56 protein-coding genes and 2 pseudogenes (1 of these 58 only partly in view) are annotated in these 56,313 nt (G+C 69.1%); 31 read left to right on the forward strand and 27 right to left on the reverse strand.

Annotation, left to right across the window (positions count from 1 at the left end):
* The first annotated feature begins 146 nt into the window (after positions 1-146).
* Entirely contained in the window at positions 147-479 is a 333-nt protein-coding gene (locus QH470_RS36745; RefSeq protein ID WP_280277002.1) for a hypothetical protein, read from the forward strand.
* A gap of 1 nt (position 480) precedes the next feature.
* Here the strand turns inward: QH470_RS36745 and QH470_RS36750 are convergent, their stop codons facing one another.
* Positions 481-969 (reverse strand): DUF5994 family protein, encoded by a 489-nt coding sequence (locus tag QH470_RS36750; RefSeq protein WP_280277003.1) that lies wholly within the window; start codon positions 967-969, stop codon positions 481-483.
* A 260-nt stretch (positions 970-1,229) separates the two neighbouring features.
* Between QH470_RS36750 and QH470_RS36755 the strand changes: the two genes are divergently transcribed.
* A complete protein-coding gene (locus QH470_RS36755; protein ID WP_280277004.1) occupies positions 1,230-1,376 on the forward strand; it encodes a DUF6307 family protein in 147 nt (48 codons plus the stop codon).
* A gap of 14 nt (positions 1,377-1,390) precedes the next feature.
* On the opposite strand, the pseudogene QH470_RS36760 reads toward QH470_RS36755, so the two are convergent.
* Both QH470_RS36760 and QH470_RS36765 read right to left on the reverse strand, forming a co-directional pair.
* Positions 1,391-2,584, reverse strand: a pseudogene (locus QH470_RS36760) (fatty acid desaturase family protein); the annotation flags it as partial.
* 89 nt (positions 2,585-2,673) lie between these two features.
* Positions 2,674-2,847, reverse strand: coding sequence for a CsbD family protein (locus QH470_RS36765; protein ID WP_280277005.1), 174 nt, complete (start codon positions 2,845-2,847; stop codon positions 2,674-2,676).
* Positions 2,848-3,021: 174 nt separating this feature from the next.
* Between QH470_RS36765 and QH470_RS36770 the strand changes: the two genes are divergently transcribed.
* From QH470_RS36770 to QH470_RS36780, 3 genes are all read left to right on the forward strand, one after another.
* The gene (locus tag QH470_RS36770) at positions 3,022-3,753 is read left to right on the forward strand and encodes a TetR/AcrR family transcriptional regulator (protein WP_280277006.1); all 732 of its coding nucleotides are present in this window, start codon (positions 3,022-3,024) and stop codon (positions 3,751-3,753) included.
* Between the two features lie 107 nt (positions 3,754-3,860).
* Complete coding sequence (locus QH470_RS36775; protein WP_280277007.1) at positions 3,861-4,298, forward strand: DUF5994 family protein; 438 nt, start codon at positions 3,861-3,863, stop codon at positions 4,296-4,298.
* Positions 4,295-4,765 (forward strand): DUF5994 family protein, encoded by a 471-nt coding sequence (locus tag QH470_RS36780; protein ID WP_280277008.1) that lies wholly within the window; start codon positions 4,295-4,297, stop codon positions 4,763-4,765. Before QH470_RS36775 ends, QH470_RS36780 begins: the two co-directional genes overlap by 4 nt.
* Positions 4,766-4,770: 5 nt before the next feature.
* On the opposite strand, the gene QH470_RS36785 is transcribed toward QH470_RS36780, so the two are convergent.
* Positions 4,771-5,130: a hypothetical protein gene (locus QH470_RS36785; RefSeq protein WP_280277009.1), complete on the reverse strand. Its 360-nt coding sequence runs from the start codon at positions 5,128-5,130 to the stop codon at positions 4,771-4,773.
* A 9-nt stretch (positions 5,131-5,139) separates the two neighbouring features.
* Positions 5,140-5,451, reverse strand: a pseudogene (locus QH470_RS38410) (helix-turn-helix domain-containing protein); the annotation flags it as partial.
* A 116-nt stretch (positions 5,452-5,567) separates the two neighbouring features.
* Here QH470_RS38410 and QH470_RS36790 point away from each other — a divergent pair.
* From QH470_RS36790 to QH470_RS36800, 3 genes are all read left to right on the forward strand, one after another.
* Positions 5,568-7,136, forward strand: a complete 1,569-nt coding sequence (locus tag QH470_RS36790; RefSeq protein WP_425302849.1) for an LVIVD repeat-containing protein — start codon at positions 5,568-5,570, stop codon at positions 7,134-7,136.
* Positions 7,133-7,765: a DUF305 domain-containing protein gene (locus QH470_RS36795; RefSeq protein WP_280277010.1), complete on the forward strand. Its 633-nt coding sequence runs from the start codon at positions 7,133-7,135 to the stop codon at positions 7,763-7,765. Before QH470_RS36790 ends, QH470_RS36795 begins: the two co-directional genes overlap by 4 nt.
* Positions 7,766-8,043: 278 nt before the next feature.
* Positions 8,044-9,594: a GMC oxidoreductase gene (locus tag QH470_RS36800; RefSeq protein ID WP_483243962.1), complete on the forward strand. Its 1,551-nt coding sequence runs from the start codon at positions 8,044-8,046 to the stop codon at positions 9,592-9,594.
* Between the two features lie 27 nt (positions 9,595-9,621).
* Here the strand turns inward: QH470_RS36800 and QH470_RS36805 are convergent, their stop codons facing one another.
* Positions 9,622-11,073, reverse strand: coding sequence for an amidase (locus QH470_RS36805; protein ID WP_280277012.1), 1,452 nt, complete (start codon positions 11,071-11,073; stop codon positions 9,622-9,624).
* A 160-nt stretch (positions 11,074-11,233) separates the two neighbouring features.
* On the opposite strand from QH470_RS36805, the gene QH470_RS36810 reads away from it, so the two are divergent.
* The 5 genes from QH470_RS36810 (at position 11,234) to QH470_RS36830 (ending at position 15,619) form a co-directional block, all read left to right on the forward strand.
* Entirely contained in the window at positions 11,234-12,202 is a 969-nt protein-coding gene (locus QH470_RS36810; protein ID WP_280277013.1) for a TIGR00341 family protein, read from the forward strand.
* 84 nt (positions 12,203-12,286) lie between these two features.
* Positions 12,287-12,736, forward strand: coding sequence for a putative copper homeostasis (lipo)protein LpqS (gene lpqS, locus QH470_RS36815; RefSeq protein ID WP_280277014.1), 450 nt, complete (start codon positions 12,287-12,289; stop codon positions 12,734-12,736).
* A gap of 101 nt (positions 12,737-12,837) precedes the next feature.
* Positions 12,838-13,965 (forward strand): PLP-dependent cysteine synthase family protein, encoded by a 1,128-nt coding sequence (locus tag QH470_RS36820; RefSeq protein ID WP_280277015.1) that lies wholly within the window; start codon positions 12,838-12,840, stop codon positions 13,963-13,965.
* Positions 13,962-15,233, forward strand: a complete 1,272-nt coding sequence (locus tag QH470_RS36825; RefSeq protein ID WP_425302850.1) for an MFS transporter — start codon at positions 13,962-13,964, stop codon at positions 15,231-15,233. Before QH470_RS36820 ends, QH470_RS36825 begins: the two co-directional genes overlap by 4 nt.
* 188 nt (positions 15,234-15,421) lie before the next feature.
* Entirely contained in the window at positions 15,422-15,619 is a 198-nt protein-coding gene (locus QH470_RS36830; protein ID WP_280277016.1) for a hypothetical protein, read from the forward strand.
* Between the two features lie 8 nt (positions 15,620-15,627).
* Here the strand turns inward: QH470_RS36830 and QH470_RS36835 are convergent, their stop codons facing one another.
* Positions 15,628-16,278, reverse strand: coding sequence for a nitroreductase family protein (locus QH470_RS36835; RefSeq protein ID WP_280277097.1), 651 nt, complete (start codon positions 16,276-16,278; stop codon positions 15,628-15,630).
* 209 nt (positions 16,279-16,487) lie between these two features.
* Between QH470_RS36835 and QH470_RS36840 the strand changes: the two genes are divergently transcribed.
* On the forward strand, positions 16,488-17,441 hold the full coding sequence (locus tag QH470_RS36840; protein WP_280277017.1) for an NAD(P)-dependent alcohol dehydrogenase: 954 nt from the start codon (positions 16,488-16,490) through the stop codon (positions 17,439-17,441).
* 3 nt (positions 17,442-17,444) lie between these two features.
* Here QH470_RS36840 and fahA read toward each other — a convergent pair whose 3' ends face one another.
* Positions 17,445-18,662 carry a fumarylacetoacetase gene (gene fahA / locus QH470_RS36845; protein ID WP_280277018.1) on the reverse strand — a complete coding sequence of 406 codons (1,218 nt, stop codon included), beginning with the start codon at positions 18,660-18,662 and terminating at the stop codon, positions 17,445-17,447.
* Positions 18,659-19,852 carry a homogentisate 1,2-dioxygenase gene (locus QH470_RS36850; protein ID WP_280277019.1) on the reverse strand — a complete coding sequence of 398 codons (1,194 nt, stop codon included), beginning with the start codon at positions 19,850-19,852 and terminating at the stop codon, positions 18,659-18,661. The genes fahA and QH470_RS36850 overlap by 4 nt, the downstream gene beginning before the upstream one ends.
* A 99-nt stretch (positions 19,853-19,951) precedes the next feature.
* Here QH470_RS36850 and QH470_RS36855 point away from each other — a divergent pair, with 99 nt between their 5' ends.
* Entirely contained in the window at positions 19,952-20,653 is a 702-nt protein-coding gene (locus QH470_RS36855; protein ID WP_280277020.1) for an IclR family transcriptional regulator, read from the forward strand.
* A 14-nt stretch (positions 20,654-20,667) separates the two neighbouring features.
* Here QH470_RS36855 and QH470_RS36860 read toward each other — a convergent pair whose 3' ends face one another.
* From QH470_RS36860 to QH470_RS36870, 3 genes are all read right to left on the reverse strand, one after another.
* Positions 20,668-22,053, reverse strand: coding sequence for a DUF4153 domain-containing protein (locus tag QH470_RS36860; protein WP_280277021.1), 1,386 nt, complete (start codon positions 22,051-22,053; stop codon positions 20,668-20,670).
* Positions 22,054-22,625: 572 nt separating this feature from the next.
* Positions 22,626-23,648 carry a HAMP domain-containing sensor histidine kinase gene (locus QH470_RS36865; RefSeq protein WP_280277098.1) on the reverse strand — a complete coding sequence of 341 codons (1,023 nt, stop codon included), beginning with the start codon at positions 23,646-23,648 and terminating at the stop codon, positions 22,626-22,628.
* A 53-nt stretch (positions 23,649-23,701) separates the two neighbouring features.
* The gene (locus QH470_RS36870) at positions 23,702-24,403 is read right to left on the reverse strand and encodes a response regulator transcription factor (protein WP_280277022.1); all 702 of its coding nucleotides are present in this window, start codon (positions 24,401-24,403) and stop codon (positions 23,702-23,704) included.
* Positions 24,404-24,502: 99 nt separating this feature from the next.
* Between QH470_RS36870 and QH470_RS36875 the strand changes: the two genes are divergently transcribed.
* On the forward strand, positions 24,503-25,417 hold the full coding sequence (locus QH470_RS36875; RefSeq protein ID WP_280277023.1) for a zinc-binding dehydrogenase: 915 nt from the start codon (positions 24,503-24,505) through the stop codon (positions 25,415-25,417).
* 24 nt (positions 25,418-25,441) lie between these two features.
* Complete coding sequence (locus QH470_RS36880) at positions 25,442-26,260, forward strand: alpha/beta fold hydrolase (protein WP_280277024.1); 819 nt, start codon at positions 25,442-25,444, stop codon at positions 26,258-26,260.
* Positions 26,261-26,358: 98 nt separating this feature from the next.
* Here QH470_RS36880 and QH470_RS36885 read toward each other — a convergent pair whose 3' ends face one another.
* The 5 genes from QH470_RS36885 to QH470_RS36905 all read right to left on the reverse strand — a co-directional run bounded on the left by QH470_RS36885 (position 26,359) and on the right by QH470_RS36905 (position 31,706).
* Positions 26,359-27,033 carry a DUF8020 domain-containing protein gene (locus QH470_RS36885; RefSeq protein WP_280277025.1) on the reverse strand — a complete coding sequence of 225 codons (675 nt, stop codon included), beginning with the start codon at positions 27,031-27,033 and terminating at the stop codon, positions 26,359-26,361.
* Positions 27,034-27,238: 205 nt separating this feature from the next.
* On the reverse strand, positions 27,239-27,496 hold the full coding sequence (locus tag QH470_RS36890; RefSeq protein ID WP_280277026.1) for a hypothetical protein: 258 nt from the start codon (positions 27,494-27,496) through the stop codon (positions 27,239-27,241).
* A gap of 105 nt (positions 27,497-27,601) precedes the next feature.
* Positions 27,602-28,300 carry a hypothetical protein gene (locus tag QH470_RS36895; RefSeq protein ID WP_280277027.1) on the reverse strand — a complete coding sequence of 233 codons (699 nt, stop codon included), beginning with the start codon at positions 28,298-28,300 and terminating at the stop codon, positions 27,602-27,604.
* A gap of 40 nt (positions 28,301-28,340) precedes the next feature.
* Positions 28,341-30,752 (reverse strand): hypothetical protein, encoded by a 2,412-nt coding sequence (locus tag QH470_RS36900; RefSeq protein ID WP_280277028.1) that lies wholly within the window; start codon positions 30,750-30,752, stop codon positions 28,341-28,343.
* A gap of 312 nt (positions 30,753-31,064) precedes the next feature.
* Positions 31,065-31,706 carry a TetR/AcrR family transcriptional regulator gene (locus tag QH470_RS36905; RefSeq protein WP_280277029.1) on the reverse strand — a complete coding sequence of 214 codons (642 nt, stop codon included), beginning with the start codon at positions 31,704-31,706 and terminating at the stop codon, positions 31,065-31,067.
* A gap of 92 nt (positions 31,707-31,798) precedes the next feature.
* On the opposite strand from QH470_RS36905, the gene QH470_RS36910 reads away from it, so the two are divergent.
* On the forward strand, positions 31,799-32,641 hold the full coding sequence (locus QH470_RS36910) for a PucR family transcriptional regulator (RefSeq protein ID WP_280277030.1): 843 nt from the start codon (positions 31,799-31,801) through the stop codon (positions 32,639-32,641).
* Between the two features lie 18 nt (positions 32,642-32,659).
* On the opposite strand, the gene QH470_RS36915 is transcribed toward QH470_RS36910, so the two are convergent.
* Positions 32,660-33,487: a SigB/SigF/SigG family RNA polymerase sigma factor gene (locus tag QH470_RS36915; RefSeq protein ID WP_280277031.1), complete on the reverse strand. Its 828-nt coding sequence runs from the start codon at positions 33,485-33,487 to the stop codon at positions 32,660-32,662.
* A 56-nt stretch (positions 33,488-33,543) separates the two neighbouring features.
* The gene (locus QH470_RS36920; RefSeq protein ID WP_280277032.1) at positions 33,544-34,746 is read right to left on the reverse strand and encodes an alcohol dehydrogenase catalytic domain-containing protein; all 1,203 of its coding nucleotides are present in this window, start codon (positions 34,744-34,746) and stop codon (positions 33,544-33,546) included.
* 198 nt (positions 34,747-34,944) lie between these two features.
* Between QH470_RS36920 and QH470_RS36925 the strand changes: the two genes are divergently transcribed.
* On the forward strand, positions 34,945-35,406 hold the full coding sequence (locus QH470_RS36925; protein WP_280277033.1) for an SRPBCC family protein: 462 nt from the start codon (positions 34,945-34,947) through the stop codon (positions 35,404-35,406).
* Between the two features lie 48 nt (positions 35,407-35,454).
* Here QH470_RS36925 and QH470_RS36930 read toward each other — a convergent pair whose 3' ends face one another.
* From QH470_RS36930 to QH470_RS36945, 4 genes are all read right to left on the reverse strand, one after another.
* Positions 35,455-36,738, reverse strand: coding sequence for an ATP-grasp domain-containing protein (locus QH470_RS36930; protein WP_280277034.1), 1,284 nt, complete (start codon positions 36,736-36,738; stop codon positions 35,455-35,457).
* A 123-nt stretch (positions 36,739-36,861) separates the two neighbouring features.
* Entirely contained in the window at positions 36,862-37,800 is a 939-nt protein-coding gene (locus QH470_RS36935) for an alpha/beta hydrolase (RefSeq protein ID WP_280277099.1), read from the reverse strand.
* Positions 37,793-39,817, reverse strand: coding sequence for a CocE/NonD family hydrolase (locus QH470_RS36940; RefSeq protein WP_280277035.1), 2,025 nt, complete (start codon positions 39,815-39,817; stop codon positions 37,793-37,795). The genes QH470_RS36935 and QH470_RS36940 overlap by 8 nt, the downstream gene beginning before the upstream one ends.
* Positions 39,818-40,043: 226 nt before the next feature.
* The gene (locus tag QH470_RS36945; protein WP_280277036.1) at positions 40,044-40,502 is read right to left on the reverse strand and encodes a MarR family winged helix-turn-helix transcriptional regulator; all 459 of its coding nucleotides are present in this window, start codon (positions 40,500-40,502) and stop codon (positions 40,044-40,046) included.
* 219 nt (positions 40,503-40,721) lie between these two features.
* On the opposite strand from QH470_RS36945, the gene QH470_RS36950 reads away from it, so the two are divergent.
* Genes QH470_RS36950 through QH470_RS36990 form a run of 9 tightly spaced genes read left to right on the forward strand, consistent with a single transcriptional unit; the run spans position 40,722 to position 49,182 of the window.
* Positions 40,722-41,552, forward strand: a complete 831-nt coding sequence (locus QH470_RS36950; RefSeq protein ID WP_280277037.1) for an MlaE family ABC transporter permease — start codon at positions 40,722-40,724, stop codon at positions 41,550-41,552.
* Entirely contained in the window at positions 41,552-42,415 is an 864-nt protein-coding gene (locus QH470_RS36955; protein ID WP_280277038.1) for an MlaE family ABC transporter permease, read from the forward strand. The genes QH470_RS36950 and QH470_RS36955 overlap by 1 nt, the downstream gene beginning before the upstream one ends.
* Before the next feature lie 4 nt (positions 42,416-42,419).
* Positions 42,420-43,466 (forward strand): MlaD family protein, encoded by a 1,047-nt coding sequence (locus tag QH470_RS36960; protein ID WP_280277039.1) that lies wholly within the window; start codon positions 42,420-42,422, stop codon positions 43,464-43,466.
* Complete coding sequence (locus QH470_RS36965; RefSeq protein ID WP_280277040.1) at positions 43,463-44,467, forward strand: MlaD family protein; 1,005 nt, start codon at positions 43,463-43,465, stop codon at positions 44,465-44,467. Before QH470_RS36960 ends, QH470_RS36965 begins: the two co-directional genes overlap by 4 nt.
* A complete protein-coding gene (locus tag QH470_RS36970) occupies positions 44,455-45,492 on the forward strand; it encodes an MlaD family protein (RefSeq protein WP_280277041.1) in 1,038 nt (345 codons plus the stop codon). Before QH470_RS36965 ends, QH470_RS36970 begins: the two co-directional genes overlap by 13 nt.
* Positions 45,492-46,595 carry an MlaD family protein gene (locus QH470_RS36975; RefSeq protein ID WP_280277042.1) on the forward strand — a complete coding sequence of 368 codons (1,104 nt, stop codon included), beginning with the start codon at positions 45,492-45,494 and terminating at the stop codon, positions 46,593-46,595. Before QH470_RS36970 ends, QH470_RS36975 begins: the two co-directional genes overlap by 1 nt.
* The gene (locus QH470_RS36980) at positions 46,592-47,623 is read left to right on the forward strand and encodes an MlaD family protein (protein WP_280277043.1); all 1,032 of its coding nucleotides are present in this window, start codon (positions 46,592-46,594) and stop codon (positions 47,621-47,623) included. Before QH470_RS36975 ends, QH470_RS36980 begins: the two co-directional genes overlap by 4 nt.
* Positions 47,620-48,576 carry an MlaD family protein gene (locus QH470_RS36985; RefSeq protein WP_280277044.1) on the forward strand — a complete coding sequence of 319 codons (957 nt, stop codon included), beginning with the start codon at positions 47,620-47,622 and terminating at the stop codon, positions 48,574-48,576. Before QH470_RS36980 ends, QH470_RS36985 begins: the two co-directional genes overlap by 4 nt.
* A 9-nt stretch (positions 48,577-48,585) precedes the next feature.
* Positions 48,586-49,182, forward strand: a complete 597-nt coding sequence (locus tag QH470_RS36990; RefSeq protein WP_280277045.1) for a hypothetical protein — start codon at positions 48,586-48,588, stop codon at positions 49,180-49,182.
* 10 nt (positions 49,183-49,192) lie between these two features.
* Here the strand turns inward: QH470_RS36990 and QH470_RS36995 are convergent, their stop codons facing one another.
* A complete protein-coding gene (locus QH470_RS36995; RefSeq protein WP_280277046.1) occupies positions 49,193-50,113 on the reverse strand; it encodes an alpha/beta hydrolase in 921 nt (306 codons plus the stop codon).
* Positions 50,110-51,486 (reverse strand): flavin-containing monooxygenase, encoded by a 1,377-nt coding sequence (locus QH470_RS37000; protein ID WP_280277047.1) that lies wholly within the window; start codon positions 51,484-51,486, stop codon positions 50,110-50,112. Before QH470_RS37000 ends, QH470_RS36995 begins: the two co-directional genes overlap by 4 nt.
* A 133-nt stretch (positions 51,487-51,619) precedes the next feature.
* On the opposite strand from QH470_RS37000, the gene QH470_RS37005 reads away from it, so the two are divergent.
* Positions 51,620-52,222: a TetR/AcrR family transcriptional regulator gene (locus QH470_RS37005; RefSeq protein WP_280277048.1), complete on the forward strand. Its 603-nt coding sequence runs from the start codon at positions 51,620-51,622 to the stop codon at positions 52,220-52,222.
* Positions 52,223-52,233: 11 nt separating this feature from the next.
* Here QH470_RS37005 and QH470_RS37010 read toward each other — a convergent pair whose 3' ends face one another.
* Complete coding sequence (locus QH470_RS37010) at positions 52,234-53,289, reverse strand: phosphotransferase family protein (RefSeq protein WP_425302851.1); 1,056 nt, start codon at positions 53,287-53,289, stop codon at positions 52,234-52,236.
* Positions 53,290-53,291: 2 nt separating this feature from the next.
* Positions 53,292-54,395 (reverse strand): TIGR03857 family LLM class F420-dependent oxidoreductase, encoded by a 1,104-nt coding sequence (locus tag QH470_RS37015; RefSeq protein ID WP_280277050.1) that lies wholly within the window; start codon positions 54,393-54,395, stop codon positions 53,292-53,294.
* A gap of 74 nt (positions 54,396-54,469) precedes the next feature.
* Here QH470_RS37015 and QH470_RS37020 point away from each other — a divergent pair, with 74 nt between their 5' ends.
* The gene (locus QH470_RS37020; RefSeq protein WP_280277051.1) at positions 54,470-55,855 is read left to right on the forward strand and encodes an FAD-dependent oxidoreductase; all 1,386 of its coding nucleotides are present in this window, start codon (positions 54,470-54,472) and stop codon (positions 55,853-55,855) included.
* Between the two features lie 33 nt (positions 55,856-55,888).
* Positions 55,889-56,313 carry the 5' portion of a universal stress protein gene (locus QH470_RS37025; RefSeq protein ID WP_280277052.1) on the forward strand. 490 nt of this gene lie beyond the right edge of the window, so only the first 425 of its 915 coding nucleotides appear in the window; its start codon is at positions 55,889-55,891; its stop codon lies off the right edge, out of view.

Raw genomic sequence — 56,313 nt, forward strand, 5'->3', positions numbered from 1 at the left:
TTCCGACAACGGCGCATTACGGTGGGACACGAAGACCTCCGATTTGGTGAATGCGTTCCTAGACAGCTCGCACTTCACTCGGAGGTCTTCGCCATGTCAGCTCGCCACGCCGTCACCAACGTCCATGGTCAGTACACCTAGCCGTCATGCCGGCGCTCGTCTCCCGGCACATCGTGCTGATCCTGCTCGCGATCTGGCTGTGGAAACAACGCCGCCTGGTCGCGATCTGCTCGGCGTTCTGCGCATCGGCCGGCCTCGCCGGCACCGTCCTGCTCGCCATCGGCCTCCAGGTCGGCATCAGCGAACGACTCGTCTTCTACCCGCTGCCGATCTGGATGGCGATCACCGGCGCCGTCATCGCGCTCGGCCCGCTACGCAACGCGGCGCCCTTGCGATACCTGCGCCGGTTCGAGACGAAAACCGCTGCGGTGCCGATGTTTTCCGGAACCGCAGCCGATACCCAAGCCTCGCGGGCCTGAACTACCTCGATGCGTGACCCGGACCTCCGGCTCGCCGGTCCGGCCGCGCCGACCGATGCCGGGCCCGGAGCCACGCGGCGGCGTCGGCTCCCCCGCCGCGTTCGGAATCCCAATGCTGCTGTGCGGCAGTCGAATCGCCATCGGCGACCGGGGTGATTATCCGGAGGGTCAGGGCGGTGTCGATGCCGTCTCCGATCACGGCGAGCGTGCGCGCGGGCCGGTGCCGGGAGCCGTCGAGGCGGATCCGCCGACCGGCGCTGTCCAGTTCCCTTGGCGCGGCAGACCATTCGTCGGGGTGATAGATCACCCGACGGATCGGTCCGATGCCGGGGCGCAGCGCCGAGAGCAGGCCCGTCAGCTCCACGACGAGATCACGGCTGTGCGGCCACCAGACCCCGTCGACGTTTGCCGTGCCGGCGGCATCGAGCTCGAGCCGCAGCCTTCGAGGCGGCGACTGTCGGGAGCTGGTCACGTGCGGTTGTGGTGTCATGATCGACACTCCTGTCGCGGCCGTTGCGGTCCGCCATGGTGATTCGGTTCGAGGTCCGGTATGTGTCGCGCCGACGGTCGATCGGTGCTGCCGGACCGGATATTGCCTACAATGTAACTCTACGCCGTAGACATCCGCCATGACGGCGGGATACGCTGAGGTCGGCGTCGACATCGCCTCCCCATGCCTGCCGCGAGGACAGCGCCTGCCATGGCGAAGAGTCGAGATTCAAAGGTCCATTACCGAAAGGAAACAAGAAAATGGCGGCGAAAACGCCTTACGAGCGCCGAGTGGCTCGCGTCCGGGACGCGGTGCGGAAGCATTCGAAACTCGACGATGCCGCGGCGACCGCGCTCGCGGTCCACGTGCTGCATTCCCTCGATACCATCCCCGAGAAGATTCGCTGACGAGGATTCCTGGCCGCGCGCAGTGCCGAGAGCAGGCCACGGCGGCGGGTCGAGCCCTCGGTGACGTCGCCGAAGCTGTTGTGGCCGACGAACTTTCGTTCCGAGGCGGTTTCGGGTGCGTTATCGCTGGTCGCGGTCAGGAAAGTGTCGGGCAGGGCGAGTTTGTGGATGGTGCGCAGGGTCAGCAGGTACTGCCGTAGCAGCGGGCCGGTGGTGTAGGGCAGGTCGTATGTGTCGCACAGCGCCCGGACCCGGTGCGCGATCTGGGCGTAGCGGTTGCTGGGCAGGTCGGGAAAAAGATGGTGTTCGATCTGATAGCACAGATTCCCGCTGAGGAAGGCCAGGGTCGGGCCGGCGTCGAAGTTGGCGCTGCCCAGCATCTGCCGTAGGTACCACTCGGCCTTCGACTCCTCCTCGACGACCGCGGGCGTGAATTTCTCTGCGCCGTCGGGAAAGTGGCCGCAGAAGATCACGAGATAGGCCCAGATATTGCGGGCGGTGTTGGCGGCGGCGTTCGCGGCGAGCGTGCGGCGCCACCGCCGCCCGCTCAGTAGCGGAAACAACAGATAGTCCTTGCCGACCTGTCTGCCGATCTTGGTGGCGAAGGACTTGGTCTGCGCGGCCTTGCCCGCGGGCGTGGTGGCGCGATCGCGTTCGGAGTACAGATCGTGCAGGGCGATGCCCCACTCGAATGTCGCTGCCAGGAACAGATTCTGCAGTGGTTGCAGCAGTAGCCGCGGCCGCCACGGCTGGTCCCGGGTCACCCGCATGACACCGAAGCCGATGTCGTCGTCCATGCCGAGCACGTTCGTGTACACGTGGTGCCGGAAGTTGTGCGAATAGCGCCATTGCGCCGACAGCCCGGCCATATCCCATTCCCAAGTGCCGGAATGGATTTCGGGATCGTTCATCCAATCCCATTGGCCGTGGCCGATATTATGGCCGAGTTCCATGTTCTCGACGCTCTTGGCCACCGCCAGCCCGGCGGTACCCAAAAGCCAGCCGGTCTTGCCCCGGCTGAGGGCGATGGTCAGCCGGGAGGCCGCGTCCAGCGCCCGCTGGAAGGTGATCGTGCGACGAATATAGGTGGCGTCGCGGGCGCCGCGCTGGTCTTCGATGTCGCGTCGGATCGCGTCGAGTTCACGTCCGAGCGCCTCGACATCGTCAGGAGTCAGGTGTGCGTAGATGCCGACTTCGGTGATTGCCATAATTCATACCCTCGAATTGCCGGGTGTCGTGTTTGGCCGAACCGATGCCGGGCACCCGCGCAAGCATGCTGCGCGGCTGCGGAACCGGATCAGCGTTTGAATGCCGCCTCGAGTCCTTTTTTGGCCCGGTCGATTGCACTGCGGGCTTGCTGCCCAGCGCTTTCCGTCCGGGGGCGGCCGTCTCCGCCTGCCTTGTCGAACAGCTTGTCCAGGTTCGCCTTAGCCGCCTGAACCTGGTGGGTGATCTTGTCGCCGATGGTCATCGGGATGGTCCCATCCCCGGATGCGCTGTGGAACCGCGGTCGGCCGATTGCCGACCGGTCGACGCATAGACCGGTAATGTCTCCATCTTAGGCTCTAATACGCTGTATGTCTACAGTGTAGTATTACAGCGTATCTGATAGTTGCCGAACACAGCGGCAGTCGAGGAGTCTGCGATGAACTACACGAGAGCGGGGCCACCCGCCGCCCCCGACCCGCCCGGTGATCACGCCGACGACAGCCGGGCTCGACCACTGACACGTACGGCGATACTCGCCGCCGCACTCGAGATCATCGACCGCGACAGCATCGAGCGACTCTCGATGCGGCGCTTGGGCCGACGGCTCGACCGGCACCCGACTGCGCTCTACCGCCACGCCGCCAACAAGGCCGCGCTACTCGACGGCGTCACCGAATTCGTGCTCGAGCAGTTGACCGTCGACTCCACCGACCCGGACTGGCACCATCAGCTGCGCGTCATCGCCCGCGATTTCCGCCGGCTCGCCGTGACGCATCCGCATGTCGTGCCATTGCTGGTCACCTACCCACTGGCCACGCCACTGGGCTTGCGGCCGTGGGGCACACTGCGCCCCCTGGAACATATTCTCGACCTGCTGACCCGGGCGAACTTCAGCGGAAACGACGCCCTGCAGATCTACCGGGCGCTGTTCGGATTTCTGTACGGCCATGTGCTCAACGAACTGCAGGAAATCATCCACCTGCCGGAGGAATCCACCGATCTACTGCGACTCGGCCTGCACCACCTTCCGATCGGCGACTTTCCGTTGCTGCGCGGACTCGCCTCCGAGCTGGCCGCCTACGACGGCGTCCTCGAACTCGAACGCGGCCTGGACATCCTGCTCGCCGGCCTCGACACCACCCTCGCCGCAAATCCCGCAACTCGTTGAACACACCCGAGCGGCGCACACGGCGCGCCATATGATGTAGGTCTACAACGTTGACAGGCAGGCGCCAGCGGCGTCTACTGAAGGTAACCGACCCAGGGAGCAACACCATGGCACCACTCCATATCCGCCGTCGGACCACCCGGCACCGCGGCCCGCCCGAATACACGCCGCGATTGCGGCTCAAGCCGGAAAGCGACGCATACATCGACGGCGCCTGGTGGCCCCGGTCCGACGAACTCACCACCGAACTACCGGGCCTGCTGACATTCCTGGAAATTCGGATGGGCCCCATCTGCCGCGTCGTCTACGACCGGGCCAGCTGGGCACCCGCACCCCGCACCTTGACCGTCGGGGAGCACGAGGTGCAACTCGACGCCTACCCCTTCGAGGCGGGCAACACGATGTATGTCTTCGGCGACGACAACAGCATGCTCGTGCTCCAGGTCGTCCTCTCGACCACCGACTACTACAGCGCACGTTCCACCCTCATCGCCGCCGCGCGACAACCGGCACCACAGCCCCTCGAACAGGAGACAAGCTCATGATTCACGGCAACACGCGCCGCCCGATCACCAATCACCTCGCCATGAACAGAAGCACCGGCCCACCTGGAAGACACACCCAGCCGTTCGGCGCCCCGACCCGCACACCACGACTGCTGTTGCGCCGCAACAGCACCCGCGCCGGTGACGTCGACGGCGCCTGGTGGCCCTGGACGGCCAACCTCACCGCCGAACTGCACGACCTGATCGCCGCCCTCACCCCGAGTCTCGGCCCGATCACCGGAGTGGGCTTCGACTGGAACCGGATCAGCCGCGCCCAACGCCACATCGATCACGACGACGGCGTACACATGCACGACCCGAGCGCCGGCCAACCCGCCGGCATCATGCGCCTGACCGTCGCGTACGGCCCCCAGGCGGTCCTGCTCGTCATCCCCTTCGACACTCCCCGCGAACGCGCCGAGGACCTGATGCGTCAGGCAGCGCGAAATACGGACCTGTCGGTTTAACGGCTCTACCTCTTGCGCAAGCCGGACAGCAGTAGTTGCCACGCGTCGTCGGCGACGCCACGGCGCATGGGTTCGGGAACCTTGGTGAGCAGGGCCGCGATCAGCGCGATGGCAAGCAGTAGGTCGCGGGCGGTGGTGCCGGGCCGGAAGGTGCCGCTGGTGTCGGTGGCGAGCTTCTCCGTGAGCAGCGCGTGTACGCGCATTTCGGCGGCGATGTGCTCGGGACCGCGATCGTCCGGGCGCAGCGTCGAGACGAAAGCGGTGCACTCCACGAGCTGGTCCAAGAACGAGGCGAGCAGGTCGTTCAGAGTGCAATCGGGTCGTTCGGCGAGCCGCTCGAGGACCTGGATATCCTCCTCGAACACCGCACGGATGAGACTTTCCCGGGTGGGAAAGTGTCGGTACAACACGCCGGGGCTGACACCCGCGGTGGTCGAGATGAGCGAGAGGGCTACGGCCGGGCCGTGCTGACTGAAGGCGGCACGCGCGGCACCGAGGATGGCAGCGCGATTCTCAGCCGCAGCGGCGGGACCCCTGTTGACGCGACCGGCTTTCACACCCGCAACGCTACCTACCGGAGAGGTTGCTCCGGAGGTCGAGAGCTGATCTTTCGGAATTTTCGCCCGGCCGGTTCGCAGCGACGTTGCGCGACAACGCCGTTGACGTTTCGGGGTGATGTGGCGCACACTACGGGAGATACCGGAGTCAATCCTCCGGTAGGTGATCGAAAGCGAATCGGTTCACCGGCTGTGCCGAGTTTCTCCACAAGGAAGGCGGCCCTCATCGGCGAGGGCGACACCTCATGACATCGAAGTCATTGCGCCGTGCGCTGGGCACGGCACTCGCGGTCTCCGCATCGATGGCGCTGGCGGTCGCGGTGCCCTCCGCCGCCGGCCCACCCGGCATGGGGGCCAAGGTCGAACACATCGGCGACATCGCCGACATCTCGGCAGAAAAGGCCCACTGCGGTCCCGGATCCTCGCCCGAAACCGGGCTGCAGGGCGATATCCCGGCTGCGGATCGTGCGTCGCGGCGAAGCACCCAGGGCTACGACTGCAACCTGACCCGCGTCGGCGGCTACATCGGGCGTGGCGGCGGGATCGTCTCGGCGAGTTTCGACCACTGCGTCTATGTGGGCTCGCTGTTCCCCGGCAACATCGGCGGTCCCGCCCCCGGTGTGCAGGTGCTGGATGTGTCCGATCCCCGGAATCCGGCCCTGTCCGCGACGCTGACCGAACCGGCGATGCTGGCCGGCACGTGGGAGACGTTGAAGGTCAACACCTCTCGCAAACTGCTCGTCGGTGCGGGGGTGCCGTTGCTGACCGGCGCGGGCCTGCTGTCGATCTACGACGTGTCCGATTGCGCGCACCCCCGTCTGCTCAATCCCGGCCCGGGAACCGATCCGCTGCAACTGCTTCCGATCACCGCGCACGAGGGCGCCTTCTCGCCGGACGGCAACACCTACTGGGCCTCCGGGGTCGCTCCGGGTCTGGTGCACGCCGTCGATCTGACCGACCCGTCGAACCCGCGCGTGGTGTGGCAGGGAATGCCGGGCCTGGCGATGCACGGCATGGGAATCAGCGACGACGGGAACCGGGTGTACCTGTCGGACAACATGGGTGGGCTGGTCACCCTCGACAGCAGCGCGGTCCAGCGGCGCGATCCGAATCCGCAGGTGCCGGTGCTGGCGAGGATGACCTGGAGCGATGGCTGGGCCACCCAGCACAGCATCCCGGTCACCTACGATGACCACCATTACCTGTTCACCGTCGACGAGGCAGGCTCGGGCGGCGTGAAGCTCATCGACGTCGAAGACGACGCCCACCCGCGCATCCGCAACACCGTCAAACTCGAGATCAACCTGCCCGAAAACCAGGACAGCGCAATGGCATCGAGCATGGGCGGCGGCGTGTTCGGGTACGACGCGCATTACTGCACCGCCGACCGCCCGCACAACCCGACCGCCATGGCGTGCGGATGGGTCAGCTCCGGTGTTCGCGTCTTCGACGTGCGCGACCCGTTCGATGTGCACGAGATCGCCTACTACAACCCGCCGGCGCAGACCGGGCGCAATCTCGACCTGTGGAACTCTCCGCACGCGTGGGCCTCGATCGTGGGTGTGCCGATGCTGGCGGCGCCGGCGGTGATCACGGCACTGACCGAGGGCAAGTTCGACCCGGCGCAGGCGTTGAGTTCGCGCACCGGCATGCTCGCGGGCGGTGATCTGTCCGGCGACTGGTGCTTCTCGGGACCGCTGTGGCGCGGCAACCAACTGTGGACCAGCTGCTCGGACAACGCATTTCTGGCGTTGGAACTCGACCCGTCGGTCTATACCCCGCCGCCAGATCAGCGCTCCACCCAGGGCTCATGAGGATTCGTTCGCTGGCCGGCGTGGCCGCGGTGGTGTGCGTGGCGGCGCTGCTGTTCGCTCTGGGAGCGGCCGCGCGCCCGCTGTTGTCCGCCGATGGTCCGGCCTCGCCGATATTCACCGACGCGGAGATCGGCTTCTTGCAGGACATGACCGCTCACCATCAGCAGGCCGTGCTGATGGTGGCGCGGTTGTCCGGCGATGCCGCTCCGGCCGTGCGGTCGCTGGCCGCGCAGATCGGCGACACCCAGCGCACGGAGATCGGCACCATGCTGGGGTGGCTCACCCTGGCCGATGCGTTGCCCACCAATCCCGTTCCGATGGCGTGGATGTCGGGCGCCGCCGGTCATGATCATCACCCAGCGGTGGAGCAGGCTCCGGGCACACTCATGCCCGGCATGGCCACCACCGCCGAACTCGACGAACTCGCCGCCGCGCGGGGTGAGCACGCCGACCGACTGTTTCTCACCCTGATGCGCCGCCATCACGGCGGCGGCGCGACGATGGCGAAAGCCGCCGCCGGACAATTCTCCGACGGCCCGGTCGGGCGCGTGGCCCGCGCGATGTTCACCGACCAAACCCGCGAGGCGGCCACCATGTCGCTGCTGTTGGACAGCTTCCCGCCACCCTGAAAGACGGTGGGCCGGAGCGAGTTTCGACACTGCTCGCTTCGGACAAGCGATGTGAGCGGGCGGGCCGGATACTCCGGGACGGGGCTTCGGCTTGCAAGGTTCATTCCCCCGCGCTACGGTCCGCCTACCGGAGCATTTACTCCGGTAGGTGAGCGCGAACGGCGCTGAGCAGTCGGCTCGGCCGCCCCGGGAAAGGAACCTTTGTGGACAGCAGCCAGGCCGGTCCCGCCACAGACCAGCCCGCGGGAACAGCCGATCCGACGCCGCGACGCACAGGGATCTCCCGGCGCGGATTCGTCGGGGCCGCCACTGCGGCAACGGCATTGACCCTCATCGCGAAACCGGCGAAGGTGCGCGCCGAGGGACTCACCGCCGAACGCCGCCGAGCGGTCGTGATCGGCAGCGGCTTCGGCGGCGGGATCGCCGCACACCGGCTGGCGCGGGCCGGCGTGGACACGCTCGTGCTCGAACGCGGATTGCGCTGGCCGACGGGCCCCAACGCCGAAACCTTCGCCCACACCCTATCCCCCGACAAACGCTCGACCTGGCTGGCCAACACCACCGCGGCCGGAGCCCCGGCGCTGTTCGAGAAATTCACCGGCATCATCGAACGAGTCCCGGGCGTGGGCATGGACATCATGTGCGCGGCGGGAGTCGGCGGCGGATCACTGAACTACCACGGCATGACCTTGCAACCGACCGAGGAGAACTTCACCCGCGATCTGCCGGGCATCGAGTACGGCCCGATGCGCGAGATCTACTACCCCCGAGTGCTGAGCGTGCTACAGGCCACCACACTGCCCGACGACCTGTGGAACCATCCCGCCTACGAGAGCAGCCGCCGCGTCGCGGACCTGATCGACGCCTCGGGCCACCAGCATTTCCGCATCCCCCTCCCGATCGACTGGGACTTCGCGCGCATGGAGCTGAACGGACAGGCGAAGCCCGCCTACACCAACAGCGACCTGGCCTACGGCGTCAACAACGGCGGCAAGAACACCGTCGATGTCACCTGGCTCAAAGCCGCCGAGGACACCGGCCGCGTCACCGTCGCGCCCCTGCACCTGGTCCGCGACATCGCCCGCCGCCCCGACGGCCTGTCGAGCGTCTACACCGACCGAATCGACACCGGCGGCACCGTACTCGAACGCAAAGAGATCATCGCCGACGCGGTCTTCCTGGGCGCCGGGTCCGCCGGCACCACCCGGCTGCTGATGAAAGCCAAGGCCAAGAACCTCATCGGCAATCTGCCCGACGGCATCGGCAAGAACTGGGGCAGCAACGGCGACCGCATCTATCAGGTGCGCGCCGCCGACGGCCATTGGGGACAGCAGGGCGGTCCCGCCTGCGTCGGGGTGAAATTCTGGGACGACCCCGAAGGCCCCATCACGATCATTCACGGCACAGCCCCGCTACCGGACCTCGGCATCGCCACCGTCGTGGGCTACGGCTCGCTGGCGCCGCGCGGCGAATTCGTCTACGACCCTGGCAAAGACGACGCCGTCCTGCACTGGAGCGAGGACTACGATGCCGCGCTCACCACCCGCATCCGCGCCAAGGTCGACCAGACCTTCGGCAGCAGACCAGGATCGATGGTCATCGACACCACCGCGACCGACAAGTCCACCTGGCACGCGCTCGGCGGCGCGACCATCGGGTCGGCCTGCGACAGCCACGGACGCGTGCTCGAACAACGCGGACTGTACGTGGTCGACGGCGCGCTCATCCCGGGCACCAGCGGCGCCTGCAACCCCTCCGCCACCATCGCCGCACTCGCCGAACGCTGCATGGACGACATCCTCCGCAACGATCTCGGTACCAGCTTCTGAGATCGGCGGGTCTCCGGCCCGGACGGGCTACTGCGGTGGCCGGAAGCCGCCGATCTTCTGCTCGAGCAGTTCGGCCAGCCGCAACGGGGTGCGGTCCTCGAACATCGGACCGATGAGTTGCACCCCCACCGGCAGACCTTCAGGGGACCGGCCCGTGGGGATGGCGGTGGCGGGCAGGCCGGGCATCGTGGCGACGCCGGCCCAGACGAGTTGGTCGAAGTACGGGTAGTCGACGCCGTCGATGGCGATGTGCCGGTCCTCCAGATCTCCGTTGTGGTCGTGCGGGAAGGCGGGAGTGGGCGTGATCGGGCACACCACGGCATCGAATTCGGCGAACAGCTGCCGCCAGCCGCGGCGGTGGAGTTCGCGACGGTTGTTCGCCTCGACCCAGTCGCGGTGGCTGAGCACCATGCCGCGCAGCCGCGCCGCGGCGAGACTCCGGTCCACCGCGCTCAGGGCGGCGGCGTCGGTCCGCAGCTGTTCGTACACGTCGAGGGGAAGACTCGCGGCGGCATTCGACAGCATCAGCAGCATGTAGAGCGTCGCCGCCTCGGTCGGATCGGGCAGCAGCGGACTGTGCCGTTCGATGCGGGCGCCCTCGTCGACGAGCGCCTCGGCGACCCGGTTCACGCCCGCCCGCACCGCCGATCCGGTCGGAATGAGCGGATGGTCCTCGATGATCAGGACACGAAAATCCGACAGCCGCTCGTGGCGCGCGGGCGGCAGCGCGACGTCGTAGGCGACGCCGTGGGTCAGCGGGTCCGGTCCGGCCATCACGTCGAGCAGGAGGGTGAGGTCGCGGGCGGTGCGCGCCATCGGGCCGACGACGGCGAGGTCGAGATCGATCGGCAAGGCCGGCGCGGGCGGCGCGACCATGCCGCGGGTCGGCACCAGTCCGAGTGTCGGCTTGTGCGCGTAGATGCCGCAGAAATGCGCGGGGGTGCGCAGCGAACCGGCGAGATCGGAGCCGAGGGACAGCGCGCCGAATCCGGACGCCAGGGCCGCCGCCGAACCGCCGGACGATCCACCCGAGGTGCGGCCGTGATCCCACGGATTGTTGGTGGTGCCGTAGATCTCGTTGAAGCTCTGGATATCTCGCAGAATCAACGGCACGTTGGTCTTCCCGAGCACCACCGCGCCGGCGGCCTTCACCCGCGACACCTGTACCGCGTCCTGGGCCGGCACGTAATTCTCGTACTGCGGCATGCCCCACGTCGTGGGCAGCCCGGCGACGTCGTAGGACTCCTTGACCGTCACCGGAATACCGAGCAACGGCCGGTCCTCGCCGCGGGCGCGCGCCTGGTCGGCAGCGCGGGCCGCGTCCCGCGCACGGTCGAAGTCCGGCACACAGATCGCGTTGATCACCTTGTCGTCGCGCTCGATGCGGGCGATCGCCTCATCGGTGAGTTCCACCGAGGACACCGCACCGGCACGCAAGGCGGCCGAGAGTTCTTCGGCCGACTGAAAATTCCGTTCCATGAATTCGAAGTTATGGTCCGCCCACAGGGGGCATAAAATGCTGTTTCGCACAACGGGATGTATATCTCACTACTCGTCATATCCCTTTCGAGCCGAAAGGATGGAAATCACCTTGTGCGGGTGATCTCGGGGGCTGGGAACGGCACGCACAATCCGTAGCGTGCAGCATCTGCTTCCCGCCGGTCAGCGGCGGTCGCTGGCCGAGTTGGCGGATCGGCTGGATCTGGCGGTGGGTGATGTGCCGGCGAAAAGGTCGGCGTTCTGGATCATGCTGGTGTTGTCGGCGGTGATCGCGATTTCGGGTGTAGTGGGCGATTCGACCGCGACGGTGATCGGGGCGATGATCGTGGCGCCGTTGTCGGTGCCGATTCTCGGTATCGGCCTGGGGATCGCGACCGGTGACGGCCGTTTGATCGGGCGCAGTGTGCTGCTGGTGGTGGCCGGGATCGGGCTGGTGATCGCGCTGGGATTCCTGTTCGCGCAGCTGCTGCCGAACCCGGTGAGCGTGCTGTCGAATTCGCAGGTGGTCGGGCGGACCTCGCCGAAACTCATGGACCTCACCGCGGCGCTGGCGACCGGCGTGGTCGCCGCGGTCGCGATCACCCGCCGCGACGTGGGCGACGTGCTGCCCGGCGTGGCCATCGCGATCTCGCTGGTGCCGCCGCTGGGTGTGGTCGGCGTGTGCCTGGGCTCCGGCGCGCCCGCGCTGGCGCTGGGCGCGTTCGTGTTGTTCGCCTCCAACGTGGTGGCGATGATCATCACGACGACCGCGCTGCTGGTGGTCGCCGGGTACGGTCGGGAAGCGCGGGCGATCGGTGCGCGGCGCGGACGCGCGTACCTCGTGCTGGCCGTGGCGCTGGTGCTGGTGGCGGCGCCGATGACGGTGAATTCGCTGACCTCGTTGTGGGCGGGGCAGATCGCCGACGCCACCCGGGACTGGCTGCGCGACAGCCCGGGCGCCGAGGTGACCGACGTGTCCCTGCACAGCGATACGGCGACGGTGTCGGTGCTCGCCCCGGCGGAACTGCCGCCGCTCACGGAGCTGCAACGGGTGGTCGACGATCTGGTTCCGTGGGACCCCGAGGTGGTCGTGGTGCACACGGTGGGCGGCCGGGTCCCCGGTCGGTAGGCGCACCGGGCTTGCGCCGGGATACGGGGCGGGGGTATAACAGGGCTCTGGTTCCGATCACCGATGTCCGGGAGTCGCGGTCGAATGATGTGGCGCAGCAAGGCTTTCTCGCGAGCGGCCGGTGGGTCGCGGCGCGGGGCCTACGTGGCGGCGCTGCTCACCGCGCTGCTGCTGGCGCTGCCGATGACGCATTGCGCGGAGGCGCGAGGCCTTGCCGCGGGTCACCATACGCACGCGGCGATGTCCGCCGAAACCGCGGGGCCGGTGCGAGACCACGCCCACACGGTGGCCGGAGGCCCGCTGGACGGCCACTGCCTGCTGCACTTCGATCACTGCCGCGCCGAGCCGGTAGTGCGCGGCACCGCCGGAAGCGTTCCGGCGCAACATATGGTCCTGCTCGCGCTGGCCCCCGCGGTGCTCCTGGTGGCGGACTCCGACGACATCGTCTCCGCGGGGCCGCGAGATCCGCCCGGCCGCATGCCCGCTCTCGGAGGCCGCGCCACTCTGACTCGGCTCTGTATCGCTCGACGCTGACATGTCAGCGCCAGGCCGACGCCGCTGTGCGTCGGCCGGTGTCCGCTGCCTGCTCACGTCTGCGCCGCCGCGAAGGCGGCTCGATACAGAAAGCGACGGTCATGGACAAGATCGTGCTCGATACCCTCGCCGATCCCGCGGCGGCACTGGTGGGTTCCCCGGCGCCGGCCCGGTATCCGCATTCGCTGGTCGGCAATACGCCGGTGCTGTGGGTGAGTGCGCCGTTGGCGCCGGCGGGCCGGGGATTCTGGGCCAAGCTCGAAGGGTTCAATCCCGGCGGTATGAAGGACCGGCCCGCGCTGCACATGGTGCGCCGGGCCGAGCAGCGCGGCGATCTGGCGCCGGGCGCGCGGATCATCGAATCCACCAGCGGCACACTCGGATTGGGCCTGGCGCTGGCCGGAATCGCCGCCCATCACCCGGTGACGGTGGTGACCGACCCGGGCCTGGAACCGATCGTGGCGCGGATGCTGGCCGCCTACGGCGCTCGGGTCGACGTGGTGCCCGTGCCGGGATCATCCGGCGGCTGGCAGCAGGCGCGCCGCGACCGGGTCGCCGAACTGCTTGCCCGCGAACCGGATTCGTGGTCCCCGGACCAGTACGGCAACCCCGACAACGTCGAGGGATACGAGTCGCTCGCGCTGGAGCTGATCGAGCAACTCGGCGTGGTGGACGTGCTGGTCTGCGCGGTCGGCACCGGCGGGCACTCCGCCGGGGTCGCCCGGGTGCTGCGCCGGTTCAATCCGGAGATGAAGCTGATCGGGGTGGACACCGTCGCCTCGACGATCTTCGGCCAGCCCGCCGGACCTCGCCTGATGCGCGGACTCGGCTCGAGCATCCACCCGGCCAACGTCGACTACGACGCCTTCGACGAAGTGCACTGGGTAGCACCGGCGGAGGCGGTCTGGGCGGCCCGCACCCTGGCCGCGACCCATCACGCCAGCGGGGGCTGGAGCGTCGGCGCGGTCGGGCTGGTGGCGGGCTGGGCGGCCCGCGCGCACGACCCCGACCTGCGCGTCGCGGCCGTCTTCCCCGACGGGCCGAACCGCTACTTCGACACCGTGTACAGCGACGCCTACTGCGCCGCCCACGGCCTCCTCGACGCGCCGCCACCGCTCGAACCGGACACCATCGCGCATCCGGCCGAGCGCGTCGTGCGCTCTTGGACCCGGACCACCACCGTCATCGATCCGAAACACCTTCCGCTGGACCAGGAGTGGGCGTCGTGACCGTCTTCGCGAAATTCGGGAGCTTCGACGCGGCCGCCCGCCTGTTGATGATCAACCAGTTCGGCATCAACCTCGGCTTCTACATGTTGATGCCGTACCTGGCCGGTTATCTGGCCGGGCCGCTGGGCTTGGCGGGCTGGGCGGTGGGGCTGGTGCTGGGCGTGCGGAACTTCTCCCAGCAGGGCATGTTCCTGATCGGCGGCACCCTGGCCGACCGGCTGGGCTACAAGCCGCTGATCGTCGCGGGCTGTCTGCTGCGCACCGGCGGATTCGCGCTGCTGGTGTTCGCCACATCGCTGCCGGGACTGCTGATCGCCTCGGCGGCAACGGGTTTCGCCGGGGCGCTGTTCAACCCGGCGGTGCGTGCCTACCTCGCCGCGGAGGCCGGTGAGCGGCGCGTCGAGGCGTTCGCGGTGTTCAATGTGTTCTATCAGGCGGGCATTCTGGCCGGGCCGCTCGCCGGATTGTTGTTGCTGGCGTTGGACTTCCGGGTCACGGCGGGCGCGGCGGCGGTGATCTTCGCGATCCTGACCGCGGCGCAGTTGCTCGCGCTGCCGACCCGCCGCGGCGAGGCGCCCGCCGAACGGCGTTCGGTGCTCGCGGACTGGCGCGTCGTGGTCGGCAACCGCCGGTTCGTGTGGTTCGCGGCGGTGATGAGCGGTTCGTATGTGCTGTCGTTCCAGGTCTATCTGGCGCTGCCGCTGCAGGCGGAGTTCATCGCGGGCGCGCACGCACAGGCGCTGGTATCGGCGCTGTTCGTCGTTTCGGGTCTCGTCGCGGTCGCGGGCCAGTTGCGCATCACCGGCTGGTTCCGGGCCAGATGGGGTACCGCGCGCAGCCTCGTGACGGGGCTGGGAATCCTCGCGGCCGCGTTCGTCCCGCTGGTGATCGTGCCCGGTCCGGACCGTTTCGGTGCGCCGATCGCGGTCGCCGCGCTGCTGCTCTCGGCGGCGCTGCTGGCGGTGGGCACGGCGGCGGTCTTCCCGTTCGAGATGGACACCGTCGTGTCGATGTCCGGCGGGAAGCTGGTCGCCACGCACTACGGCTTCTACAACACCGTCGTCGGCGTCGGCATCCTCGTCGGCAATCTCGCCACCGGCGCGGTCCTCGGAGCCGCGCGCGACGCCGGGGCCGGGTGGGCGGTGTGGGCGGGTCTGGGCGCGATCGGCGTCCTCGCGGCGGTCGCCCTGCGCGGGTCGAATCGGCAGTCGCGAACCGTCGCGCCGAGCACGGGAGAGGGCGCGACGGTGGGCGCCGATCGGGCGTGAGCGCCGCGCTGCCCGGGCGTGCCGTTCACCGGGCGGAGGTGTGGCGTTCACGCGGGCGGGTTAGCGTGTCGCGGATCGATTCCGGGGACTGTCGACAGCCCCGAGTACGTGGATCCGAAACGCCGTGCAGAGAAGACGTTTCAGACGTGGGTGAGGGTGTTGGTAAGAATCCGGCGAGTCGTCGAGTCATGACCGAACTGGTCGGGAAGGTGCACGTGCAGTTGCGGTTTCGGCACAATGGGGCGGTGCTCGACTACCGTGCCAGCCGGGTCGCGGCCGCCAATCTGGCGACCGAACTCGTCCAGCACGGCGTCGAGGTCCGCGTCGACGAGGAAGTCGACGACGCGCTCGCCGACCTGCCTTTCGCCGAATTGTGGTCTTCGTGACCGCCGGATTACCAGGCGTCCACGTGAATGATCCCGTCCAGGTCGGTGCGGGAAGCGGGCTTGAATTCGGTGCCCTTCGTGTAGGCGACGGGGAGCAGGGCGCCCTGGGCCACCGTCTCGTAAGGGACGCCGAGAAGTTCGGCGGCTTCGCGTTCGTACTTCAAATGCAGTGTGGTCCAGGCGGTTCCGAGGCCGCGCGAGCGCGCCGCCAGGCAGAAGCTCCACACCGCGGGGAACAGCGAGGCCCAGTGCGACGCGCTGCGTGCGCTGGGAACGTTGTCGACGCGACCGGAGATGCACGGCACCAGCAGCACCGGAACCTCGCCCATGTGCTGGGACAGGTACTGCGCCGAACTCGCGACGCGCTGTCGCACGCCGTCGGCCTCGGGGTCCTCGACCGCCTGGTTACCGGGGTAGTCGGGCGAGGACGCGTACTCCTCGAACCCGCGCCGGTACAGCTCGCCCAACGCCCGCCGCTTCTCGGCATCGGTCACGACCAGCCAATGCCACCCCTGCCGATTCGACCCGCTCGGCGCCTGCACCGCCAGCTCGATGCATTCGCGGACGACCTCGAGCGGTACCTTCCGATCCAGGTCCAGCCGTTTGCGCACGGCCCGCGTGGTCGACAGCAATTCGTCCGGGGAGAGGTCCAGCTCGATCGGCATACTCGGCTCCTGTCGCGTTCATGATCCGTCCGCTCGACCGTACGTCACCCGCCCCGTGCACCTGCCCTCCGAATACCGATCGCCCCGGAAGGACGGTGGCCCGCCATAGAAAAACGCAGGCGCGCACGGCTTCTCGCGGTGGAGGCATCACTTATGCTTGGCGGCAGGACTCACGGCCCGACGGGGCCGGGCGGAGGGATGGCATGAAAGCCGCTGTATACGACCGTTACGGCGGACCGGAGATGCTGGCCGTCACCGACGTGCCGGCGCCCACGCCGAAGGAGCGGCAGGTCCTCGTCCGGGTCCACGCCACCTCGATCAACCTGTCGGACTGGGAATGTCTGCGGGGATCACCGCTGTACTCGCGCATCGACGGACCGCGAGTGCCGGGACGGCGGATTCTCGGATCCGACATCGCCGGACGCATCGAGGCGGTCGGGACGGGCGTCACCCGCTTCCGGCCCGGCGACGAGGTCTACGGCGACAATCTCGCGCTGAAAGGAGGATTCGCGGAGTACGCGGTGATCCCCGAGTCCGCGCTGGCCCACAAACCGCCGGACCTGACCTTCGCCGAGGCCGCGACGCTGCCGCAGGCCGGTGCGATCGCGCTACAGGGCACGCTCGATGCCCGTCCCGGTGCGGCCGTACTGATCAACGGCGCGGGCGGCGGCTCGGGAACGTTCGCCATCCAGCTCGCCAAGAACGCCGGCGCCCACGTCACCGCGGTCGACAACACCGCCAAACAGGATTTCATGCGCGCGCTGGGGGCCGACGAGACGATCGACTATCACGCTCGGGACTTCACCGTGACCGGACCGTACGACCTCGTGCTCGATCTCGTCGCCTATCGTTCGGTGTTCGCCTATCACAGGGCGCTCCGGCGGGGTGGCCGGTACCGATGCGTCGGCGGCACCACACGGGCATTGTTGCGGATGACGACGGGCGGGTTCCTGCTCGGCGCCGTGACGGGACGGCGCCTGGGTGTCCTCGTGGTGAAGCCGGGGCCGCGACATTTCACGCCGCTCGCCGACCAGTGTGTCGCCGGGCGGGTCGGCATTCACATCGATCGCACCTTCGCACTCGACGAGGTCCCGGAGGCTCTGGCGCATGTCGGCGAAGGACATTCGCTCGGGAAGACCGTGGTCATGATCGACTGACCTCTACTCGCGGCTCGCCCGCTCCACCCGCCCCGTGCATTCACCGAAGGTGATGGTGGTGCCGGCGGGGCCGGGGGCGGCGGCGCGCAGCGTTACCTCGTCGCCGTCGCGGAGGAAGGTGATTTCGGTGCCGTCGGCGAGGGGTAGTGGGGTTGTTCCGCCCCAGGCGATTTCGAGGAACGAGCCGCGTTGGCGGCGCTCGGGGCCGGAAATGGTGCCGCTGGCGAAGAAGTCGCCCGCGCGCAGCGCCGCGCCGTTGACGGTCGCGTGGGCCAGCATCTGCGCGGGGGTCCAGTACGTCGAGGCATAGGGCGCGGTGGAGACCACCTCACCGTTGAGGACGACGTCGATATCGATATCGAAAGCCCAAGCGGGAGTCGAGGAGTCGTCCAGATAGGCGGCCGGTGGCGGGTCCCGTGGCGGCGGTGCGACGCGGGCTCGATCGAGGCACGCCATCGGGGTCACCCACGCCGCGATCGAGGTGGCGAAGGACTTCCCGAGGAACGGTCCCAAGGGGACGTACTCGAATGCCTGGATGTCGCGGGCGGACCAGTCGTTGGTGAGCACCAGGCCGAAGATGTGGTCGTCGGCGTCGCTCAGGGTGACTTCCCCGTGCGGCACCGGGGATCCGAGGACGAACCCGACCTCGGCCTCGATGTCGAGACGGCGGCTCGGGCCGAAGGTGGGCGGGCCCTCGGGCTCGGGTCGCAACCCCTTGGGCCGCCGGATGGCCGTGCCGCTGGGGACGATCGTGCCCGCTCGCCCGTGATAACCGATGGGCAGGTGCTTCCAGTTCGGCGTCAGGGGCGGCTGCCCGGGACGGAAGATCCGCCCCACGTTGGACGCATGGAACTCGTTGCCGTAGAAGTCCACGTAGTCGGCGACGGTGAAGGGCAGGTGCAGCGTGCAGTCGTCCAGCGGAATCGACTCGGACACAATACTTTCGGCTGCGTCCGGGCTGTCCACCGCGCGAACGATGCTCGCGCGCACCCGATCCCAGGTAGTCCGGCCCCGGGTAAGCAGGATGTCGAGGTTCGCGGTCTCGACGGCCGCGATGTCGTCGTCCGCCGCGCCCGCGTGCCGGAGCAGCGCGGCGACGTTCAGCACGCGGTCACCGAGCCGGACGCCGAGCCGCGGCCCGTCCGCCGCTGTCGAGTACGAGCCGTACGGCAGATGGGTGCTTCCGAAGCCGGTGGCGCCCAGTTGTTTTGCGGCGGTCATCCGATAGTCTCCGGTCGGTTCGCCCAGACCCAGGCGTACTTGCCGTCGTCCGTGGCCGTCCCGCCTTCGCCGAGTTCCAGCGGCCGGAAGGTGTCCACCATCACCGCCAGTTCGTCGACACTCCGCACGCCGAGCGACGCCTCCATCGCGCCGGGTTGCGGTCCGTGCGCGAGCCCGCCCGGATGCAACGACACCGAGCCGATCCCGATACCGGAGCCCTTGCGCGCGGCGTAATCGCCTGCGACATAGAACATCACCTCGTCGGAGTCGACATTGGAGTGGTAGTACGGCACCGGTACCGACAGCGGGTGGTAATCCACCTTGCGCGGCACGAAATTGCAGATGACGAAGTTGTCGCCCTCGAAGACCTGGTGCACCGGCGGCGGCTGGTGGACCTTGCCGGTGATCGGCATGAAGTCCTCGACGTTGAACGTGTACGGGTACAGGCAGCCGTCCCAGCCCACCACGTCGAACGGGTGGTCGGCGTAGACGAACCGCGTGCCGACGATGCTCGCGCCCGCGCGATGCTTCACCAGTACCTCGATCTCCGTGCCCGCGGCGAGCAGCGGTTGCCCGGGGCCGTGCAGGTCACGCTCGCAATAGGGCGCGTGCTCGAGGAACTGGCCGAAGCGCGACAGGTAGCGCTTGGGCGGGGCGATATGACCGTTGGCCTCCACGGCGTACAACCGGCTCGGCCCCTCGGGCACCCAGCGATGGGTGGTCGCCCGCGGAATGACGACGAAATCGCCTGTGCGGTAGGGCAATACGCCGAATACCGTCTCGACGACGCCACGGCCCGCCTCGACATACACGCATTCGTCGCCGACCGCGTTGCGGTAGTACGGCGATGCCGCCGCGGCCACCACGTAGGCGATGCGCACGTCGACGTTGCCCAGCACCAGCCGGCGACCGGTCACGGCGTCGATCCCGGCCACGGCGTCGCCGAACAGGTCGTGCAGCCGCAGGTGGCGCGGTGTGAGTGGATGGTTCGGCACGGTCGACTGGTCCGGCAGGTCCCAGATCTCACTGCCGATGATCGCCGAGGGGATCGTGCGGTGATACAGCAGCGAGGAGTCCGACGAGAAGCCCTCCTCCCCCATCAGTTCCTCGTACCGGAACCGGCCCGCATCGTCACGGAACTGGGTGTGCCGGGTATCCGGCACCTCGCCCACACGTCGGTAGTACGCCATACCCAATCCTCGATGTCCGATAAACGGTTATTGAGCGTCCTATTATCGCCCATGCTCCGCTACAGTCTGAGGCATGTCAATCCCGAGGCAGTGGCAGCCGTGACACGGACGGAACCGAACGACGGTGCGCAGACACTCGAGCGGGGACTGGCCGTTCTGGTCGAGTTGAGCCGCCACCCCGAGGGCCTGACCACCGCGCAGGTCGCGGCGGCCTGCGGGTTGCACCGGTCGATCACCACCCGGCTGCTGGTGTCGTTGCAGCGCACCGGTTTCGCGCGGCGCGAGGAGGGCGGTGCGTACCGGGTCGGCCCGGCGGTCGCCGAACTGCTGGGTCTGTCGCGGCCGCAGTTGCGCGAGGTGGCCGAGCCCGTTCTCCGACGCCTCGCGCGGACCGTGGACGCCACCGCGTCGCTGGTGGAGGTGGTCGACGGGTTCGCGGTCACCACGCTGGTCGCCGAACCGCCGAGCGACGGGCCGCGCTTCTCCTACCGCCTCGGCAACCGCGATCCCCTCGACCGCGGTGCGGGCGGGGTGGCGGCGCTGGCCGCCGGGCCGCCGCGACCGGGCGAACCCGACCGGGTCACCGCGGCGCGCGCCGACGGCTACCTCGTCACCCACGGCGAACTCAATTTCGGCGCCCACGCCATCGCCGCCCCGCTGCCCGGCTGGGGTCGGCCCGCGGCGGTCAATATCGTCACCAACCGGCAACCCGTCATCGATGCCGCCCGCCAACCGCTGCTCGACGCGGTCCGGGAGATCAGCGCCCACGTCCCGAATCCCGAACCGTCAGGGCGGCAATGAGGCCCGCGGTCAGATCACCGGGCGTTCGCGCGGGACAGGTTCCAGCTGTTCCAGGTGTCCTCGCCGGCACGGTGGAGCAGGCGGCCGCGCAGCTGGGTGCGGAGCGGGTCGGGTAGGCGGTCGGCGGCGGGGAGGACATCGAGGGAGAGTTCTGCCAGGTAGTCGGTGTCGAGGTTCTTGCCGTGCTGCCAGCGGTCGATATTCCGGTCGGCGATGAGGGCCTCCGGGTTCAGCGCGGCGAGCGCGAGCAGGGCGGCCGTCGCGGTTCCGACGGCGGCGCGGGGCAGCCAGGTCAGTTCGAGCCGCATGATGGCGACCACCACCAGCACGTATACGACGCCGAGCCAGAGTTCGCAGGTCTCGACCAGCAGCCGCAGCACGGTGAAGCCGTAGGCCTGCTGATAGGTCCACATGCGGCCTAGCGCGGACGCGAGGATCACCAGGGTGAGGCCGCTGATCGCGCACAGCAGCACCCGCAGCCAGCGGCGATCCGCGGTGGAATCCTTTGCCGCCCAGCGCAGTACGGCCAGGATAACCGCGAGGGTGAGCACGGTGACCGCGGACAGCTGCCAGAAGCCGCTGCGCGCGTATTCGGCATAGGTCAGCCCGGCGGTGCGCTGTACGTAGCCGTCGCCACCGAACAGGGCCACCAGCTGCGCCGCGACGAACACCGCGAACACCACCGTCAGCGCGCCGACCGGCAGGCCCCACTCGGTCCTGCTCAACGTCCGGCCCGAAACCCCTTGGCGCTCTTCGGCAGCGGGCGGCGGTCCGGCGAGCAGGTACATGGCGCTGACGGCGGCAGTGCCCGCCACCGCGAACACGACGAGCCAGCGCGCGACGGAATCGCCGTCCAGGTTCGGCACCAGCCCGACGACGAGGGCGCCGAAGGTGGCGTCGGCGCTGCCCAGCAGGGGCACGAACACCAGTAGCAACGCCACGGTCGCGACGGCCGAGACGCCGAGGCGCCGATGGCGGGTTCCGACCCCTTCGCGCGCTCGGCCCAACGCCGTATATACCCAGGCGAGAGCGCCGAACGAGGACAGCGGCACGGCGATGGCGTCATAGAGCACACCGTGGACCGACCGCCGCCCGATCACCGCCAGTGACCCGGCCACGGCCGCCGCCACGGCGCACAGCACGAACAACCACTCCGCCGCGCGCACGACGCCGACGGCCAGCAGCGCCAGCGCCACAGCGGTCCACCAGATACGTTCCCAGCCGCGCCCCGTCACCGCCCCGGCCGCTCCCCGGGCGCGGCGGTCGACCACGATCACCGCGGCCACAGACGCGGAACCCGCCAGCAGCCAGCCGATTCCGGGCCGGTCCACCGGAACCGTCAGTGCCGCAACCAGTCCCGCGACGCCCGCGGCGGGCAGCACGCCGGACGGACAGGTCACCCGCCGCCCACCCGGCGGGGCAACCGGCGGTGGAGGATGCATTGGAAACGTCGGCAGCCCGGTCCGACCGGACAACGGGCCACGGCCCCCGGCGCCGACGCCGGCGTCAACGCCGGAGCCAGTGTCAGAGCCGGTGCCAGAACCAGCGCCGGAGCCCGCGCCCGCACCGAAGCCGGTGTCAGCACCGCTGCCACTGCCACTGCCAGCGCCGGTGCCGGTGCCGGTGCCAGCGCCAGCGCCGGTGCCGGTGCCGGTGCCGGAGCCGGTGCCGGTGCCGGGGCCGGGGCCGGGGCCATCGGGCACGGTGGAAGTCTTTTCAGGTGCTCGCCAGAGGAGTTCGTCCCATGGCGATAGGAGCTGGGTGCCAGGCTCTTTCGGGGGGCCGGGCGTGGTGTCGCTGGTGTGCTCGGCAGGTGTGCCGGGTGGCTCCGGGGCTTTCGGTGCCTCGTCTGCCTTTGGCGTCGAGGGGTTTTCGTCGTGGGCGGGTTGTTCGGACATGGCTGTTCTCCTGAGGGTGTGCGTTATCGCCCCGGGAGCCGATCGGCGGCCCGGGGTGCGGGTGGCGGGGGTGCTTAGTGGCTCGGCGGCGCCGTGGCCGGAAGTGTCACGCGGATACGGGAACCGGGATCGGTCACGGCGATGGTGCCGCGGTGCAGGTCGACCACCCAGCGGGCGATGGCGAGACCGAGGCCGGTGCCGCCGCCGTCGGTGCGGCCGCCGCGGGTGAAGCGGTCGAAGACGCGGGCGCGTTCGGCGGGCGGTATCCCCGGGCCGTCGTCCTCGACATCGATGACGAGATCGCCGCCCGCGGTGTGGGCCCGGATGCGGACCTGGCCGCCCGCCGGACCGTGCCGGGCGGCGTTCTCCAGCAGATTCAGCAGCACTTGATGCAGCCGGGCCCGGTCGGCGTACACCGTGGCCGCGGCGGGCCGCACCTCGCTGTGGAAACGGATGCCCCGCCCGAGGACCGCGGCCATGACCTCGCCCTCGGCCACCACTTCCGCGAAAAGCGTTGCGACGTCGATCTCTTCACGATCCAGCGGCATCGCGCCCGCCTCGATACTGGAGATGTCGAGCAGTTCGGAGACGAGCCGGCCGAGCCGTTCGGTCTGTGCCAGCGCGGTTTTCAGGGTTTTCGGGTCGGGCTCGGACACCCCGTCGACCAGGTTCTCCAGCACGGCGTTCAGCGCGGTGATCGGCGTGCGCAGTTCGTGCGAGACATTGGCGATCAGTTCGCGGCGCTGCCGGTCGGCGGCGGCGAGGTCGGCGGCCATTCGGTTGAACGCCTCGGCCAGTTGCCCGACCTCGTCCCGCGAGGACGCCCGCACCCGATTCGTGTAGTCGCCGTGGGCCATTCGCTGTGCGGCCGCGGTCATCTCACGCAGCGGCTTGGTGATGCCGTGCGCCAGGAACTGCGAGGTCACCAGCGCGATCACCATCGCGGACAGCGTGGTCAACGGCGGCAGCCAGCCGATCCGCAACCGGAAGTAGCCGAAGGCGAGCCCGCCCGCGAAGATCATCAGCACGGCCAGCTTGAGCTTGATGGACCGGATCCGGTCCAGGGGCCGCGGCAGCGTCTCCGCCACCCGGTCCAGCGCGCCCCGCAGTCTGCTCACGGCGGGGTCGGCCCGTGGGACGTCATGCTCGATCACCGCGCCTCCAAGGCGTAGCCGACACCGTGCACCGTGCGAATGAGATCGGCGCCCAGCTTGCGGCGCAACGCCTTGATATGACTGTCGACGGCGCGGGTGCCCGCCGCATCCGCCCAGTCCCACACCTCCTCGAGGAGCCGTTCGCGCGGATGCACCACGCGCGGACGCCGGGCCAGCCGGGCGAGCAGATCGAACTCCAGCGGTGTCAGCTTGGCCTCCACCCCCGCGCGCCAGACCCGGCGCTGATCGGCGTCGATCCGCAAGTCCCCGACCACGATCCGGGCGCCGTCCCCGGCGCCCGCGCGCTCGACCCGGCGCAGCAGCGCGTGCACCCGGGCGGTGAGCACGCGTAGTGAAAACGGTTTGGTCAGATAGTCGTCGGCGCCGACGCCGAGCCCGATGAGCTGGTCGGTCTCGTCGGCGCGCGCGGTGAGCATCAGCACCGGAACCGGCCGGGCGGCCTGGATCCGCCGGCAGACCTCCAGCCCGTCGAAGCCGGGCAGCATGACATCGAGCACCACCAGATCCGGCTCCAGCGTCTCGGCCGCGGCGACCGCGCCGGGACCGTCGTGCGCCGTCTCGACGGTGAACCCTTCGGCCCGCAGCCGCGCCGCCACCGATTCCGCGATCGTGATCTCGTCGTCCACGACCAGAATCCGGCGCGCCGTCACTCCCCCGGCCGGTACGTTCTGTTCCATATCGGGGACCCTAACCACCCGCTGTGGAGAGAACCGGTATCAAGTGTGGAGATTTCGTGTGCACGGAATGCCGCACCCGCGCCGGAAGTTGCTGGAGCCATGAAAGCTTTGATGTACGACCCGGACGCGAAGCACGGTCTGCGACTCGGCGAAGCCCCCGATCCGACGCCCGGACCCGGGCAGGCGCTGGTGCGAATCGCGGCGACATCGCTCAACTTCGGTGAGGTCACGTATCTGAGCAAGAGCTACGCTCCCGGCGAGGTGGCCGGCTGGGACGCCGCGGGAGTCGTGGTCGCCGCGGCCGCCGACGGCAGCGGCCCGGCGGTCGGGCAGCGGGTCGTCACCTTCGGCTGGCGGGGCGGCTGGGCCGAGCTGCGCGCGGTGGACACCGGCGAGCTGGCGGTGGTGCCGGACGCGGTCGACCTCGGCGCCGCCGCGGCGTTGCCCGTGGCCGGTGTGACCGCGTTGCGTGCGCTGCGCAGGCTGGGCCCGCTCGTCGGCCGTCGGGTACTGATCACCGGCGCGTCCGGCGGGGTCGGGCGCTTCGCGGTCCAACTCGGCGCGCTGGCCGGAGCGCACGTGGTCGCGGCGGTCGGACGACCGGAGCGCGGGGCGGGACTCACCGAATCCGGTGCGGCCGAGGTGGTTTCGGGTGGGCTGGCGGACGTACGGGAGCCGGTGCACGGAGTGATCGACAATGTCGGCGGCCCGCTGCTGGCCGACGCCTACGCGCTGCTGGCCCCGGACGGCCTCGCCCTGAGCGTCGGCAAGGCGTCGATGGCGCCGACCACGATCGACTTCGAGCAGGCCCGGGTGACCAATCCCGGCGCCCGGATCGAAGCGTTCGGGGTCGGTCCCGGCTTCGGCCCGGACCTGGCCTACCTGGCCGCGCTCGTGGCAGCCGGCCGGCTCGTCCCGCAGGTAGGCTGGCGCGGCGACTGGGCACAGGCGGGCGACGCCGCCGAACTGCTGCTCGGCCGCAAGGTGAACGGCAAGGCGGTCCTGGATATATGAAGACGACAGCGTAAGGGGTCAGCCTTGGAATCCACCGACATCGACGTCGACACCGAACTCGGTCGCCTGCGCGTCACCGTGACGGGTTCCGGTGCGGCACTGGTGATGTGGCCGAGCCTGCTGATGGACGCGAGCCTGTGGCAGCCGCAGGTCGAGCATTTCGCCCGGCGCTATCGCACCATCGTGATCGATCCGCCGGGACACGGCCGATCCCAGTCGCTGGACCGGGAATTCGACTTCGACGAATGCGCGCGCTGCGTCGTGGCGGTCCTCGACCGGCTGGGTGAGGCGCGCGCTCATTTCCTCGGCAACTCGTGGGGCGCGATGATCGGCGGCACCTTCGCCGCGACGTACCCCGACCGCGTGCACAGCGTGGTGCTGATGAACGGGACGGCCTCGCCCGCCTCGCGGCGGCAGCGGGCGGAGTACGGCGTGCTGCTCGCGATCGCGAAGCTGCTGCGCGGCATCCGGCCGCCGCTCACGGTGGCTGTGCTGCGCGCCTTTCTGGGACCCACCAGTCGCGGCACCCGCCCGGAGGTGGTGCGGCGGGTCCGCGCCGCCGCCATCGACAACGACGTGGCCTCGGTGGTCTACGCGGTGCGGTCGGTCGTGATGCGCCGCCCCGACCAGCGAGAACTGTTCGGCTCCATCGAATGTCCGGCGCTGGTCGTCGCGGGGCGGGAGGACGACACCTTCCCGCTGCCCGAACTCGAGGCCATGGCCCGCGCCATTCCCACCGCCGAACTGGTCGTGCTCGACGACGCCGCGCACTTGGTCGCCGCCGAGGTCCCCGAGATCGTCAACGACTTGGTCGATCGGTTCCTCGTCGAGCACGGACACTGATACGCACGACGAAACATGTTCGGGGCGACCATATTCCGGCCACCACGCACGGAGCCGGGCGAGGCGTCGATGTGACGCCCCGCCCGGCTCACGTACGGTCAGTTGGCCGGTGCGGGCGTATTGATCGTCTGGAAGAACTGCACCGCGGCAGCGATGCCGACGGGGACACCGACCACGAGCGATCCCGCGGCCGCACCCAGCGCGACACCGACGCTGGCACCCGCGATGCACCCGCCGGGCGCACCGGCGAAGAAGATCGGTGCCGTGAGCGCGCCGACGGTCAGCGCACCCAGCACACATCCGCCGACCAGGCCGACGAGGCCACCGATCAGCGTGCCGACACCCGTGGCCAGGCCGAACTGGGTGCTAGCGGCCGACAGCGCCGAGTTGAAATCGGCCTGGGCGTCGACGGATTGCAGCGGCATGTCCACCGGGTGCGCGGTGGCCGGGTCGGTGCTGGGGGTGAGGGTCGCGGTGTTGCCGTCGATGGCGGCCGACACCGGGAACTCGAGCCCGTTCATCTGATAGGCGAGCGGTAGACCCCCCAGCACCGTGCCCGCCGCGTCCCGCACCACGAACTGGTTGTCCCGAGCCTCGAGGAAGCCCGCGTCGGTGGTGACGACGACCGATCTACCGACAACGTCGGCGTCCCAATGGATAACGGCGGCGTCGCTCTGCTCGGCGGCGGCCGGAGCGGCGTGCACCGCACCTGTGGCGGCGGTCAGCGCCCCGACGACGAGTACGGACGTGGCTGCGAACTTCCGAAACTTCATGTGATTCAGTGCTTTCTTCAGTACCTGCGCCGCCGGTCCGGCGCGCACGGCCCTAAAAGGGCCTGCTGGGAGAGTCGGGCCGCGCTGTTACCCGGGTGGTTCCGTTGTGTGAACTCCGGGAAAATTGGGAATTCGCAGCAACCTTCGGCGTCGCCCCGATCAACCGCGAGGGAACCCGTTACGTGTCAACGAACTTCGCGACCGCTCAACCGAAATCGCGGGCGAGCACGGCGCGGGCATAGGCCTCGGCCAGCGTGATTCCCGCGATCCGGCGCAGCCGGGCGAGTTCGCGGCGGCGTTCGCCGGTACAGACCGTAGCCTCGAGTTCCCCGTCCAGGAAGTGGAGGACGTGCTGGAGGCCGCGGACGGTCTCGACGCTCGCCGCGCGGTCCAGGGCCCTCACCTCGTCGACCACGCGCAGCAGTCGGCGTTCCAGACCGAATCGGCGTTCCAGACCGAGCATCTCGCCTCCCGCGCAGCTGTGCGTGTCCGCCGTCGGCCGCGCCGAAGTCCGTCGTTCGCCGCCGCACCGTAAGCCACACCTATCGTACCGTTAAATAACGGTACATCAAGCAGTGGTGTGCTTGGTGTGGTCGCGAACCCATTGCGCGACAACGGCGCAGGCGGAGATGAGCGAGACGGCGCCCGCCGCCCAGGCCCACGGCGTCAATCCGGCGTTGGCGTACGCGCTCACCCGGCTGCCCGGCAGCACGTACGCGCCGTTGCCGAAATACGCGCGCATCACCAACCCGAGTTGGCCGCCCAGATCGCGGCTCACGCCGACCATGGCCTTCGCTTCGGGCCCCTTGGTATTCAGGTAGACCAGCGTGATCAATACCCACCCGGCCGAGGCCAGCGCGGACAGCATCGCCAGGCGCGACAGTGTGCGGCTGCGGGCCCGCAGATCGAAAACCACGAAGCAGACGGTCAGGATGCCGGTCGCCGCGGTCAGAATGCCCCACGCGCCGGTGACCCGCACGGCGGCGGGCGGCGATTGCGACCAGGCGTTCAGCGCGCTGGTGGTGATCTCCATCCGGCCGAAGGCGTTGATGCCGATCGAGCCGTCGAAACCCGAAGCGCTGAGCCATGGTTCGAACAGCAGCGCCAGGGTGACCAGGCTCCCCGCCGCCGCGCTCACATACCCCCACCGCCCGCGCAGCGCGCGCAGGGCGGACAGATCGAACTGGAACCGGTCGGGAGCGACCGCGGCAGTGGTTGATTCACGTCGAAGGTCGTTCGCCCGCCAGGGCGTCGGCTGCACCATCATGCTCGTTTCGTGGTGAGGTTGCGGCAGGGAAGGGGCGATGTCAGAAGCGCGGAATCGCCTTGGAGGGAGTCAATTTGACGTTTCCGGTCCAGTACTCGGAATTCGCCATGACCTGGAGGACCTCCGACGCTCGGGACAGGTTCTCGGCCTGCGCGGCGCCCAGGTACTGCTGCGCGAGGTGCGGCATGATGAACCGGTTCATCAGCTGACCGCGCTCCTGCGACCAGCCCTCGAACTCGACCGGCAGCGGGTAGTCCGGATTCGACTGCACCACAGCGCCACTGGCGTCCCGGGTGATCCGGCTGCCGCCCGCGAGCGCCTGGATGCCGCGGATCTTGTCGCGGGTCGGGTTGGCGAAATAGTCGCGCAGGTAGGCCATTTCCTCGCGGGTGAGTTCGTTCTCGTGCACGTGGTCGATGTAGCGGCGGTTCGCGAGCCGGTGCGCGGTCTGCTGGAACAGGGCCACGTTGGCCGGCGAGGTGCCCAGCTTGAGCACGGCCAGTGACGCCGCGGCCTCGCCGATGTACTTGTCGCCGTCCCACACACTGGGCGCGAAGTTCTGCCGGTAGTTGTAGGCACGGATGGCATCGGTGATCATCGAGTGGTCGGTGAAACCGGCGTCGGTCAGCGCGGCGCCCACGTCGGTGAGCGACCCGCCGCGATTGAGCACCCGGTCGACCGCCGCGGCGGCGCTGCGCGGGGTGTGGCGGCCGCCGTGTTCGCGCACCGCCGACCTGGCGGCCTCCATGATCTGACCGCGTGTCCGGTAGTAATTGAGCATCCAGCCCTTCTCGTGCACCAGCGCGTTGGTCCGCCACATTCCGACCTCGGCGCGGTTGCGCACCCGCGAGTGCGGGTCGAGAGGGTTTCTGCGATAACCGAACAGCGCCGCCGCGATCGGGTTGTTGTTGACGGTGTTGACCGCGGTCAGTCCGGCGAGCAGGCCCGGCGACATCGAATGCGCGGCGCCGCCCGTGCCCATGCCCAGCGCGGCGCCGCCCTCGGCGGACTTGCCGCCGCCCTGCCCCTGCATGGCGAGCGCGAATCGGTTGGCCATCCACTCGTTGCCGCGGTCGAGCCCGGCGCTGAGCCGCTTCAGCTGCAGGATGGCGATGATCTCCACGATCGCGCCGAGCACCAGCACCACCGTGACCTGCCCGCCGGCCTGCTCGAAAAGCTTGCCGAGGAACAGCGCGTAGATGGCGAGGAAGATGGTGTACGCGGTCATCCGAGCGCCCGAGACGAGACCGTCGACCAGATTGCGAGCCAGGAACGTCTGGGTCGGGCCGTAGACGAAACCGCCTGCGGCGAAACCGAACAGCGCCATGAACCCGTGATAGATGGCGTCCAGGGCGGCCCAGATTATCTTGATCGCGAGATACGCTCCGAAGCACAGCAGGATCGCGGCGCAGATGAGCAGCACGAGACCGGAACCGATCTGGCCCATGCTCGGGTTGTCGGCCTTCGCGTACGCGGTCGCGTCGCCGCAGGACCGCAGGCCGTTCAGCACGCGGTCCGTCTCGCCGGAGCGCACACCGGCCGACCACAGGGCGGCGCACTGCGGCGACTGATCGATCACGTGGCCGAAGTTCCACACCTGCACCGGGCGCCGGGCGAAGTTGTCCGCCAGATCGCTCTGCATATCGGTCATGAGGTGGTTCGTGTCGGGGTGCGAGTCGCCGCCCAGACCGGCGGCCACCGCCACACCCACGTCGCGGCCCTGCGCCAGCAGCCCGTGCGAGGACAGCACGTCCGCCAGCGGGTGGGCGAGGAACAGCGGCCCGAGCACGGCGACGCCGAGCATGGTGACGATCTGCACCGTGGCCTTGGCGTAGTGGCCGCGCAGCACGAACCACGCCACGCAGAACGCGCCGATGCCCGCCGCCGTCACCAGCACCATCGGGGTGGCGATCTGGCCGGTCACGCTGTCGGCGACACCGGTCAGCGCCCGCTCGAACGGGTCCAGCCAGCGGAAGCTGATCGCGAAACCGATCAGCCACACGGCACTGGTCACGATCACGATGTAGCCGACGAACTCCAGCCCGAGCACGGCGGAGATCACCGTCTCCAGCGGGCTGAACAGGCTGCCGTGACTGGTCGCGAAGACGTAGTCGGTCAGCCGGATACCGCCCGAGTCCCGGATGTCCATCCAGTTCAGGGCGTCGATCCCGGCGCCCCCGGCGGCCGCGTTGCTCTGGGCGCGGGCGACCGCGCCGACGCCGCCCGGGAAGACGAACAGCACGCCCAGGATCGCCGTGACCCACACCGTCCGGCGTCGCCTCGAGGTGGCGTCGATCCAGTCGCGGGCGCGCCGGAACAGCTTGCGCGGCAACCACTTCCGGGAATCCCAGAACGCCATCTCACGGTCGGACCAGGAGCGCCGACAGCCGGAATCCCGCGCGGGACCGTCGGCGATCGGGGCGAGTCTGGGCGTGTTCAGCACTGTGGTCATCGGATCCTGGTCGAGGGGGACGAAAGGGCGTCGCCGGACCCCCGGCCGAGCCCGGCGACCAAAGTTATGCCGCCGCGCGCCGGGTGGACAGGAATGCGACCAGCGTGATCGAAAATATGGAATGTCACCGAACGGCCCGTCGAAGGGCCTGTGCACCAGGGCTTTTCAGCCCGATGGCGAGGGCGCTGAGGTCATGTCGCCACCCATCCGGCGACTGTGATTGCGGCCACTGCGCGAACGGGAACAGCGATCAAGCCTGGCGCAGAGGGCATCTCGGCTACGCGTGCCGGACAGTACGCGGAACCCGCAGGCTCAGAGCAGATTTCGCGCGCGGCACTGCGTCCCGGAGGCGGTGTCCTCCGTGGCGACGCCGCGCGGACGGGCGACATCGGCCGCGAGTTCGTTGTCCGCGGTGAGACGGTGCACCGCGCGCTCGAGTGTGGGCATGATCTCGGCGATATCCAGTGCGCCGGCGGCATAGCGGCTGATGAGCCCGTAGCTGAGATTCACGAGAATGCGGTCGAGGTCGTCGCGGTAGCCCGGGTCCGCCGCGGCGAGGACGGCGGTCGCGGTCTCGCGCACGGCGGCACGGCCCTGGATGTCGAGCCGATGCCCGCCCGGTCCGCAGAGCGCGCGGTGGTACGCCTTCAGCATCTGCGGGCTGCGTTCCCAGGGCTCGAACACGCCGCGCAACAGCCGCATCAGCCCTTCCCGCAGCGTCTCGCCCGGTGGCGCGGGCGGTGCCGTATAGCTGCACTGCGCCATCCAGCGCTCGATCGCGGCGACGATCAGTTCGTCTCGGGTGCCGAAAAGCTTGTACACCGTGGTGAGCGAGACCCGCGCGCCACGCGCGACCTCTTGCACGTAGACGCTGTCGTACCCGCCACGCTCCAGTGACCGCACCACCTGAGCGAGGATCCGCGCTGCGGTATCCGATTCTCGCTCTTCACTCACGAAGCCAGCGTAGTATGAGAACCGGATAATCGAATTACTCTCAATGGGACTCTCAGATTTGAGAGCCTGGTTATCGAACGTGAGATGAGCCGGTGAAGGGTCGTAGTTCCCGCAGCACAGCCGAGGCCGGAGTGCCCGACGTAGCGTCGCTGCTGCGCCTGCTGCGTGCCGCGTCCAGGGAAGGAGCCGGCGCCGCAACGGCACTGGGCTTCGTGCTGGCGAGCGGCGGCAATCCGGGGGCGATCGCGCATACCGCGGGGGTGCCGGTCGCCGGTCGGTACGCGGTGCTGGCGCTCGAGACGGACCAGGGGGCCGACCGGCTCCGAACGGCGCTGGCCTCGGTCTACGGCGAGCGCGTGCTGCCACTGCTCGGCGCGGGCGGCGGCACGCTGCTGCTCGCCGAGGCCGACGCCGCCGACCGGTCGGTGCGGGACCTGTTCGCCTTCGCGGGGCGGGTCGCGCACGGCCCGCTGGCCGCGACCGTCGTCTCCGCGACCGTGCCGGGACTGCCGGAGGCCACCGACCTCGCCCACGATCTGCTCGATATCGTCCGCCGGCTCGGGTACGCCCCCCGTCTCTACGAGTTCGACGATCTCGCTCTCGAATACCAGATCACCCGTCCCGGCCCCGCCAACGAATACCTGCGGTCGCTGCTGCATCCCCTGCTGGCACACGACGATCTGCTCGAACTGCTGCGCCGCCGGGTCAGCGACAACTTCACCCGGCGGGCGACGGCACGCGCGATGCACGTCCACACCAACACCGTCGACTACCGACTCCGGCGCATCAAGGAACTCACCGGGATCGACCCGACCGAACCGGTCGGCCTGTGGTACCTGCAATCGGCGTTGATCGCCCACACCTACACCACCGGCGCGGGCCCGGTCGCCGACGGAACCGGGCAGCCGATCCGGCGGCAACCGCAACCCACCTGACTCCGGGCGCCGACTCGGTCAGGCGGCCCGTGGCGGTTCGGTGAGCGCTTGTTCGCGCAGGGTGGTGAGGATGCGTTTGAGGGTGCGGTGGATCTGCATCTGGGAGACGCCGTAGTGGCGTCCGATTTCGGTCTGGCTGCGGCCGGCGAAGAAGCGCTGGATGAGGATGTCGCGGTCGCGGGCGGGCAGCGCGGCGATGAGGGGGCGAATGGTGATGGCGTCCTCGAGCAGGGTGTAGCAGGGATCGGTCGTGCCGAGATGGTCGGTCAGGGTGGTCTGGCCGTCGCCGGTGTCGATAGGGGTGTCGAGGGATTCGGTGCGGTAGCTGTCGGCGGCGACGAGGGCCTGGGTGACATCCTCGCGGTCGGCGCCGAGCGCGTCGGCGAGGTCGGTGGCGGTGGGCATGCGGCCCAGTTGCTGGGCGAGGTCGGGGGTGAGGGCGGCGATGCGCTGGCGGAGTTCCTTGAGCGCGCGCGGCACGCGCAGCGCCCAGCCGTGATCGCGGAAGTGGCGGCGGACCTCGCCCATGATGGTGGGCACGGCGAAACCGAGAAAGCTGGCGCCGTGGCCGGGATCGAAGCGGTTGACGGCGGCGAGCAGGCCGACGCGGGCGACCTGCAAAAGATCGTCGTAGTCCAGACCACGGCCGGTGAAGCGGCGGGCGATGTGGTCGGCCAGCGGCAGGGCGCGGGTGATGATGTCCTCGCGCAGGCGTTGGTGGCGCGGGTCGCCCGGATCGAGGGCGGCGAGTTCGGCGAACAGGGGCTCGAGGCCGTCGTAGCTGTCGGTGCCGCGGCGGGAGCGCCGGGCGGTCGAGGACGGGGACGTGCGCGTGTCGGTGGGCATGGCCGAACTTCTCTCCCAATCTATGCGGACGGATATCGGACGCGCGCGGGACCGCGTCAGGCCACCACAGGCGTGCCGACGGGATCGAGCACGATCTTGACCGCGCCGTCGGACTTCTGCTGGAACATGCGGTAGGCGTCCGGCGCGGCGGACAGCGGAAGCCGGTGGGTGGCAAAGCCTTCCACGCCCAGCGGATCGCCGTCGGCCAGCAGCGGCATGATGTCGGGCGCCCAGCGGGTGACGTTCGCCTGGCCCATCCGCAACTGAATCTGCTTGTCGAACAGCACGCGCATCGGCAGCGGGTCCACCATGCCGCCGTACACGCCGACCAGCGAGATGGTCCCGCCGCGGCGCACGATGTCGATCGCGCTGCGCAGCGCGGCGAGCCGGTCGATACCGGCCGTGTCCATCATCTTCTGTGCCACCGCGTCCGGCACGAACGCCGCGGCGCGCTGGGCCAGCGACGAGACCGGCGACCCGTGCGCCTCCATGCCGACGGCGTCGATCACCGCGTCGGTGCCGCGCCCGTCGGTGCGATCGCGGATCACCTCGCCGAGGGAGTCGTGCACCCGTTCCATATCGACCACCTCGATCCCGCGCCCGGCCACCCGCGCCAGCCGCTCGGGCACGCGGTCGACCCCGATCACCCGCACGCCGCGATGCGCCGCGACGCGGCAGGCCATATCGCCGATCGGGCCGAGGCCCAGCACGGTGAGCGAATCACCGGCCGAGACCCCCGCGTACTCCACCGCCTGCCACGCCGTCGGCAGCACGTCGGACAGATACAGGAACCGGGTGTCGTCGGGGCCGTGCGGCACCTTGATGTGCGTGGCATCGGCATGCGGCACCCGCAGGTACTGGGCCTGCCCGCCGGGCACCTGCCCGTACAGCTTCGAGTAACCGAATAAGGCGGCGCCGGAGCCCTGTTCGCGCACCTGGGTGGTCTCGCACTGGGTGGGCAGTCCGGTCGTGCACATCGCGCAATCGCCACAGCTGATCTGGAACGGGACCACCACGCGATCGCCCACGGCGAGGGTGCTGACCTCCGGGCCCGTCTCGACCACCACCCCGATCGGTTCATGGCCGAGCACGTCGCCCGGGCTCATGTAGGCGCCCAGCACCTCGTACAGGTGCAGATCGGACCCGCAGATCGCGGTCGAGGTGACCTCCACGATCGCGTCCGTGGGCTGCTCGATGCGGGGATCGGGCACGTTCTCGACGGCGACATTGCGGCGTCCCTGCCAGGTCACGGCTCTCATCTGCGCTCCTCACCGAGATCGTTCGACTCCTTCCCGCGCTACCCGCCTCGGGGCCGCGCAAACTGCGGGACGGCCCGCATACCCCGGCGACAGCCGGGTAGTGCCGCAGACGTGGTCGCAACCGCGCCACCTCGTCGAGCCGGAGCGCTCGCCGAGCCACACGGCCGCCGAGGCGCCCGAATACGAAGGAGAGCAACCATGGGTACCGTGACAGCCGCCGTGGACGTCGAAGTCCCGATCCGGACCGCCTACGACCAGTGGACCCAGTTCGAGACGTTCCCCGAGTTCATGGAGGGCGTCGAACGGATCGAGCAGCGCGACGACACACATACGCACTGGAAGGTGCAGGTCGGCCCGGCCACCCGGGAATTCGACGCCACCATCAGCGAACAGCATCCCGACGAGCGGATCGCGTGGCATTCGGATTCCGGGCCGACGCATGCCGGTGTGGTCACCTTCCACCGCCTCGACCCGAACACCACCCGCGTCACCGCGCAGATGGACATCGATCCCGACGGGTTCGTGGAGAACGTCGGCGACAAACTCGGCGTGATCGATCGCCGGGTGCACGGCGACCTGAAGCGCTTCAAGAACTTCATCGAGCAGCGCGGGGCGGAAACCGGGCAGTGGCGTGGCGACGTCCCCCGCTCGCAACCCTGACCCGGAAGCACAGTGAGGCCCCCACGGAATCCCGTGGGGGCCTTGCCTTCAGCCCTGTTCCTCCTCGTCGAATTCGAAACGCAGGGCTTCGACGCAGCGCTCGTATTTGCGGGTCATCTCGGCTTCGCTGTCCGCGCCGATGAAGATGTCGGCCAGTTCGAAACTGTAGCTGTCCTGGGCGGGCGCATCGGACAGCCGGGCGCCCTCGGTGGCGACGACATCGATTGTGACGCCGGGTATCTCGTTCTGCAGCGCCTCGATCTCGGCTTCGGTCGGCACTCGGGTGACGACCGCGTCGGAGAAGCGGCGGTAGTACCACTTGGCGGCGATGTCGTACGGTCCCTCGTTGCGGGGCAGGCTCGGGTCCAGACCCAAACCCAACCGGACCATGCAGTGGTGATTGGGAATGCCGTCCACGGCCATGAACATGTCCGCGTGCGATTGCGAGTGCCGCGCGTTGATCTCCAGCACCGAGACCCGCCCGGTATCCAGATCACAGAAGAACTCGATGCTGAACGTCGAATTCGTCAGCCCCACCTGCTTGATCACCCGCTCGGAGATGTCGGTCATCCGGGCGACGATCTCGCGCGGCAGCTGGGACGGATACTGATGGCGCAGGAAACTCGACGTATCGGGGTAATTGATGGAGTCGAGCGCGCCGTTGACGGTGACCTTGCCCTGGTACACATACCCTTCGGTCGCCGCCTGCACCCCGGTGAGCGCCTCCTCGGCCAGGCACGCCTGCCCGCCGATCTCCGCGATTTCCGGCGGCAACTCGACCTGATCGAGCACGAATTCGAACGGCTTACCGACCCGGCTCACGCCCTCGCGGATCTGTTCGACGGCGTCGTCGAATTCCTTGTCGTCGCTCACATGGAAGGCCAGTTCCGAGGAGAAGGACTTCACCGGCTTGAGCCACACCGGATATGTCATGCCCGCGGGCAGCCGGGCCTCGCCCGCGAGATCCACGATCCCGAATTTCGGCAGGTCCTCGACGACCTTGCGCTGTTCGAGGCGACTCCAGTACTTGTGCTCGCATTTGACCACCGCCTCGAGGTTCGCGCTGGGCAGGCCGAACTGCTTGCACAGCATCGGCGCCAGCGCGGTCACCGGAAAGTCCCAGTATCCGACGATCGCGCCGATCTTCCCGTCGAACTCCGCCAGCGTCCGCTGCGCCTTGTGCAGCAGATCTTCGATCGGAATCTGCCCCTCCTGGGTCTCCTCCACCCCGAGCAGGGAGTGAAAGCGGAATTTCTCCGCGTCCGGAATTCGCTCCAGCGTGCGCAGATTTCCCTCGTCCAGAGCGAGCACGAAAATGTCGACTTGACTCACGGGTACCTCACCTTGTCGTCCCCCGACGTTTCTCGGGAACTCAACGTCCCGACGGTCAGTGCCTGCGGGCTACCCCGGTGGCGGCGTCCTACACGGGTCCGCCGCCGTGGTATCCCCGCCGGATCAGGCCGGGCGCTGCACCAGCCGCTCCAGTTCACGCATGGCGTGCCGGGACTCCGGGAGGTCCGCGAGCAGCCAGGCGTGGAACATGTCGTCGTACTCGAAGTAGCCGAGTTCGACGCCTTCCGCGGCGCAGCGCGCGCGGAACCGGCGCGCGTCCGCGAGCAGGACGTCCCTGGTGCCGATGAACAGGCTCAGGGCTCCGGGCGTCGCGGCGGGCGCGTGCAGCGGGCTGATCATGGGATCGGACCGGTCGTGCCCGCCGGCGTACAGCCGCCCGGCCTCGGCCAGGCCCGCGACGCCGAGATACGGATCGGCCGGATCGATGGCGCGCGCGACGGGGTCGGTCATGGTGACGTCGAGCCACGGCGAGACCATCACGACCTCCTTCGGCGCGGCCTCGCCCGCCGCACCGATCCGCCGGGCCAGCACCAGCGCCAGCGCGCCCCCGGCCGAATCCCCCATGAACACCTTGTCCGCCGGGTCGGTGTCGGCGAAGGCCGCGTCGTGCGCCGCGACGACCATGGGAATCGTGTCGTCGCAGTGGTTCCCCGGCGCCAGCGGGTAGAGCGGCACGGTGACCGTGCACCCCGTCTGATCGACCAAGCGCGACAAGAACTTCCAGTGATCGCGCTGGATCTGGTGCACGTACGCGCCACCATGCAGGTAGAACACGTGCCGGGTGGTGCCGCCGGTCTTCGGCCGGATCGTGTAGACCGGCCGCCCGTGTATCTCGCGGCACGTGACCCGGTGATGGCGGTACAACGACGACGGCGGCCGGTCTCGCGCGGGCCGCTGGCTTTTCGGGATACTCCGGTCGAGCGCCTCGGCGCTGGCGAAGGTCTTCTTGGCGCCGGTCAGCCGCAACGCCGCGATGAACATCCGGGCACGCAGACTCGGCTTCGGCGATTCCCGCAGGGAACCGCGCTGATCGTTAAACATGGTCACGGGGAATCGTCCTGTTCCAGTTTCGCGAATACACCCGCCGCTCCCCCTCGTACCCGTCGAGCTGGGCATGCACGACGAAATCGGTTGGGGTGCAGGTGACTTGGGTCCGAGTGTCGGTCCTGACCCGCCAGTCGCCGCGGGCGAACGTCATCGACCACGAGGTCTCGGCGGTGGTGGAGCAGAAGTCGTCCGCCTGCCAGCCGTAGTGCTCGCGTACCCGGCGGTCGACCTCCAGATCGTGCTCGTCGAATCGGAGCAGTCCGGCGTCCTTGACGATATTCAGCGCCGAGTAGTACTCGATCAGATCGCGCGACACCGTCCATTTCTGTTCGCCCGGCGTGATCTGGGTGGTCGGCATGGGCTCCGCGCCCTCCGGCTCGCCGAAGGGCTGCGGCGGGACCTCGTCGGATTCCGCCGTCGGCCGGATCGGCAGCCGCAGGCTGCTGCCCGCGGTGTGAACGGTCAGCTGCGCGGGTTCCGGCGGCGGCCAGGCCAAGGGCCAGTACGACGTCGACAGCGACAATCGGATGCGGTGACCGGCCGGAAACGCCTGTGCCACGGCATTGAGCTGCACGGTGACGCGGTACCGCTCGCCCGGGCGCAGGGGCCGCGGTTCGTCGTGGCCGTCCCGGTGGGTCAGGTTGAGCAGGCCGTAGGTCACCCGGGTGGCGCGGCCGTCCGGAGCGACATCGGACAACCGAGCCGCCACCATCGCGACCGGTTTGTCGGCGGACACCTCGAGCGTCAGCACCGGCGCGCCGAGGATCTCGCACCGCTCGGCCAGGTCGTCGGTGTCGAACACCAGCGAGCCGCCGTCCTCCTCGCGCTGGTCGTAGGGCAGGTCGGGCGGAGCGCTGTAGGAGGCCCACTTGCCCGCGAACTGCCCCACCGACAACGGCGATTCGACCAGCAGGTCCGCGGCCGGCACATCCGCACCGGGACGCGCGATCCGGTAGCGGGCCAGCGGATGCTCCAGTTCGCGGATATGCGGCGAGGGCCAGGCCGGCTCGCCGACCCACCGGCCGGGCCGATCCTCGTACGCCGTGGACGGCGGCACGCTCTCCTGCATCCAGGTGTAGAGCATCGGCCCATCCATCACGCCGTTCTCGATGTCCTTGAGCCAGTAGTCCCACCACCGCAGCACCTCCTGGAGGTAGCCGATCGCGGGGCCCGGCTCACCCAGGTGCGGATATTTATGACTCCAGGGACCGATCATCCCCCTGCGCGGCACATCCAGATTCGCGAGCAGCCGGGCAACGGCGTTCGAATAACCGTCGGCCCATCCACTGGACGCCAGCACGGGAATCTGCACGTCGGCGTAGCTCTCGCACACCGACGCCCGCCGCCAGTAGTCGTCCCGACGCTGGTGTTCCAGCCAATTGGCCGCCCACAGACTGCAATTCTCCAGGCGCTCCAGCCACATATCGCGCCAGCGTTCGCCGACGAGTGCCGGGTCGGGCGGCAGGGTGCTGTAGGCGAACATGGTGGCAGATTCCGCGATATTGTCCGACAGCAGCGCTCCGCCCATATAATGCATATCGTCGGAGTACCTGTCGTCGGTAAAAGAGGAGATGACGATCGCGCACAGCTCGGGCGGTTTTCTGGCGGCAATTTGGAGCGCATTGAATCCGCCCCAGGAAATTCCCATCATGCCGATTTTCCCATTGCACCAAGGCTGTTCGGCCATCCATTTCAGGACATCTTCGGCATCGAGATGTTCCTGCTCGAGATATTCATCGGCGAGGATACCCTCCGATTCCCCGGTACCACGCAGATCGACTCGGACACAGGCGTAACCGTGCCCAGCCAGATATGGATGATGGATCGAATCCCGCACCGCGGTGAGATCCCGCTTGCGATAGGGAATGTATTCCAGAATCCCGGGCACGGGCTCGTCGTCGGCGGCGGTCGGCCGCCAGATCTTCGCCGCCAGCCGGGTGCCGTCCGACATCGGGATCCACACGTGTTCCGCCACGGTGATCTGCTGGGGAAACGAGGTCACCGTCCGCATGCCAGGTCCTTTCTCTCGCCGTCCGCGACCGCATTGGCAGCGCTACCCGTTTGCACCTCGACTACACGGTGCGACGGGCCACGGACGGCCCCGGAGAGGAGTCGACCTGCCGGTCATCGCCGAAAACGCTTGCCCTGGACCCTCGACTGAAATAGTATCCAGACACATGTCCGAGAGTGTGTCCACAACTGCCGACGCGGCTGCCCGCCGGGTCGGTGGCGACGGCTCACCAGGTGTCGCGCGCGGAATCGAGAAAGTTCTCCCACTTCGTGACCAGCCGCAGGTAGCTGTCCAGTTCCGAACGCGAGGTGCGGAAGAGTTCGGCGGCCATCCGGCGGCCGTAGTCGTCGGCCACAGCCGCCGCCCGCTGCCCCGGCGCGGTGACGAAAAGTTTCTTACGCTTGCTATCGGAGGGATCCGGCAATTCGGAAACAAGACCTTTTTGCTTCAGCTTGGCAATGTTCTGCGACATCGCCGAACGCGTGACGCCGAGGCGCTGCGCGAGCTCGCTGCCGGTAATGCCGGAATGATGCGAGATCAGAAAGCACATCTCGGCCTCCAACATGGTCAGCGGCGGCCCCTCGCCATAACGGCGCGGCGTCCTGCGGCCCTGGTTGATTTTGTTGACGACGCGCAGGAGGCCGACGGCGATCTCCCGCGCGATGTCGGCATCGCTTTCGGCCACGGCGCACCTCTCCTGGTATTTCCGTCGAAGTCGTTGACAGCCCGGAACGCCGAGTGTACCTTGCCTGTTAAGTTGCTTAACAAGCGACCACCATCCGATTCTCGGTCCCGAACGCATCAGTAATAGCGCACCCAGCCTCGGCAGACGAAGAATAAGCGGTGCCGAACTCTGAACAATCGGCCCGCGTAATGCGGCACTTTCGTCGAACAAGGAGGTTCGGTGTCGACGACAGACCTGGCCATTCGCACGGCACTCCGCCGCAATTTCTCCGAGACGGTGCTGTCCAGCCTCGCCACGCTCGGACGGGCGATCCACATGGGCGCGCAGGCACTGCGCATCGGCGTGCTGGACGTGGTGCGGCTGCGCTTCCAGGTCCACGAGACGCTCGCGCAGGCCTGGTTTCTGATCAAGGTCACCGCGATCCCCAGCATTCTGATGGCCATCCCGTTCGGCGTCATCGTCTCGGCCCAGGTCGGCAATATCGTGTCGCAGCTCGGCGCGGATTCGATGATCGGCGCGGCCGGCGGGCTGGGGGTGATCAAGCAGGGGGCGCCGATGGCGGCCGCGATGCTGCTGGGCGGCGCGGGCTCGGCGGCCATCGCGGCCGACCTCGGCGCCCGCACCATCCGGGAGGAGGTCGACGCCATGCGGGTCATGGGCGTCGATCCGGTGCAGCGCCTGGTGGTTCCGCGCATCGCCGCCATGATGCTGGTGGCGCCGATGCTCACCAGCCTGATCATCGTCGTCGGCATCGCCTCCGGATTCGCGGTCGCGGTCACCGCGCTGGATGTGACCCCGGGCAGCTACTGGGATTCGTTCGGCTCGTTCACCACTCCGATCGATCTCTGGGTGGCGGTGCTCAAGTCGTTCGTGTTCGGCTTCCTGGTCGTCGTCATCGCCTGCCAGCGCGGGCTCGAGGCCAAGGGTGGCCCGCGCGGCGTGGCCGACGGGGTCAACGCCGCGGTCGTCATGTCGATCGCCGCCGTCACCGTCCTCAACACCGCGATCACGCAGGTGGTCACCATGTTCATCCCGGTGAGGATGGCGTGATGACCGCGACGCCGTACCTGCCGGCCGGGCTCCGGTGGGTCAACCGGTTGCGCGGCCGGATACATCCGCTGGGCCCGATCGAGTCGATCGGCTTCGCGATCGGGTTCGGCTGGCAGGTCTTCGCTTCGCTGCCCTACACGCTGCGGCGCTACCGGCGCGAGACGATCACGGTGATCACCGACATGACCTGGGGCCGCGGCTCGGTCATCATCGGCGGCGGGGTGGTGCCGCTGATGCTGCTGCTGGGCGCGGCGATGGGCGCGTCCATCGGCATCGAGGCCTACAGCGCGCTCAATCTGCTCTCGCTCGGACAGCTCAGCGGCCTCATCTCGGCCTTCGGCGTCACCCGGGAACTGGCGCCGATCGCGGCGGGGGTGGGATTCGCCGCGCAGGCCGGGTGCCGGATGACGGCCGAGATCGGCTCCATGCGCATCTCCGAGGAGATCGACGCCCTCGAATCGCTCGGCATCCGGTCGGTGCCGTTCGTCGTGACGACCCGGGTCGTCGCCGGAATCGTCGCGGTCGCACCGGCTTTCGTGGTGGCGCTGATCCTCAGCTACCTGTCCTGCGAGGTGATCGTGACGACCATCCACGGCACCCCCACCGGCACCTACGACCACTACTTCGACCAGTTCGTGCTGGGCTGGGACGTGATCGCCGCGACGGTCAAGGTGATGATCTTCGCCATCGCCGTCGTGCTGATCCATTGCTACCAGGGCTATTTCGCGACGGGCGGCCCCGAGGGCGTCGGCATCGGTTCCGGCCGCGCGATCCGCGCCAGCCTGGTGTCGATCATCGCGCTCGACATGTTCGCCACCATCGTCCTGTGGGGCTTCCAGTCCCCCATCACGTTCACCGGGTGACCGCATGCCTCCCTACATCCTGCCCGGCACCGAGGTCGGACCGCGCCGCGCCCGCGTCCTCGGCGCCTGCGCCGTGCTGCTGGCGCTGGCCCTCCTCGTCGGCTGGCGCGTGCAGCCGGACCGCCGGCCGGCCGACGAGATCCGGGTCGCGCTGCTCACCGGCCACGTCGGCGAGGGCATCGAACCGGGCACCGATGTCCGGCTCGACGGCGTGCGGATCGGGTCGGTCACCTCGATCGACACCGCGGCGCCGGGCCGCCAGCGCGTCGAATTGGGGCTGCTGCGGTCGCAGCTGTTCGGCCTGTCCGACACGCTGACCGTCGACTACGCACCCGGCAATCTCTTCGGAATCAGTGCGGTGCAACTACATTCGCGTGGCGGCGGGGCGATCCTGGCCGACGGGTCCACGGTCGACCTGACCGGCCGCAACGCCGACCGCGTGCAGGACGCCACGCTTTCGGCGCTGCTGCGCTCGACCGGACAGCTCACCAACGACGTCCTCACCCCGCAGCTGTCCGAACTGCTGCACAAGACCTCACAGGACCTCACCGCCTTCACCCCGCTGCTGCAGGCGATGGGCACGACGATCCGTTCGTACACCGAGACGCGGCAGTTGCCGGCGTCGCTGCTGTTCGACCGGTACGGCTCGGTGCTGACCGGCCTGCCGCCCATGCTGACCGGCGCGATCACCCTGCTCTACGGCGACCTGACCAACGCCTACCTCACGAATCCGGACAACCTGACCCGGTACGGCAACCTGTGGACCAACGTGCAGAACCTGTTGCTGCCCGCGGCGACTCGAACGCTCAGCACCGCTCGGGGGTACTTCGGTGAGTTGCTGCCCATCGCCCCGCTGATTCTCGATCGGCTGTCCGCGTCGGTCAGCACACCGGACCGTTCCGCGGGACAGCTGAGCGAACTGCTCGACCGGCTCGACACGGCGTTCCACGATTCGCCCACGGGCCCGGTACTGCACGCCGGCGTCGAATCCGATTCCATACCAGGGCTTTCCGCGCCACTGTCGGCGGCCCTCGGCGGAGGACAGCGATGACGAGCCGATCCCTGCTACTCCGCCTCGCCGTGGCCGCGGCGCTCACGATCGTCGTGCTGATCGGGGTGCTGCGGGTGATCGAACGGCCGGTCCGGGGCGACACCGACACCTACACGGCGATGTTCACCGACGCCAACGGCCTTCGCACCGGCGACGACGTGCGCCTCTACGGCGTCCAGGTCGGCAAGGTCCGCGATGTCGAGCTGGCCGGAGCGCTCGCTCGCGTGCACTTCACCGTGACCCGCGACCATCCCCTGTTCGACGGCGGCAAGGTCGCCATCCGATACCAAAACCTCACCGGCTTCCGCTATCTGGACATCCAGCAGCCCGAACGACCCGAGCGCCATCGCGATCCGAAGACCGTCTTCGAGATCGCCGACACCATCCCGGCTTTCGACATCACCACCCTGTTCAAGGGCTTGCAGCCGGTGCTGGCCGAGCTGTCCCCCGCCGAGATCAATCAATTCGCGACCAGCATGCTCGCGGTCATCCAGGGCGACGGCACGGGCCTGGGCCCGGCGCTGGACGCCGTCGACAAGCTGAGCCGCCACGTCTCGGACCGCCAGGCGGTGGTGTCGACGCTGGTGTCGAACCTCGCCACCATCTCCGATCACCTCGGCGGCAAGTCGGGCAACACCATGGAGTTGATGGCGAATCTGACCAACCTGTTCGTCAACATCACCGACAAGCTCCCGGGACTGGTCCAGTTCTCACGCACCATCCCGCCGATCTTGAAACCGCTCCGGAGCACGCTGGCCACCCTGGGCGTGAGCGGTGACCGCGGTCAGGACCTGGATGCCTTGTTGCAGAACGCGATTCCCGATCCGCACGAGGCCGCGGTGGTATTCGGGCGGCTGCCCGGCCTGCTCCAGACGATGGCGGCGGCGGTCCCGCCCAGCGGCCCCGACGCCGCGCTCACCTGTTCGCGCGGCACCGCCGCGGCGCCCGAGCCGCTGCAACTGCTCATCTCCGGACAGAGGATCACGCTATGCAACAGGTGAGTTTCGCTTCCCTGCGCGCGGCGCTCCGAGGCAAGGGCCGGGCCGTTGATCCACGCGGCACCGAACTACGTTGGGGCATAGCGGGTTTGGTCTCCGCAGTGCTGCTGATCATCGCGATCGGCGCGGTCTACGTCACCGGCACCACCCCCGAGCGGGAGTATTCCGCCGATTTGGCGCAGGCCGGTTCGATCCGGACCGGCGACGACGTGCGGGTCGCGGGGATTCCGGTCGGCAAGGTGAAATCGCTGACGCTGCTGCCGGATCGGGTCCGGATGAAGTTCACGGTCGATGACAAGGTCTTCGTCGGGGATCAGACCGCGCTCGGCATCCGCATGCTGACCGTGGTCGGCGGCTACTACCTCGCCGTGCAGCCCGCGGGCACCCGGCCGCTGGGCTCGGCGATCATCCCGCGGGAACGAGTCACGCTGCCGTACAACCTCACTCAGGTCTTCCAGGATGCCGTGCAACCGGTCCGGGACATCGACGGCAACGTGCTCCGCGAGACACTCTCCTCGCTGTCCACCGCGGTCGACGGCGGCCCGGATTCCTTCCGCGCGGCGCTCCGGGCGGTCGGTGACCTGACCGGGATCATGGACCGGCAGAACGCCGACATCTCGCGCACGCTCGCGCTGGCCGACGAATATCTGACGGCTCTGCGCGAGAACGCCGACGTGCTGGTGCGCCTGATCACCGCGCTGGCGGGCATGGAGGATGTCATCCGCAACAACAAGACGGAGATCTCGGAGGCGCTGGACGACCTGGGGACGGTCCTGCACGGCCTGTCCCCCTTGGGCCGCGCGTGGGACACGAAGCTGAAGGAGCGGGCCCAGCCACTCGCCGACGAGGCGATCCCGAAGCTCCAGGAACTCGGCGCCCGCCTGGGCACACTGCTCGATGCCGTGCGCGATCTGGAGCAGCGGCTGCTGCCCCTGCTGCCCGGTGGCGGCGGCGTGACCGTCGACCAGTCCGCGGCGACGATCGCGCTGCCGGCCGTCTGCGTTCCCGTTCCGGGCGGAGGTTGTTGATGCTCGCGAAGATTCTCGGCTCGCGGGGGCTGATGTCGGCGGCGGTGGTGATCGTCCTCGTCGCGGCGGCCGCGACGGCTCTGCAACTGACCCGATCCGGCCCCGGCTCGCGCGCCTACTGCGCGGAGCTGCCCGACAGCATCGGCCTGTACGAGGGCAGCGCCGTCACCGTCATGGGCGTGCAGGTCGGCGAGGTCACCGATATCCGGCCCGACGGCGCCCGGACCCGCGTCGGGTTCACCGTGCGATCCGACCGCAAACTCCCGCCCGATGTCGGGGCGGTGACCGTGAGCGAGAACCTGATCGCCGACCGGAATCTGGCGCTCATCGGCGCCGAACCCGCCGGGCCGGGCTGGGATCCCGGCGCCTGCATCACCAGAACCCTGACGCCCAAGAGCCTTTCGGAAACCTTCGACGCCCTCGCCGGGCTCGCCGACAAACTCAACGGCGCGGGAGATCCCGCGCAGCACAACGCATTCGGCGCCGGACTCGACGCGGTCGACCGCGCGACCGCGGGCACCGGGGATCAACTCAACGCCGTCATCCAGCAGCTCGGCAAGGCGCTCGCCGCGCCCGACGCCGCCATCGGGCACATCGGGCAGTTGCTCGACGCCCTCAGCGAACTCGCGCACCGCGCCGTCGGCGGCTGGGCACAGGTGAAGGACACGGTGATTCGGCTGCCGCAGGCCTTCAACGACATCAACGTCCTCGCGTTCCCGCCGGTCGTGGAGATCGTCGCGGCCCTCGCCGACGTGCTCCCGCAGCTCAACGACGTGTTCATGATGTTCGGTACCCCGGCGGTGCGCGCGCTCGACGCCACTCCCGGTCTGCCCCAGCTGCTCGCGGCCGGGGTCGGCTCCCTCACCGATCTCATCCGCATGATCCCGGCCGTCGCCACGGGCTTCGCCGGTGCCGTGGACCCGGTCAGCGGCCGCCTGACGATCGGCTACGCGCCGCCGAAACTCGCTCTGCCGCAACACGATGCCGACCGGGTCTGTACCGCCGTACAGGCCGTCACCGGACAGCGTTGCGCCGCAACGGAGAACGGCACGGTCGCCGTGCCCGCCCTGCCCGCGCTGCTGGCGGGGGTGAGTGCCCGATGAGGCGCCTGATCGCCCGGGCGGCGTTCGGTCTCGCGGTGGCGCTGGCCGCCGCGGGCTGCGATGTCCAGCCCGCCGACGTCCCGGTGCCGGGGGTCGGCGTCGACGGCCCGACCTACCGTCTGCGCATCGAGTTCGCCGATGTGCTCAATCTTCCGCAGGGCGCCAAGGTCATCGCCGATGGTGTCCGGGTGGGACAGCTGCGCGGAGTCACCGTCGTGGACCCAGACCCGGCCCGGCACAAGGGGTACGTGGTCGCCGATGTCGACATCCGCGACTCGGTGCGGCTACCGATCGGCACCACTGCCGAACTGCGCCAGGAGACTCCGCTCGGCGACGTGCACATCGCTCTCACCGAACCGGCCGCTCCCGCGGCGGACCGGCTGCGACCGGGCGCGACCATCCCGCTCGCCGACACCACCCAGTCACCGCCCATCGAGGACATCCTGGCCGGACTGTCCACCTTCGTCGGCAGCGGCGCCGTCACCGATGTGCAGGACATCGTCCGCAAGATGAACGGCATCCTCCCGAAGGACCCCCGCGACACCACCCGGATCGCGGCCACGCTCGGCGCCGACCTCACCGGCCTGGGAGCCGACCTCGACTCCGTCGACCATGTCCTGGACGGCCTGCAGGCCACCGTGACCGACGGATTGGCCGCCAACACACCGTATTTCGACGAACTGCTCACCCCCTACGGCGTCGAGCAGACCACCGCGTCGGTGAATGCCCAGATCGGCGTCATTCTCGTGCTGACCGCGCTCGGCCCGATCGGGCCCGCCTCCGCCTGGCTGGGCCCGCTGCTGCAGTCGGTCGACGGCACCGCCCGCGCCGTGGTGCCCATGCTGTTCGGCAACCACCCCTTCGACACCGGTTCGCCGTCGAACATGAAAAAGCTGCTCGACCTGATCAACACCAAGATCATTCCGTTCGCCGACCACGGACCGAAGGTCGACCTGGTGGAACTGAACCCGCAGGAACAGACCGGCCGCATCGTCGACAGCCTCCGCATGATCGGAGTGGTGCGATGAATATCCGTGCGGCCGTGTCACTTTCGGCGATCGCGGCGGTGCTGATCCTCGGCATCACCTACATGACGGTCGGTGTGCTGCACCTGGATCCGCGCCGCTCGCACATCACGGCCGAGATGCGGCTCGCCGATTCGGGCGGGCTCGGGCCGAATGCCCCGGTGCTGCTGCGCGGCGTGCAGGTCGGCCTCACGAAGGAGGTGCGCAAACAGGCCACCGGTGTGCTCGTGCGGCTCGAGATCGATGACCGGTACCGGATTCCGGTCGCCAGCGATGTCGTCATCGAACAGTTGTCCGCGCTCGGCGAGCCCTACATCGAATTCGAGCCGGCCGACGGCGGCGGACCGTACCTGGAGAACGGCCAGACCGTGCCGACCGACCGGATCCGCACGCCGATGACGATCACGGCGCTGTCGTCGCGGCTGGTCGAACTCATGAACCAGATTCATCCGGAGGTGATGGGCCGCCTGGTCGACACCTTCGGCCGCGCGCTGTCCGGCACGGATACCACGATGCAGACCCTGCAACGGTCGACCACGCTGCTGGCCACCACCCTGCTCAGCCGCACACCCACCATCCGCCGGCTGTTCAGCGATATCCAGGCGATGGGCGGCGACATCGACTGGCTCGGGCCCTCGCTCGCCGCGGCCGGTCCCGAATTCGGCGAGTTCGGCCGCTACCTGAACCGGATCGTCGAGCAGGGGTCGGGGCTGGTCGATGCCCGACCGACGTCGGTGTACTTCACCGGCGACGGGGTGGTGCCCTTCCTCGACAACACCACCGCGCTGCTGAACAAGATCGGCCCGAGCATCGCCCCGCTGGGTCCGGTCCTGCAGCCCGTGGTCGCCGACGCGGTCCACCGCACATCCCACATCGATATCAGCACCTTGATCGATCAGGCGCTCTCCAGCGTCGACACCGACGGGACGGTACGTTTCCGAATCAACGTCAAATAGGGACAGAGCATGACCACAGCAACAGACGAAGACACCACCCGCACCACGCCGGAGGACCGGCCCGAACCGTCCGCGCCGCAACCACGCACGCTCTCGATCCGGCTGTCGACGGTCCTGCTCACCGCGGCGATCGCCGGGCTCCTCATCGCCACGGTGGTGTTCGCGGGACTCTACTGGTCGGCGCGGTCCACCCTCGCCGACCGCGACGCCCGCGCCGCCGACGACCGCCGCGCCGAGCAGATCGCCACCGACTACGCGGTCGGTGCGTCCACCATCGACTTCCACGACGTCAAGGGCTGGATCACCCGGCTGCAGGCCGGGACCACACCGCAGCTCTCCGCCAAATTCGACGCCACCGCACCGCAATTGGAGCAGATCCTGCTGCCGCTGCAATGGACCTCGAAGGCGACGCCGCTGTCGGCGGCCGTGACCTCCGAATCGGGCGGCATCTACAAGGTCAACGCCTACCTCAACGTGAATTCGACCAGCGCGCAGACGCCCGACGGCGCGCAGACCACCGTCACCTACTCGCTCACCATCGACCGCAACGACGGCTGGAAGATCACCGACGTCGGCGGCCTGCAGAACGCGCTGCCGACGAAGTAGGGGCGCGTCCTCATCGGGTGTCGGCGAGATGCCTTCGGAGGAAACGGGTCTGGTGCTCGACCGCCGCGGCGAAGCACGGCCGGTCCGGAAAGAGATCGAAGTGGTCGCCGGGATAGTGCCGGACCTCCGCGCGCGCCTTGAACGCCACCTTCGCCGCGGCGTGCGGCGGCGCCACCCGATCGAAATCGGCGATCTGCACCAGCACGGGGGCCGAGATGCGACCGGCGTGCCTGCCGACCCGATAGCCGCCGAGTTCCAGGGCGGCCGCGGCGTCCACCTCGTTGCGCCAGGTCGGTCCCGCCAGGGCGAGATAGTTCTCCCGGTAGCCGTCGGCGGTCAGCGCGGCGCGGTCCCCGGGGTTGCCGACCAGTGGCATGGTCACGGGCTCGCGGCCCAGCCGGGCGGACAGCGCGCTGCGCACGGCAGTGACGGTAGAACCGGCAATCGCCTTGGCTCCCAGCTCTTTCCAGGCCAGCACCCCGGCAGCGGGTCCCGAGACCAACGGGACCATCGCGATGACCGCGCACACGTCGGACCGGTCCGGGGCCAGGGTCAGCGCGTGGCCGCCCGACATCGACACACCCCACAGCACCACGCGCCCGGGGTCCACGCCCGGTTGCCGCCCGGCCGCCTCGATCGCGGCGCGGTAGTCCGCCAGTTGCGCCGCCATCGACACCCGCTGCCGCGGCTGTCCGCCGGATGCGCCGAAACCCCGGTAGTCGAAGGCGAAGACGGCCAGTCCCAGCTCGCGCAGCGCGTGCGCGAACGGCATCAGCCCGGAATCCTTGGTGCCGCCGAAACCGTGCGCCATCACCACGACGGGGCAGCGCCCGGACCGTTCCAGCGGCCCGCCCGCGCCCGGATCGAAAAACCAAGCGTCACAGTCGGTTCCGTGCGAGTCGAAACGGACGCGCCGATGGTCCGCGGTCATCGGACCACCTCCTGCCCGATCGGCCGCTCCCCCACCCGCGACCAGCGCGGCGGGCCCGCGCTCGCGGCCCGGCGGGCTCCTTCCGGTAGCTCGCGCACGCGCATGTCGTGCTCGTAGAGGAAGTAGTCCACCTGCTGGGTGTGCCGCGGGCGGTCGAGCATGTGCCCGGTGTAGCGCTGCTGGTCGGTCACGATCACCCGGCGCATCTCGGCCTCGGCGGGCAGCCGGTAGCGGCCGACCGCGTAGGCGCCGACAAGCCGGGCCTGGCATTCCACGAACGGGAACAGTGTCGGCGTCGCCTGCGCGAATCCGGCGAACACCAGATCCTCGAGGCCCGGCAGGAACATTCGCTTGTACAGGTCGATCCGGTTGCCCGGGGCGCTGATGAACTCGGGATCGAAGAACGGGAAGGTGATGTTGTAGCCGGTGGCGTAGATGATCACGTCGAAGTCGTCGCTGCTGCCGTCCCGGAAATGTACGGTGCGGCCGTCGAGCCGGGCGATATCCGGTTTGGGCAGCACGTCGCCGGAACCCAGCCGCAACGGCAGTTCCACCGATTGGGTCGGATGCGCCTCGAAGAACTTGTGATTGGGCGTCGGCAGCCCGTAGTTCTCCGGCCTTCCCGCCGTCAGCGGCTGGCCCCATTGGACCACCTTGCGCTGCCACGACGCCGGGATATACGGGAAGGTGCGGAAATACTTGTCGGCCGGACGCCCGGCGATGTACTTCGGCACGATCCAGGCGCCCGAACGGGTCGACAGCGTGAGCCGGTTGCCCAGCGCCTTCGACGACAGCTCCACCGCGATGTCGGCCGCGCTGTTACCCAGGCCCACCACCAGGATGCGCTGGTCCCGGAAGTCCAGCGGGGTGCGGGGATCGATGTAGTGGTGCGCGTGCAGCGTCTCGCCGGTGAACTCGCCCGGGAAGTCGGGGTAGCGCGGGTCCCAGTGGTGCCCGTTGGCCACCACCAGCAGATCGAACCGGCGCGACTCGCCGCGCTCGGTCTCGAGTTCCCAGCCGCCCCCGGGCAGCCGCCGCGCCGCGGTGACGCCGTTGCGGAACTCGATCGCCGACGCGAGATCGAAAGCAGCGCAATAGTCGTCGAGATACCGCTTGATCTGCGTGTGGTGCGGGAAGTCCGGATAATCCGCCGGCATCGGGAAGTCCCGGAACGACAACTGATGCTTGGAGGTGTCGATATGCAGCGACCGGTAGGCGCTGCTGTGGCCGTTCGGATTGCCGAATGCCCAGTTGCCGCCGACCCGGTCGGACGATTCGAAGCAGACGTAGGGCACGCCGTAGTCGGCGAGCATCTTGCCGGCCGTCAGCCCGCTGATGCCGGCGCCGATGACGGCCGTCCGCGGTAGATACATCGTCGGTCCCTTCCGAGGGTGTAGACAGTTTGAGAATTATGTCTACTGATGGACAGAATCTCAGATCTGTCCATAGGTTGCTATGGTTTTCGCGGAACCGGTGGCGATGGACCTTCGAGGGAGAGCGGGGCGTGTGACCGAGGCACCGACTACGCAGGTGGTGGACCGGCTGCTCGACGCCGCCCAGACGTTGCTGGCGCGCAAGGGGATTCGCGCCACCACCGTCATCGAGGTCGCCGAGGAAGCGGGGGTGTCGCGGGCCTGGCTGTACCGGCACTTCCCGGACAAGTCGGCGCTGCTGGGCGCGGCGATCGTCCGGCTGAGCGACTCGTTCTGGAACGACGCGCGCGCCCAGCTCGACACCTTCGAGACCTTCACCGAACAGCTCGTGGCGGGGGTGCGCATCGGCCGCCACGCCTACGAGGACCCGGGCGCCCTGCCCCTGCGGCTGCGCGTCACCGAGCCGGAGGAATTCGCCGCGTGCGCCGGCGCGGGGGTGTCGGGGCTGGTCCCGGATCTCGGGGCGTTCTGGCTGCCCTATGTCGAAGCGGCGGTCCGCCGGGGCGAGATCCATCGCGATCACGATCCCCGCGAGGTGTCGGAATGGGTGGCGCGGGTGCTGATCAGCCTGGGCACCATGCCCGGCGAGACGGTGGACGCGGACGACCCCGCCGCCGTGCTGCGCCAGGTGCGCCGCTTCGTGATGCCCGCGCTGCGAACCGATCCCGGACGCTGACCGCCGCCCGGTCAGCGCAGCCCGCCGGGGGCCAGATCGTCGATCGCGGCGGCGCTGCGGGTGAGCATGGTGTGGAACATCCGGTCCCCGCGTTCGGTGGATTGCGCCGCGCCGCAACCGAAGACGATGATCAGCGGGGCCTGGATCAGCTCGGTGGTGTAGTCGTGCCAGCACTGTTCGAGGGAGTAATCCGTGACGCCGTGCCGCAGCAGCGCGGCGTGGTAGTCGGCGACGATCGCGCGTTCGTGCGCGCGGCGGTCCGCGATGGGCAGGCTGGTGGCGAGCAGAAAGCCGATGTCGCGCAACGGTTGTCCGGGTGTGATGGCCTGCCAGTCGATAAACGTCACCGACCCGTCGGGCCCGAACATCACATTGTCCACGCGCAGATCGCCGTGCAGTAGCGCGAAGTGCCGCACCGGGGTGACCAGCCAGTCCCCGGCCGTCGCCACGAGCCAGTCGAGGGCGGCCAGTTCCAGCGCGCTCAACCGGTCGGCGAAGCGGTCCCGGAAGGCGTCGGTCATCGGGGCGAGCACCGAATCCATCAGTTCGCGATCCGCTTGCATCGGCAGCGCCAGGCCCGGCTCGGCGAACAGGGTGTCGTCGCACCAGCGCGGTCCGTGCAGGCCCGCCGCCGCGACGGCGATGGTCCGCGCCTGGTCGACGCCGCAACCGGCGATCTGATCGCCCTGCGTGGCGGGCGCGAGATCATCGAGCAGCAGCACGAATTCGGCGCCCGAGTCCGACAGCGCCGAGCCGTAGCAGCGCGGCAGCGGTACCCGCACCGTGGCGGCGAGGTTGCGGTAGAACCGCACCTCGTTGCGGAACGCGCCGCTGCCGAAACTGCGCTGATCCGCCGAACCGGTGGCGAGCTTGGCGACCATCGTGGACGGCAGCGCGGTAGCGTCGCGGTAGCGCAGCGCCAGCCGGTAGCTGCCCGCCATCTGGCCGGAACCCACCGGTGTCGACGCGACACCCTCGACGGTCACGTCGTGGCCGTGCGACCGCAGCAGCGCGGTCAGCCACTCCGGGGTGAGTTCGGTTGCGCTGGTGGGGATATCGAGCGACATGGTCACCTCACTGCTGCGGCGGTGGCGCCGGGGTTCACGGGCGGACGGCGATCGGCCGGGCGGACGGCCCGGTAGGCGGCCACCACCGGAGCGAGTTCGGCGGGCGTGGCGCCGTGCAGGATGACCGAGTCGACGCCGAGGGTGAACTGCCGGGTCACGGCCGCGGCGCAGTCGGCGGCGGATCCGGTGGCGCAGTCGCGCACCCAGGCGTCCGGTATCACCGCGGCCAGTTCGCGCAGTTCGGCCGGTGTCGCGGTGGCGTCGATCGCGCCGCGCGCCCCGGAGAACGCGGCACTCGCGCGGACGCGGTCGAGATCGCTTGCCCGCCAACGGTTCGCGCGCATCAGAGCGTCCGGGTAGCCCTGCAGGTAGGTGGCCAGCCGACCGTACAGGCGGCGCAGCCGTTCCCTCTCGGCGTGCTGCTCGTCGACGGTCGCCAGCACCGCCCAGATCCGCACCGACGCCGGGTCGCGCCCGGCGCGTTCGGCCGCCGCGCGCACGGTGCCGACCGCCGCCGCGGTCGCCTCGTCGCCGAGAAACGTGTGCAGGACCACCGCGTCGGCGATCCGACCGGCGAGAGCGAGCGTACGAGACCCCATGGTGGCCAACAGGATCGGCGGCGGCGTCGCCAGGGTGACACCGAGATGCAGCGCCGGGTACGCGCCGATCAGGCCGTCGTGCCCGATCACGGTCTCGCCGCGCCACAGGCGGCGCAGCAGGTCCGCGAATTCGGCCAGCTGCGCCCCGGTCACAGTGGGCAGGCCGAGCACCTGCCACTGGGCGGTGATCCCCCGCCCCAGCCCCAACGCGAACCGGCCGCCGGACAGCTCGGCGAGCGTCGCCCCCATCGTGGCCGTCACCAGCGGATGCCGGGTGTGGTGATTGGTCGCGGCGGTGGCGACCCCGAGCCGGGGCGCGGCCACGGCGAGCGCCCCCGACAGCACGGCGGCGTCCTTGACATTGAATCGCTCGGAGACGAACGCCGCCCCCAGACCGATCCGCTCCGCCTCGGCCGCCTCCGCGACGAGTTCGGCGGGCCGCACCGGATGCCGCGACAGCGTGTAATACCCCAGCTCGGTGAGCAACTCGGGCCCGGGATCGATCATGCCCCAAATCTAGAACGAGTCCCGAGACTCGGTATACAGATTCGAAAAATTGTCTACTGCGTAACGTGACCCGCATGAGCGAACGTGTGGTGATCGTCGGCGCGGACGCGGCCGGGATGTCGGCGGCGTCGCAGGCCCGCAGGCTGCGGACGGCGAGCGAGCTGGACATCGTGGTGTTCGAGCGCGGGCACTTCACCTCCTACTCGGCGTGCGGTATCCCCTACTGGGTCGGCGGCGACGTGGACGACCGCGACGACCTGATCGCCCGCACGCCCGAGGAGCACCGGGCCCGCGAGATCGACCTGCGGCTGCGGACCGAGGTGCGCGAGATCGACGTGCCCGGTCGCCGGGTCCGTACACACGACCTCGAGACCGGCGCCGAAACCTGGACGGACTTCGACAAACTCGTGCTCGCCACCGGCGCGAGCCCGATCCGGCCGCCGCTGCCCGGCATCGACGCCGCCGGGGTGCACGGCGTGCAGACGCTCGACGACGGCCAGGCCCTCATCGACACGCTCGACTCCACCCGGGGCCGCCGCGCGGTGGTGGTGGGCGCCGGGTACATCGGCGTCGAGATGTCGGAGGCGCTGATCAACCGCGGCTACCAGGTGACGATGCTCAACCGCGGCGCCGAGCCCATGTCCACCCTCGACCCCGACATGGGCGTCCTGATCCGGAAAGCCATGCAGGGCCTGGGGATTCACGTCGTCGACGACACGGAGGTGACCGCCATCCACACCGACGCGCAGGGCCGGGTCCGCGCGGTCGCCGCCGACGACGCCGAATATCCGGCGGACGTGGTGGTACTCGGCCTCGGCGTCCGCCCCGCCACCGAGCTGGCCCGCGCCGCGGGGCTGCCGCTGGGCGCATCCGGCGGGCTGCTGACCGACCTGGCGATGCGCGTGCGCGGGCACGAGAACATCTGGGCCGGTGGCGATTGCGTCGAGGTACTGGATCTGGTGTCCGGCTCGCAGCGGCACATCCCGCTCGGCACCCACGCCAACAAGCACGGCCAGGTTATCGGCGCGGGTGTCGGCGGCGACTACGCCACCTTCCCCGGCGTGGTCGGCACCGCCGTCAGCAAGGTCTGCGATCTGGAGGTCGCGCGTACCGGCCTGCGCGAGAAGGACGCTCGCGCGGTCGGGCTGCAGTACGTCACCGTGGTCATCGAATCCACCAGCCGCGCAGGGTATTTCCCGGGCGCCGCGCCCATGACGGTGAAGATGCTCGCGGAGCGGCGCACCGGCCGGTTGCTCGGCGTGCAGATCGTGGGCCGGGAGGGCGCGGGCAAACGCATCGATATCGCCGCCGTGGCCCTGACCGCCCGGATGACCGTCGAACAGATGACCGCCCTCGATCTCGGCTACGCCCCGCCGTTCTCCCCGGTCTGGGATCCGGTGCTGGTGGCCGCCCGCAAGGCCGTGTCCGCGGTGCGGAAGGACGCAATTCCGATACCGTGAGCATACTTCTGGCAATCACAGGGAGGGATGCTCATGACGCACGGCACGAACCCCGCGGCGGATCCCCGGCCACCCGGCGACGTCGTGGTCGGGGTGGACGGTTCCAGAGCGTCCGACAGCGCCGTCCGGTGGGCGGCCCGGACCGCCGCCGAACGCGGACGGCCGCTGCGGATCCTGCACGGCCTCGGCCTCACGACGGCCGGGCTGCTCCTGGGATCGGATCGGATCGGCGCCTCCGACGCCCTCGAGAAGCTGCGGCGCAAGGCCGACGAGTGCGTGGCCGCCGCGGTCGCCCTGGCCCGCGAGACCGCCCCGGACCTGGATATCGACACCGAGGTCTCCGATCTGGGCCCGGCCCGGTTCCTGATCGAGCAGTCCGCGTCGGCCCATCTCGTGGTGCTCGGCGTGTCCGGCACCGGCGGCGCGCTGACCCGGCTGGGTTCCACGCTCATGGCCGT

Origin of the sequence: Nocardia wallacei (assembly GCF_029868745.1) — a bacterium.
Taxonomy (GTDB): Bacteria; Actinomycetota; Actinomycetes; order Mycobacteriales; family Mycobacteriaceae; genus Nocardia; species Nocardia wallacei_B.

Excerpts from the sequence above, each read along its gene's own strand:
- QH470_RS36775 (WP_280277007.1), top strand. The coding sequence starts at position 3,861 with ATGGCACCACTCCATATCCGCCGTCGGACCACCCGGCACCGCGGCCCG.
- QH470_RS36870 (WP_280277022.1), bottom strand. The coding sequence starts at position 24,403 with ATGGAACAGAACGTACCGGCCGGGGGAGTGACGGCGCGCCGGATTCTG.
- QH470_RS37010 (WP_425302851.1), bottom strand. The coding sequence starts at position 53,289 with ATGTCGCTCGATATCCCCACCAGCGCAACCGAACTCACCCCGGAGTGG.
- QH470_RS36830 (WP_280277016.1), top strand. The coding sequence starts at position 15,422 with ATGACCGAACTGGTCGGGAAGGTGCACGTGCAGTTGCGGTTTCGGCAC.
- QH470_RS36925 (WP_280277033.1), top strand. The coding sequence starts at position 34,945 with ATGGGTACCGTGACAGCCGCCGTGGACGTCGAAGTCCCGATCCGGACC.
- QH470_RS36875 (WP_280277023.1), top strand. The coding sequence starts at position 24,503 with ATGAAAGCTTTGATGTACGACCCGGACGCGAAGCACGGTCTGCGACTC.
- QH470_RS37015 (WP_280277050.1), bottom strand. The coding sequence starts at position 54,395 with ATGATCGATCCCGGGCCCGAGTTGCTCACCGAGCTGGGGTATTACACG.
- QH470_RS36850 (WP_280277019.1), bottom strand. The coding sequence starts at position 19,852 with ATGGCGTACTACCGACGTGTGGGCGAGGTGCCGGATACCCGGCACACC.
- fahA (WP_280277018.1), bottom strand. The coding sequence starts at position 18,662 with ATGACCGCCGCAAAACAACTGGGCGCCACCGGCTTCGGAAGCACCCAT.
- QH470_RS36780 (WP_280277008.1), top strand. The coding sequence starts at position 4,295 with ATGATTCACGGCAACACGCGCCGCCCGATCACCAATCACCTCGCCATG.
- lpqS (WP_280277014.1), top strand. The coding sequence starts at position 12,287 with ATGATGTGGCGCAGCAAGGCTTTCTCGCGAGCGGCCGGTGGGTCGCGG.
- QH470_RS36750 (WP_280277003.1), bottom strand. The coding sequence starts at position 969 with ATGACACCACAACCGCACGTGACCAGCTCCCGACAGTCGCCGCCTCGA.
- QH470_RS36975 (WP_280277042.1), top strand. The coding sequence starts at position 45,492 with ATGCTCGCGAAGATTCTCGGCTCGCGGGGGCTGATGTCGGCGGCGGTG.
- QH470_RS36960 (WP_280277039.1), top strand. The coding sequence starts at position 42,420 with ATGCCTCCCTACATCCTGCCCGGCACCGAGGTCGGACCGCGCCGCGCC.
- QH470_RS36985 (WP_280277044.1), top strand. The coding sequence starts at position 47,620 with ATGAATATCCGTGCGGCCGTGTCACTTTCGGCGATCGCGGCGGTGCTG.
- QH470_RS36970 (WP_280277041.1), top strand. The coding sequence starts at position 44,455 with ATGCAACAGGTGAGTTTCGCTTCCCTGCGCGCGGCGCTCCGAGGCAAG.
- QH470_RS36965 (WP_280277040.1), top strand. The coding sequence starts at position 43,463 with ATGACGAGCCGATCCCTGCTACTCCGCCTCGCCGTGGCCGCGGCGCTC.
- QH470_RS36915 (WP_280277031.1), bottom strand. The coding sequence starts at position 33,487 with ATGCCCACCGACACGCGCACGTCCCCGTCCTCGACCGCCCGGCGCTCC.
- QH470_RS36745 (WP_280277002.1), top strand. The coding sequence starts at position 147 with ATGCCGGCGCTCGTCTCCCGGCACATCGTGCTGATCCTGCTCGCGATC.
- QH470_RS36795 (WP_280277010.1), top strand. The coding sequence starts at position 7,133 with ATGAGGATTCGTTCGCTGGCCGGCGTGGCCGCGGTGGTGTGCGTGGCG.
- QH470_RS36900 (WP_280277028.1), bottom strand. The coding sequence starts at position 30,752 with ATGACCACAGTGCTGAACACGCCCAGACTCGCCCCGATCGCCGACGGT.
- QH470_RS36895 (WP_280277027.1), bottom strand. The coding sequence starts at position 28,300 with ATGATGGTGCAGCCGACGCCCTGGCGGGCGAACGACCTTCGACGTGAA.
- QH470_RS36980 (WP_280277043.1), top strand. The coding sequence starts at position 46,592 with ATGAGGCGCCTGATCGCCCGGGCGGCGTTCGGTCTCGCGGTGGCGCTG.
- QH470_RS36770 (WP_280277006.1), top strand. The coding sequence starts at position 3,022 with ATGAACTACACGAGAGCGGGGCCACCCGCCGCCCCCGACCCGCCCGGT.
- QH470_RS36755 (WP_280277004.1), top strand. The coding sequence starts at position 1,230 with ATGGCGGCGAAAACGCCTTACGAGCGCCGAGTGGCTCGCGTCCGGGAC.
- QH470_RS36935 (WP_280277099.1), bottom strand. The coding sequence starts at position 37,800 with ATGTTTAACGATCAGCGCGGTTCCCTGCGGGAATCGCCGAAGCCGAGT.
- QH470_RS36820 (WP_280277015.1), top strand. The coding sequence starts at position 12,838 with ATGGACAAGATCGTGCTCGATACCCTCGCCGATCCCGCGGCGGCACTG.
- QH470_RS36805 (WP_280277012.1), bottom strand. The coding sequence starts at position 11,073 with ATGGAACGGAATTTTCAGTCGGCCGAAGAACTCTCGGCCGCCTTGCGT.
- QH470_RS36955 (WP_280277038.1), top strand. The coding sequence starts at position 41,552 with ATGACCGCGACGCCGTACCTGCCGGCCGGGCTCCGGTGGGTCAACCGG.
- QH470_RS36940 (WP_280277035.1), bottom strand. The coding sequence starts at position 39,817 with ATGCGGACGGTGACCTCGTTTCCCCAGCAGATCACCGTGGCGGAACAC.
- QH470_RS36995 (WP_280277046.1), bottom strand. The coding sequence starts at position 50,113 with ATGACCGCGGACCATCGGCGCGTCCGTTTCGACTCGCACGGAACCGAC.
- QH470_RS36920 (WP_280277032.1), bottom strand. The coding sequence starts at position 34,746 with ATGAGAGCCGTGACCTGGCAGGGACGCCGCAATGTCGCCGTCGAGAAC.
- QH470_RS36790 (WP_425302849.1), top strand. The coding sequence starts at position 5,568 with ATGACATCGAAGTCATTGCGCCGTGCGCTGGGCACGGCACTCGCGGTC.
- QH470_RS36990 (WP_280277045.1), top strand. The coding sequence starts at position 48,586 with ATGACCACAGCAACAGACGAAGACACCACCCGCACCACGCCGGAGGAC.
- QH470_RS36890 (WP_280277026.1), bottom strand. The coding sequence starts at position 27,496 with ATGCTCGGTCTGGAACGCCGATTCGGTCTGGAACGCCGACTGCTGCGC.
- QH470_RS37020 (WP_280277051.1), top strand. The coding sequence starts at position 54,470 with ATGAGCGAACGTGTGGTGATCGTCGGCGCGGACGCGGCCGGGATGTCG.
- QH470_RS37000 (WP_280277047.1), bottom strand. The coding sequence starts at position 51,486 with ATGTATCTACCGCGGACGGCCGTCATCGGCGCCGGCATCAGCGGGCTG.
- QH470_RS36840 (WP_280277017.1), top strand. The coding sequence starts at position 16,488 with ATGAAAGCCGCTGTATACGACCGTTACGGCGGACCGGAGATGCTGGCC.
- QH470_RS36765 (WP_280277005.1), bottom strand. The coding sequence starts at position 2,847 with ATGACCATCGGCGACAAGATCACCCACCAGGTTCAGGCGGCTAAGGCG.
- QH470_RS36885 (WP_280277025.1), bottom strand. The coding sequence starts at position 27,033 with ATGAAGTTTCGGAAGTTCGCAGCCACGTCCGTACTCGTCGTCGGGGCG.